General features: G+C 67.4%; 51 protein-coding genes and 3 tRNA genes (2 of these 54 only partly in view). 16 read left to right on the top strand and 38 right to left on the bottom strand.

The genetic code is table 11. The annotated features are described in order from the left end of the window. Nucleotides 1-550, top strand: partial view of an MATE family efflux transporter gene (locus NC595_RS08755; protein WP_253565978.1) — the final stretch only. It extends 797 nt beyond the left edge of the window; the window shows 550 of its 1,347 coding nt (coding positions 798-1,347); its start codon lies beyond the left edge, outside the window; its stop codon occupies nt 548-550. 6 nt (nt 551-556) lie between these two features. On the opposite strand, the gene NC595_RS08750 is transcribed toward NC595_RS08755, so the two are convergent. From NC595_RS08750 to NC595_RS08730, 5 genes are read right to left on the bottom strand one after another with little or no spacing between them, the layout of a single operon-like run. Next, the gene (locus tag NC595_RS08750) at nt 557-1,159 is read right to left on the bottom strand and encodes a response regulator transcription factor (protein ID WP_253565977.1); all 603 of its coding nucleotides are present in this window, start codon (nt 1,157-1,159) and stop codon (nt 557-559) included. Beyond that, on the bottom strand, nt 1,156-2,385 hold the full coding sequence (locus NC595_RS08745) for a sensor histidine kinase (protein WP_253565976.1): 1,230 nt from the start codon (nt 2,383-2,385) through the stop codon (nt 1,156-1,158). Before NC595_RS08745 ends, NC595_RS08750 begins: the two co-directional genes overlap by 4 nt. Further along, nucleotides 2,382-3,599, bottom strand: a complete 1,218-nt coding sequence (locus tag NC595_RS08740) for a sensor histidine kinase (RefSeq protein ID WP_253565975.1) — start codon at nt 3,597-3,599, stop codon at nt 2,382-2,384. The genes NC595_RS08745 and NC595_RS08740 overlap by 4 nt, the downstream gene beginning before the upstream one ends. 41 nt (nt 3,600-3,640) lie before the next feature. Beyond that, complete coding sequence (locus NC595_RS08735; protein ID WP_253565974.1) at nt 3,641-4,402, bottom strand: ABC transporter permease; 762 nt, start codon at nt 4,400-4,402, stop codon at nt 3,641-3,643. Further along, entirely contained in the window at nt 4,402-5,307 is a 906-nt protein-coding gene (locus tag NC595_RS08730; RefSeq protein WP_253565973.1) for an ABC transporter ATP-binding protein, read from the bottom strand. The genes NC595_RS08735 and NC595_RS08730 overlap by 1 nt, the downstream gene beginning before the upstream one ends. A gap of 295 nt (nt 5,308-5,602) precedes the next feature. Here NC595_RS08730 and NC595_RS08725 point away from each other — a divergent pair, with 295 nt between their 5' ends. After that, on the top strand, nt 5,603-7,099 hold the full coding sequence (locus NC595_RS08725; RefSeq protein WP_253565972.1) for an aminotransferase class III-fold pyridoxal phosphate-dependent enzyme: 1,497 nt from the start codon (nt 5,603-5,605) through the stop codon (nt 7,097-7,099). A 54-nt stretch (nt 7,100-7,153) separates the two neighbouring features. Here the strand turns inward: NC595_RS08725 and NC595_RS08720 are convergent, their stop codons facing one another. After that, on the bottom strand, nt 7,154-8,431 hold the full coding sequence (locus NC595_RS08720) for an MFS transporter (protein WP_253565971.1): 1,278 nt from the start codon (nt 8,429-8,431) through the stop codon (nt 7,154-7,156). A 178-nt stretch (nt 8,432-8,609) separates the two neighbouring features. On the opposite strand from NC595_RS08720, the gene NC595_RS08715 reads away from it, so the two are divergent. The 3 genes from NC595_RS08715 (at nt 8,610) to NC595_RS08705 (ending at nt 12,663) form a co-directional block, all read left to right on the top strand. Next, nucleotides 8,610-8,930 (top strand): PsiF family protein, encoded by a 321-nt coding sequence (locus NC595_RS08715; protein WP_253565970.1) that lies wholly within the window; start codon nt 8,610-8,612, stop codon nt 8,928-8,930. A 103-nt stretch (nt 8,931-9,033) separates the two neighbouring features. After that, nucleotides 9,034-9,678 carry a uracil phosphoribosyltransferase gene (upp, locus tag NC595_RS08710; RefSeq protein ID WP_253565969.1) on the top strand — a complete coding sequence of 215 codons (645 nt, stop codon included), beginning with the start codon at nt 9,034-9,036 and terminating at the stop codon, nt 9,676-9,678. Nucleotides 9,679-9,852: 174 nt separating this feature from the next. Further along, nucleotides 9,853-12,663 (top strand): lamin tail domain-containing protein, encoded by a 2,811-nt coding sequence (locus tag NC595_RS08705; RefSeq protein WP_253565968.1) that lies wholly within the window; start codon nt 9,853-9,855, stop codon nt 12,661-12,663. 94 nt (nt 12,664-12,757) lie between these two features. Here the strand turns inward: NC595_RS08705 and pip are convergent, their stop codons facing one another. From pip to NC595_RS08690, 3 genes are read right to left on the bottom strand one after another with little or no spacing between them, the layout of a single operon-like run. Beyond that, on the bottom strand, nt 12,758-13,720 hold the full coding sequence (gene pip / locus NC595_RS08700) for a prolyl aminopeptidase (RefSeq protein ID WP_253565967.1): 963 nt from the start codon (nt 13,718-13,720) through the stop codon (nt 12,758-12,760). Between the two features lie 60 nt (nt 13,721-13,780). Next, complete coding sequence (locus NC595_RS08695) at nt 13,781-13,948, bottom strand: hypothetical protein (RefSeq protein ID WP_253565966.1); 168 nt, start codon at nt 13,946-13,948, stop codon at nt 13,781-13,783. Nucleotides 13,949-13,967: 19 nt separating this feature from the next. Continuing rightward, a complete protein-coding gene (locus tag NC595_RS08690) occupies nt 13,968-15,383 on the bottom strand; it encodes an FAD-binding oxidoreductase (RefSeq protein ID WP_253565965.1) in 1,416 nt (471 codons plus the stop codon). A 122-nt stretch (nt 15,384-15,505) separates the two neighbouring features. Between NC595_RS08690 and serA the strand changes: the two genes are divergently transcribed. Both serA and NC595_RS08680 read left to right on the top strand, forming a co-directional pair. Continuing rightward, nucleotides 15,506-16,738: a phosphoglycerate dehydrogenase gene (gene serA, locus NC595_RS08685; RefSeq protein WP_253565964.1), complete on the top strand. Its 1,233-nt coding sequence runs from the start codon at nt 15,506-15,508 to the stop codon at nt 16,736-16,738. A 198-nt stretch (nt 16,739-16,936) separates the two neighbouring features. Continuing rightward, nucleotides 16,937-18,538 (top strand): methyl-accepting chemotaxis protein, encoded by a 1,602-nt coding sequence (locus NC595_RS08680; protein ID WP_253565963.1) that lies wholly within the window; start codon nt 16,937-16,939, stop codon nt 18,536-18,538. A 61-nt stretch (nt 18,539-18,599) separates the two neighbouring features. On the opposite strand, the gene NC595_RS08675 is transcribed toward NC595_RS08680, so the two are convergent. The 9 genes from NC595_RS08675 to thrS all read right to left on the bottom strand — a co-directional run bounded on the left by NC595_RS08675 (nt 18,600) and on the right by thrS (nt 26,214). Further along, nucleotides 18,600-18,676 (bottom strand) — tRNA-Pro (locus NC595_RS08675). Between the two features lie 51 nt (nt 18,677-18,727). Further along, nucleotides 18,728-19,084, bottom strand: coding sequence for a MerR family transcriptional regulator (locus NC595_RS08670; protein ID WP_017463626.1), 357 nt, complete (start codon nt 19,082-19,084; stop codon nt 18,728-18,730). Then, nucleotides 19,065-19,364, bottom strand: a complete 300-nt coding sequence (gene ihfA, locus NC595_RS08665) for an integration host factor subunit alpha (RefSeq protein WP_017463627.1) — start codon at nt 19,362-19,364, stop codon at nt 19,065-19,067. The genes NC595_RS08670 and ihfA overlap by 20 nt, the downstream gene beginning before the upstream one ends. A 1-nt stretch (nt 19,365) precedes the next feature. Beyond that, entirely contained in the window at nt 19,366-21,756 is a 2,391-nt protein-coding gene (gene pheT / locus NC595_RS08660) for a phenylalanine--tRNA ligase subunit beta (RefSeq protein WP_253565962.1), read from the bottom strand. A 21-nt stretch (nt 21,757-21,777) separates the two neighbouring features. Then, entirely contained in the window at nt 21,778-22,773 is a 996-nt protein-coding gene (gene pheS, locus NC595_RS08655; RefSeq protein ID WP_253565961.1) for a phenylalanine--tRNA ligase subunit alpha, read from the bottom strand. Between the two features lie 103 nt (nt 22,774-22,876). Continuing rightward, nucleotides 22,877-23,236, bottom strand: coding sequence for a 50S ribosomal protein L20 (rplT, locus tag NC595_RS08650; RefSeq protein ID WP_017463630.1), 360 nt, complete (start codon nt 23,234-23,236; stop codon nt 22,877-22,879). Nucleotides 23,237-23,251: 15 nt separating this feature from the next. Beyond that, nucleotides 23,252-23,449: a 50S ribosomal protein L35 gene (gene rpmI, locus NC595_RS08645; RefSeq protein ID WP_038615747.1), complete on the bottom strand. Its 198-nt coding sequence runs from the start codon at nt 23,447-23,449 to the stop codon at nt 23,252-23,254. Nucleotides 23,450-23,739: 290 nt separating this feature from the next. After that, the gene (gene infC, locus NC595_RS08640; RefSeq protein WP_343214903.1) at nt 23,740-24,267 is read right to left on the bottom strand and encodes a translation initiation factor IF-3; all 528 of its coding nucleotides are present in this window, start codon (nt 24,265-24,267) and stop codon (nt 23,740-23,742) included. Nucleotides 24,268-24,312: 45 nt separating this feature from the next. Further along, nucleotides 24,313-26,214: a threonine--tRNA ligase gene (gene thrS / locus NC595_RS08635; RefSeq protein WP_253565960.1), complete on the bottom strand. Its 1,902-nt coding sequence runs from the start codon at nt 26,212-26,214 to the stop codon at nt 24,313-24,315. A gap of 256 nt (nt 26,215-26,470) precedes the next feature. Between thrS and NC595_RS08630 the strand changes: the two genes are divergently transcribed. Continuing rightward, complete coding sequence (locus tag NC595_RS08630) at nt 26,471-27,478, top strand: NAD-dependent epimerase (RefSeq protein WP_253565959.1); 1,008 nt, start codon at nt 26,471-26,473, stop codon at nt 27,476-27,478. Between the two features lie 91 nt (nt 27,479-27,569). Here the strand turns inward: NC595_RS08630 and NC595_RS08625 are convergent, their stop codons facing one another. The 3 genes from NC595_RS08625 to uvrB form a co-directional block, all read right to left on the bottom strand. Beyond that, nucleotides 27,570-28,019 (bottom strand): CopD family protein, encoded by a 450-nt coding sequence (locus tag NC595_RS08625; RefSeq protein ID WP_253565958.1) that lies wholly within the window; start codon nt 28,017-28,019, stop codon nt 27,570-27,572. A gap of 121 nt (nt 28,020-28,140) precedes the next feature. Further along, nucleotides 28,141-28,215 (bottom strand) — tRNA-Val (locus NC595_RS08620). An 80-nt stretch (nt 28,216-28,295) separates the two neighbouring features. Beyond that, the gene (gene uvrB / locus NC595_RS08615; protein WP_253565957.1) at nt 28,296-30,326 is read right to left on the bottom strand and encodes an excinuclease ABC subunit UvrB; all 2,031 of its coding nucleotides are present in this window, start codon (nt 30,324-30,326) and stop codon (nt 28,296-28,298) included. A 156-nt stretch (nt 30,327-30,482) separates the two neighbouring features. Between uvrB and NC595_RS08610 the strand changes: the two genes are divergently transcribed. Next, nucleotides 30,483-31,055 (top strand): GspH/FimT family pseudopilin, encoded by a 573-nt coding sequence (locus tag NC595_RS08610; RefSeq protein WP_253565956.1) that lies wholly within the window; start codon nt 30,483-30,485, stop codon nt 31,053-31,055. Between the two features lie 89 nt (nt 31,056-31,144). Here the strand turns inward: NC595_RS08610 and NC595_RS20350 are convergent, their stop codons facing one another. From NC595_RS20350 to grxD, 8 genes are all read right to left on the bottom strand, one after another. Next, a complete protein-coding gene (locus NC595_RS20350) occupies nt 31,145-31,270 on the bottom strand; it encodes a hypothetical protein (protein WP_256489014.1) in 126 nt (41 codons plus the stop codon). 340 nt (nt 31,271-31,610) lie between these two features. Beyond that, nucleotides 31,611-31,687 (bottom strand) — tRNA-Asn (locus NC595_RS08605). Between the two features lie 63 nt (nt 31,688-31,750). After that, nucleotides 31,751-33,151: a nucleotide 5'-monophosphate nucleosidase PpnN gene (gene ppnN / locus NC595_RS08600; protein ID WP_253565955.1), complete on the bottom strand. Its 1,401-nt coding sequence runs from the start codon at nt 33,149-33,151 to the stop codon at nt 31,751-31,753. A gap of 149 nt (nt 33,152-33,300) precedes the next feature. After that, nucleotides 33,301-36,555 (bottom strand): TonB-dependent receptor, encoded by a 3,255-nt coding sequence (locus NC595_RS08595; RefSeq protein WP_253565954.1) that lies wholly within the window; start codon nt 36,553-36,555, stop codon nt 33,301-33,303. A gap of 255 nt (nt 36,556-36,810) precedes the next feature. Further along, complete coding sequence (gene olsF, locus NC595_RS08590) at nt 36,811-38,526, bottom strand: bifunctional ornithine lipid synthase OlsF (protein ID WP_253565953.1); 1,716 nt, start codon at nt 38,524-38,526, stop codon at nt 36,811-36,813. A 76-nt stretch (nt 38,527-38,602) separates the two neighbouring features. Then, on the bottom strand, nt 38,603-39,202 hold the full coding sequence (locus NC595_RS08585) for a YhgN family NAAT transporter (protein WP_017462657.1): 600 nt from the start codon (nt 39,200-39,202) through the stop codon (nt 38,603-38,605). A 62-nt stretch (nt 39,203-39,264) separates the two neighbouring features. Next, nucleotides 39,265-40,029 carry an SDR family NAD(P)-dependent oxidoreductase gene (locus NC595_RS08580; RefSeq protein ID WP_253565952.1) on the bottom strand — a complete coding sequence of 255 codons (765 nt, stop codon included), beginning with the start codon at nt 40,027-40,029 and terminating at the stop codon, nt 39,265-39,267. Then, nucleotides 40,029-40,352, bottom strand: coding sequence for a Grx4 family monothiol glutaredoxin (grxD, locus tag NC595_RS08575; RefSeq protein WP_253565951.1), 324 nt, complete (start codon nt 40,350-40,352; stop codon nt 40,029-40,031). The genes NC595_RS08580 and grxD overlap by 1 nt, the downstream gene beginning before the upstream one ends. Before the next feature lie 122 nt (nt 40,353-40,474). Between grxD and sodB the strand changes: the two genes are divergently transcribed. Further along, complete coding sequence (gene sodB / locus NC595_RS08570; RefSeq protein ID WP_253565950.1) at nt 40,475-41,053, top strand: superoxide dismutase [Fe]; 579 nt, start codon at nt 40,475-40,477, stop codon at nt 41,051-41,053. A gap of 84 nt (nt 41,054-41,137) precedes the next feature. Here sodB and NC595_RS08565 read toward each other — a convergent pair whose 3' ends face one another. Then, nucleotides 41,138-42,295, bottom strand: coding sequence for a 5-(carboxyamino)imidazole ribonucleotide synthase (locus tag NC595_RS08565; RefSeq protein ID WP_253565949.1), 1,158 nt, complete (start codon nt 42,293-42,295; stop codon nt 41,138-41,140). Further along, nucleotides 42,292-42,795, bottom strand: a complete 504-nt coding sequence (purE, locus tag NC595_RS08560; protein WP_063672520.1) for a 5-(carboxyamino)imidazole ribonucleotide mutase — start codon at nt 42,793-42,795, stop codon at nt 42,292-42,294. Before purE ends, NC595_RS08565 begins: the two co-directional genes overlap by 4 nt. A 60-nt stretch (nt 42,796-42,855) precedes the next feature. Here purE and NC595_RS08555 point away from each other — a divergent pair, with 60 nt between their 5' ends. From NC595_RS08555 to NC595_RS08540, 4 genes are all read left to right on the top strand, one after another. Continuing rightward, nucleotides 42,856-43,125, top strand: a complete 270-nt coding sequence (locus NC595_RS08555) for a Trm112 family protein (RefSeq protein WP_253565948.1) — start codon at nt 42,856-42,858, stop codon at nt 43,123-43,125. A gap of 114 nt (nt 43,126-43,239) precedes the next feature. Next, entirely contained in the window at nt 43,240-45,501 is a 2,262-nt protein-coding gene (locus tag NC595_RS08550; RefSeq protein ID WP_253565947.1) for a DUF1631 domain-containing protein, read from the top strand. Beyond that, nucleotides 45,498-46,355 (top strand): carboxylating nicotinate-nucleotide diphosphorylase, encoded by an 858-nt coding sequence (gene nadC / locus NC595_RS08545; protein WP_253565946.1) that lies wholly within the window; start codon nt 45,498-45,500, stop codon nt 46,353-46,355. The genes NC595_RS08550 and nadC overlap by 4 nt, the downstream gene beginning before the upstream one ends. A gap of 43 nt (nt 46,356-46,398) precedes the next feature. Then, nucleotides 46,399-46,839, top strand: a complete 441-nt coding sequence (locus tag NC595_RS08540; RefSeq protein WP_253565945.1) for a DUF3301 domain-containing protein — start codon at nt 46,399-46,401, stop codon at nt 46,837-46,839. A gap of 18 nt (nt 46,840-46,857) precedes the next feature. Here the strand turns inward: NC595_RS08540 and NC595_RS08535 are convergent, their stop codons facing one another. The 5 genes from NC595_RS08535 to petA all read right to left on the bottom strand — a co-directional run bounded on the left by NC595_RS08535 (nt 46,858) and on the right by petA (nt 50,634). Continuing rightward, nucleotides 46,858-47,307, bottom strand: a complete 450-nt coding sequence (locus NC595_RS08535; RefSeq protein WP_063672529.1) for a ClpXP protease specificity-enhancing factor — start codon at nt 47,305-47,307, stop codon at nt 46,858-46,860. Beyond that, entirely contained in the window at nt 47,307-47,930 is a 624-nt protein-coding gene (locus NC595_RS08530; protein WP_253565944.1) for a glutathione S-transferase N-terminal domain-containing protein, read from the bottom strand. The genes NC595_RS08535 and NC595_RS08530 overlap by 1 nt, the downstream gene beginning before the upstream one ends. Nucleotides 47,931-48,003: 73 nt before the next feature. Beyond that, a complete protein-coding gene (locus NC595_RS08525) occupies nt 48,004-48,735 on the bottom strand; it encodes a cytochrome c1 (RefSeq protein WP_253565943.1) in 732 nt (243 codons plus the stop codon). Further along, on the bottom strand, nt 48,728-50,029 hold the full coding sequence (locus tag NC595_RS08520; protein ID WP_253565942.1) for a cytochrome b: 1,302 nt from the start codon (nt 50,027-50,029) through the stop codon (nt 48,728-48,730). Before NC595_RS08520 ends, NC595_RS08525 begins: the two co-directional genes overlap by 8 nt. Next, nucleotides 50,029-50,634 carry a ubiquinol-cytochrome c reductase iron-sulfur subunit gene (petA, locus tag NC595_RS08515; protein ID WP_253565941.1) on the bottom strand — a complete coding sequence of 202 codons (606 nt, stop codon included), beginning with the start codon at nt 50,632-50,634 and terminating at the stop codon, nt 50,029-50,031. Before petA ends, NC595_RS08520 begins: the two co-directional genes overlap by 1 nt. A 320-nt stretch (nt 50,635-50,954) precedes the next feature. On the opposite strand from petA, the gene NC595_RS08510 reads away from it, so the two are divergent. Further along, entirely contained in the window at nt 50,955-52,139 is a 1,185-nt protein-coding gene (locus NC595_RS08510; protein ID WP_253565940.1) for a S1C family serine protease, read from the top strand. Here the strand turns inward: NC595_RS08510 and NC595_RS08505 are convergent. Beyond that, nucleotides 52,125-53,522, bottom strand: a complete 1,398-nt coding sequence (locus tag NC595_RS08505) for a lytic transglycosylase domain-containing protein (protein WP_253565939.1) — start codon at nt 53,520-53,522, stop codon at nt 52,125-52,127. The two genes, NC595_RS08510 and NC595_RS08505, sit on opposite strands and share 15 nt — an antisense overlap. Between NC595_RS08505 and miaB the strand changes: the two genes are divergently transcribed. Then, nucleotides 53,461-54,807 (top strand): tRNA (N6-isopentenyl adenosine(37)-C2)-methylthiotransferase MiaB, encoded by a 1,347-nt coding sequence (gene miaB / locus NC595_RS08500; protein WP_253565938.1) that lies wholly within the window; start codon nt 53,461-53,463, stop codon nt 54,805-54,807. The genes NC595_RS08505 and miaB overlap by 62 nt on opposite strands. Nucleotides 54,808-54,889: 82 nt before the next feature. Here the strand turns inward: miaB and NC595_RS08495 are convergent, their stop codons facing one another. Next, a protein-coding gene (locus NC595_RS08495; protein WP_253565937.1) for an ABC transporter permease crosses the window boundary here: on the bottom strand, nt 54,890-55,722 show its 3' portion. The gene runs 277 nt beyond the window's last position; the window shows 833 of its 1,110 coding nt (coding positions 278-1,110); its start codon lies beyond the right edge, outside the window; its stop codon occupies nt 54,890-54,892.

The following is a 55,722-nucleotide window of genomic DNA, read 5'->3' as shown; positions in this document are numbered from 1 at the left end:
GCGGCTGGGCGACACGGTGGTCGCCGCCAACGCGCTGCTGCTGAATGGACTGATGGTCGCCGCGTTCGCGCTGGATGGGCTGGCCAATGCGGTGGAGGCGCTGGCCGGCCATGCCGTGGGTGCGGGCGACGGCAACGCGCTGCGCCGCGCGCTGGTGGTCGCCGGCGGCTGGTCGCTGCTCGGAAGCCTGGCCTTCACCGTACTGTTCGCGTTGGGCGGGCGCGTGTTCGTCGACCTGCAGACCGACATCGCACCGGTGCGCGCGGTGGCGTACGCCTACCTGCCCTATCTCGCCGTGCTGCCGCCGGTCGGCGTGTGGAGCTACCTGTTCGACGGCCTGTTCGTGGGCGCCACCCGCGCCCGCGAGATGCGCGACACCATGCTGTTCGCCGGTGCCGCGTTCCTGGCGCTGGCGATCGCCTTGCACCCGCTGGGCAACCACGGCCTGTGGCTGGCCTTCCTCGGCTTCATGGCAGTGCGGGCCGGTGCGATGGCGTGGATCGCCCGGCGCATCGCGCGGCGTGACGGCTGGGTCGCGCAGGCCCTGTAGGAGCGGTCAGAGCCAGCCTTTCTGCCGCGCCAGACGATACGCCTCGATGCGATTGCCGACGCCGAGCTTGCCGATCGCCTCGGACAGGTAGTTGCGCACGGTGCCGTGCGACAGGTGCAACTGGGTGGCGATGTCGCTGGCACTCTGACCCTCGCCGGCCAGGCGCAGCACCTGGCGCTCGCGATCGTTCAGCGGATCGGCTTCCGACCAGGCGTCCAGCGCGAGCTGCGGATCGATTGAGCGCCCGCCGCGGTGGACCATGCGCAGCGCCTCGGCCAGGTTCTCCGCCGGGGCGTCCTTGAGCAGATAACCGGACACGCCGGCCTCCAGTGCGCGGCGCAGGAAGCCGGGGCGGGCGAAGGTGGTCACGATGATCACCTTGATCGGCAGCTCGTGGCGCTGGATGCGCTGGGCCAGCTCCAGCCCGGTCAGGCCCGGCATCTCGATGTCGGTGACCAGCACGTCCGGCTTCAGCCGCTGGAGTTCGCGCCAGGCCGCCTCGCCGTCCGGCGCGCTGCCCAGCACCTCGATATCGCTTTCCAGGTTGAGCAATGCCGACAAGGCACCGCGGACCATCGCCTGGTCCTCGGCCAGCAGCACGCGGATCATGCGGCGCTCCCGATCGGTTGCGGGCGCGCGTCACGGCCAACCGCCGCCGGCATGGGCGCAGCCACCGGCACGGCGACGGTGATCGTGGTGCCCTTGCGCGGCGGCGAATCGATGGCGAGCGTGCCGCCAAGCGCGCGCACCCGCTCGCGCATGCCACTGACGCCGTTTCCATGCGCAGCCAGACCGCCGCATCCGTTGTCGCTGATCCGCATCCTGAGTTCGCCTTGCGCGTTGGAAATGTCGATGCGCGCCTCGGTGGCGCGCGCATGCCGGTGGATGTTGGTGACAGCCTCGCGCAGCACGAGTGCCAGCGGCGCCTCGATGGCGTGTGGCAGGTCCAGCGAATCGCAGCCGTCGCAGGCGAACACGATGCCCGAGGCCTCCAGCATCAGCCGCGCCGAGAGCAGCTCGGCCGCCAGGTCGCCTCGGCGCATGCCGGTGACCGCCGCGCGCACTTCGGCCAGTGCATGCCGGGCCACCCGCTCCACCTCTTCCATTTCGCGCTGCGCCAGGCCCGGATCGCGCAGGGCCAGCTTGCGCGCCAGCTCCGACTTGAGCGCCACCAGCGACAGCGTGTGGCCGAGCAGGTCGTGCAGGTCGCGGCCGATGCGTTCACGCTCGGCCAGCGTGGCGAGCCGGCGCACTTCCTCCTGCGACAACCGCAGCTCGGCGTCGCGCCGCACGCCGCGCATGTAGATCAGGTTGCTGAAGCCGCCCAACAAGGAGGCCAACGGCACCGCCACCAGCATGCTCTCCGGCGCACCTGCCAGGACAACCGCGGCTGCTGCCGCCGCGGAGGCCGCGATCACCGTGCCGATCCACGCGCGCCAGGACGGATGCAGCGCCATGGTGACGCCGGCGGCGATCAGATAGATGACGGCGCCCTGATTGAACGGCGCCAGCGCAAGCGCGGTGAGCACCAGGCCGGCGGCATGCATGGACATCTGGCGTACCGGCCGGATGTACATGCGCACGTAACAGAGCAGGTAGGGCACCAGCGAGAGGAGGGTCGCCGCGAGCCAGTACCGGTCGAAGCCCTTGTCCATCGGAAACTTGACCAGCGCAATGATGGAGAACAGCTGCAGACCCGCCTGCCAGCGCAGGTACAGCGGCGAGCGCAGCTGGCCGAGCAGCGACTCGGGATCGGGCCGGAACAGGCGATGGAAGGCCGCGGCGAACGGCCCTTGCCGCCCGCACGATGCCGCGGAATGCACGGGCATGCTCATGCGGCACTCCTGCCCGCGGCGGGGAGCGATACGACGGCGCCCCCCCCTGCCTCGCCCTGTTCCGGCGCAACGACCGGCTCGACCGCCGGTGCCCGCACCCGGATGGTGAGATGGGTGCCGCGCCCGCGCGGCGAGTCGATCGCCAGTTGCCCGCCGAGCGAACGCACCCGCTCGCGCATGCCGCGCAGGCCGTTGCCGTCCTCGGCGATGCCGCCGCGACCGTTGTCGCAGATGTCCAGCACCACGTCGCCATGGTCGCAGCGCAGGCGGATCCGCGCCTCGCTGGCGCGGGCGTGCCGCACGATGTTGGTCGAGGCCTCGCGGATCACCAGCGCCAGGTGCCGTTCCACGTCTTCGGGCAGAGCCGCCACGCCCAGTTCGTAGTCCAGGTGCACCCGCGACGAGGCCAGCAGCAGGCGCGCCGAGGCCAGCTCCGCGGCGAGGTCGGTGGCGCGGATCCCGGTGACCGCCGCGCGCACCTCGGCCAGTGCGTGCCGGGCCACCGCCTCGGCCTCGCTCATCTCGCGCCGGGCCGCCTCGCTGTCGCGGTCGAACAGCTTGCGCGACAGCTCCAGCTTCAGCGTGATCAGCGACAGCGTGTGGCCGAGCAGGTCGTGCAGGTCGCGGCCGATGCGCTCGCGCTCGGCGTTGGCGGCGAGCCGACGCACCTCCTCGTGCGACAGTCGAAGCTCGGCGTCCTTCTCGTTGCTGGTCCGCTCGGCGTTGATGATCAGGCCGATGATGAAGGTGACGATCGGCATGGTGAATGTTGCCTGCCACGGGTAGTGCAGCAGCCACGCCTCGGCCAACAGCGCCACGTTGAGCCCGGCGAGGGTCAGCATGTAGGTGCGGAACGGCATCCGGCAGGCCCGCAGCATCACGCAGCCGAACACGAAGTAGGTCATACCGCTGGGATACCAGGGCAGCAGCACCATGCACAGCAGCAGCATCCCCGCCGCGTAGGTGCGGGAGGCCCGACGCGAGGCGATGCAGCACATGCCATACAGCGCCAGGAACACCGGGTAGGACAGCGCGGTAAGCAGGAGCCAGTGCAGGTTCCAGGCGTCGCGATCGAATACCGGCGTGATGAACAGCCAGGCCGACCAGAGCAGGTGCACCGCATCGGTCCACGGCGACTTGCCGCGGGCCACGCTGTCGGCGACCAGCGAGTCCGGTGCCGGCTTCATCCAGGCAGGCAGGTTTGCAAGGCGCATGATCGGTTCCCTGCCGGTCGGCCGCGCATGGGCGGAAGCCATCAGCCTACCCGGCGCAGGCGGCGGGCCGCCAGCACGAGGAAAGCCGCCGCGAACGCAGCCAGCGCCAGCACGTGCGGCCACAGCGCCCCCTGGCCCATGCCCACCGCCGACAGGGTGAGCTGGTTGAGGTGATAGCTCGGCCATACCGGCGCCATGGCCTGCAGCGGCCTGGGCAGCATGCTCAACGGCAGCCACAGGCCGGACAGGAAGGCCATCGGCAGGTAGACCAGGTTGAGCAGGCCGGGCGCGCCCTGCCCCTTGATCAGCGTGCCGACGAACATGCCCAGCGCGCAGAACGGCAGCACCCCGAACGCGCCGGCCAACAGCATCGCCAGCACCCGCGCCGGCGTCAGGGTGACGCCGCCGAGGGTCAGGCCGAGGATGAGCAGCAATGCCGCCACCAGCGTGGCCATCGCCATCGCCATCACCATCTTGCCGAGCAGGTAGGCACCGGGCGGCATCGGCAGCGCGCGCTTGAGGGTGAGCAGGCCGCCCTCGCGCTCGATCGCCAGCGACGCGCCGAAGCCGAACAGGCCCGGGCCGATCACGCCGAACGTGGTGTAGCTGGCCAGCAGGTAGCGCGAGGCGTCGCTGCCGGAATGATTCAGCAACACGCCGAACATCAGGTAGAACACGGTGGAGAACAGCGTCACCGGCAGGATGAAGGAAGGCGCACGCAGGTAGCGCAGGCACTCGCTGCGGATCTCCTGCAGGTAGGCACCGGCGACGCGGCGACGCGACATCGTGATCCTTGCGTCCATCAGGCGGCCTCCCGGTCCTGGCGGCTGAGTTCGACGAAGGCTTCGGCCAGGCCAGCGCGACGCACCTCCAGTTCCGACAGCGCGATATCGGCGTCGAGCAGGCGACGCAGCACCGATTCGGCGGCGGCGGTGGTGACCACCAGTCGCCCCTCCTCGCGGCCGGCGGCGGTGACGTGGGTCCAGCCCGCCACCGCGTCGGCGTCGAGGTCGCTCAGGCAGCGGATGCGGGTCAGGCCGACGCGACCGCGCAGCTCGTCCACGCTGCCTTCGGTGATCACCCGGCCCTGCCCCATCACCACCACCCGCTGGGCCAGCGCCTCGGCCTCCTCCAGGTAATGCGTGGTCAGCACCACGGCACAGCCCTCGCCGACCAGGGTACGGATCGCCGCCCACAGCTTCTGGCGGGCCTCGATGTCCATGCCCACGGTGGGCTCGTCCAGGAACAGCAGGTCCGGCCAACCGCACAGCGCCAGCGCGAACTGCACCCGGCGCTGCTGCCCGCCGGAGAGCTTGCCGTAGGGCCGGGCCAGCAGGTCCTCGACACCGGCCAGCGCGGCGCTCTCGGCCAGCGGGCGCGGCGCGGGGTAGTAGCTGGCGGTCAGCCGCAGCAGCTCGCCCACGCGCAGGGTGGCGGGCAGCGCCGCCGACTGCAGCATCACGCCGATGCGCCGGCGCGAGGCCACGTCCTGCGGGTCGCGACCGAACAACTGCGCCTGGCCGGACTGCGGCCGCACCAGGCCGAGCAACACGCTGATCGAGGTGCTCTTGCCGGCGCCGTTGGGGCCGAGCAGGGCCAGCAGCTCGCCCGGGCGCACGGCCAGATCGAGCGTGTCCAGCGCTGTCAGCGCGCCGTAACGCTGGGTGACGCCGACGAGTTCGGCGACGGGGGGCGTCGAGGGGTTCATGCAGGCCTCCTTTGGATGGCCACAAAACTAGCCATGGCAGGCACTTGCGGCCACTCGCGGACATCAGCCGACACACCTGACAGGCGTCATGCGGGGTACCGGGAAAAGACCCCTCGCGCTATGCTTGGGGGATGCCTGAAGCCCGTCAGCCCTTATGCGGCGGTGCGTCAGACGGCCCGAAGGGCCTGCGGGAAGGCGCTCCGGATGCGGTGCGGCATTCCCGCCCCACATCACGAATCCGTCGGCCTGCTTTGCGTTCGGAGCGAGGCGCCGACGGAAGTTGAGGAGGAGCGTTATGCACGTCATTGAACAGCTGCGCGAACTGCGCGAATTCGGCGGCAAGCCGCGGACCACCGGCCTGGACGACGCCAGCATCGAGCGCATGGCTGCGCTGGATCCGATGCTGGGACAGGCGGTGACCGAGGCGGTGGCGCGCCATCGCGAGCTGCGCGCGGACCTGGCCGACTTCCTGAAGCTCGACGAGGCCGAGCAGCTGGCCCGCGCGCAGGCCGGCTACGTCAACTTCTATCCGGACGACGCGATCAACCCGTACCTGCCGGCCGCCGCGCGCGGTCCGTGGGTAGTCACGCTGAAGGGCGCGGTGGTCCACGACAACGGCGGCTACGGCATGCTCGGCTTCGGCCACAACGACCCGGTCGTGCTGGAGGCGATGAGCCGTCCGCAGGTGATGGCCAACGTGATGACCCCGAGCGTGGCGCAGCTGCGCATGAACGAGGCGCTGCGCCGCGAGATCGGTCACCGCCGTGGCGGCTTCCCGTTCGCCCGCTTCCTGTGCCTGAACTCCGGCTCCGAGGCGGTCGGCCTGGCCTGTCGCATCGCCGACGTCAACGCCAAGACGATGACCGACGCGGGCGGACGCCACGAAGGCCGCACGATCAAGCGACTGGCTGTGAAGGGCGCCTTCCACGGCCGCACCGACAAGCCGGCGCTGTACTCGGACTCCTCGCGCAAGACCTACAGCCAGTACCTGGCCAGCTACCGCCACGAAGAGAGCCTGATCACCGTCGCGCCGTATGACGTCGAGCAGCTCAAGGCCGCCTTCGCCGACGCCGACAAGCACGGCTGGTTCATCGAGGCGATGTTCCTGGAGCCGGTGATGGGCGAAGGCGACCCGGGCCGCGCGGTGACGCCGGAGTTCTACGCCGCCGCGCGCGAGCTGACCAAGGCGCACGGCACGCTGCTGCTGGTGGATTCGATCCAGGCCGGCCTGCGTGCGCACGGCGTGCTGTCGATCGTCGACTACCCCGGCTTCGAGAAGCTCGAGGCGCCGGACATGGAGACCTATTCCAAGGCGCTCAACGCCGGCCAGTACCCGATGTCGGTGCTGGTGGTGAACGAGCGTACGGCCGGCATGTACCGCAAGGGCATCTACGGCAACACCATGACCGCCAACCCGCGCGCGCTCGACGTGGCCTGCGCCACGCTGGGCCAGCTCAGCGATGCGGTGCGCGAGAACATCCGCGCGCGCGGCCAGGAGTTCGTCGCCAAGCTCAATGCGCTGAAGGACGAGCTCGGCGGCCTGATCACCAAGGTGCAGGGCACCGGCTTGCTGTTCTCCTGCGAGCTGGCCCCGCAGTTCAAGTGTTACGGCGACAACTCCACCGAGGAGTACATGCGCGAGCACGGCATCGGCGTGATCCACGGCGGCGCCAACTCGCTGCGCTTCACGCCGCACTTCAACTGCACCAGCGCCGAGGTGGATCTGGTGATTGCGCACGTGAAGCACGCGTTGCTGCACGGTCCCAAGCGCGCACAGGCCGAGGCGGCGTAACGCCCCTGCCGTGCCGTCGCGACGAAGGGCGCGCCCGGCCGGGCGCGCCCTTTTTCATGCCGGCCGCGCGCCCGCCTTCACCGGCGCAGTCTCTGGCACCTGCACGATCGCCAGCAGCCCCAGCAGCGCCGCGCCGGCCATGTACCAGGCCGGCGCCAGCGGGTTGCCGGTGACCCGGATCAGCCAGGCCAGCATGAACTGGGTGGCGCCGCCGAACACCGAGATCGCCAGCGCGTACATCAGCGCGAAGCCGCCGGAGCGGATCCGCGCCGGCAGCGACTCGGTGACCGACACCAGCATGGTGCCCGTACACAGCGTCGAGGCCACCGTGAGGATGCCGGTGACCGCATAGAGCACGGCACCGCCCGGCGCATGCTGCAGCCACCAGAACGCCGGCAGGATGGTGACCAGCAACACGATCCAGGGCACCAGCATCACCGGCTTGCGGCCGAAGCGGTCGGACAGCCAGCCGCTGAGTGGGTCGCAGCACAGGCCGCACAGGCCGACCATCGCCGTGGCGCCCAGCGCGATGCGCTCGGGCAGGCCCAGCGTGGCGCTGGCGTAGGTAGTCATGTACTCCAGCACATAGTTGGCGGTGGTCGCCGCCGCCAGCATCGCCAGACCCGGCAGCGCCAGCCGCAGCCGATGGCCGCCGCTGTCGTCCCCGGCCGCCGGCTGCAGCTGCGGCACGTGGGTTTCGGCCAGCGTGCGCCGCATCGCCAGCGCGAACGGCACGATCACCGCGCCCAGCCCCAGCGCCACACGCCAGCCCCAGGCGTCGAGCTGGGCCGGCGTGAGCAGGTGCGCCAGCGCCATGCCCACCAGCCCGGCCACCAGCACAGCGAAATCCGCGCTCATCGCCTGCATCGCGATGTACAGCCCGCGCCGGTGCAGTGGCGCCGCCTCCATCAGGAACGCGGTGCTGGGTCCCACCTCGCCGCCCAGCGCGAAGCCCTGCAGCAGCCGCAGCAGCACCACCAGCACCGGCGCCGCCACACCGATGGACGCGTACGGGGGCACCAGCGGCAGCCCGATCACCGCCACGCCAATCAGCACGAACGACAGCAGCATCGCCGGCTTGCGGCCGCGCCGGTCGCCCATCCGCCCGATCACCCAGGCACCGAGCGGCCGGGTCAGGAACCCGGCGCCGAAGGTGGCCAGCGAGGCCAGCAGGCTGACCGCCGGCTCGTCGGAGGGGAAGAAGCTCCGGCCGATCTGCACCGCGAAGAACGCGTAGGTGACGAAGTCGTAGAACTCGATCGCGTTGCCTGCCGCCACGGCGGCGATCTGCCGCGCCGGCAGCCCGGCCGGCGCCGTTGCTGGTCCGCTCATGCCCCCCCCCGGCGGCCGCGCCGCTTCCCCGCGACCAGCATGGGCGAGCCTTCCGCCACTGGCAAATCCTTGTCGCCAAGGGTCTCTCCTGCCGCATGAAATTGCGGTAGCGCCCACCCTGCCCGCGGCGCGAGACTGCGCTGCCGGCAGATGCCGGTCACATCGGGAGGATCGCACCATGGGCAAGCCGTTCCGTATCCTGTTCGCCGCCGCACTCGCCGTCGCCGGCGCCCTCGTCCTGTCCACGCCGGTGGTCGCGGCCGCCAAGCCGATGACCACGCAGCAACAGCGCATGGCCGACTGCAACAAGCAGGCTGCCGGCAAGAAGGGCGATGAGCGCAAGGCCTTCATGAAGTCTTGCCTGAAGGGGGGAGCCGCTGCTGCACCGGGCAAGATGACCCAGCAGGAAAAGATGAAGAAGTGCAACGCCGACGCCAAAGCCAAGTCGCTCAAGGGCGACGCCCGCAAGAGCTTCATGAGCACTTGCCTGAAGGGCTGAGGCCATCCGCGCAGGCCGGTGCGGGTGCACGCGCCGGCCTGCGTCGATAAGCTTGGGCGCTGCCCGCGACGTCCCGCGTCGCCCCACTGCCAGGCCCGCCCGCATGCCCGTCGTCGAAGTCCGCCACCCGCTCATCCAGCACAAGCTCGGCCTGATGCGCCGCGCCGGCATCAGCACCAAGGAGTTCCGCGAGCTGGCTTCGGAAGTGGCCGCCCTGCTGACCTACGAGGCGACCAAGGACCTGGAGACGGTCGAGTGGGCGATCGACGGCTGGGCCGGTCCGCTCACGGTGCAGCAGATCAAGGGCAAGAAGATCACCATCGTGCCGATCCTGCGCGCCGGACTGGGGATGCTGCCCGGCGTGCTGGACCTGATTCCGGCCGCCAAGGTCAGCGTGGTCGGCCTGCAGCGCGACGAGGAAACCCTCAAGCCGGTCACCTATTACGAGAAACTCACCGGCCGCATGGACGAGCGCATCGCGCTGATCGTCGACCCGATGCTGGCGACCGCCGGCACCCTGCTGGCCACCGTGGACATGCTCAAGGCTGCCGGCTGCAAGCGCATCAAGGGGCTGTTCCTGGTCGCCGCGCCGGAAGGCCTCGCGCGCATGGAAGCCGCCCATCCCGACGTCGAGATCTACACCGCGGCCATCGACCAGCGGCTCAACGAGCACGGCTACATCCTGCCCGGGCTGGGCGACGCCGGCGACAAGATCTTCGGCACCAAGCAGTTGCCCGACGGGGACTGAACCGACAACCCCTTTCCTCTGGCGCCGACTCGGCGCAAAGTGTTGCGATGTCGACGGGCGTCGGCATCGCCGTACGCGACGTTCCGGGGGGAGCTTTCGCGAAACTGTCGCAAAAACTTGCTAGCGTCCGGCGCGCAACGGATCCAGAAGGATCCCGCCAGAGGGGACTACAACATGCAGGGAATGAACGTGCGGCGCGCCATGATGGCGGCGCTGACCGGATTGGCGTTGTCGTTTTCGGCCTACGCCAGCGATCTGGAAATCAACCAGTTCCGCGTCCGCGGACCCGCCGGCGGCAACGACGAATTCGTCGAGCTGATCAACGCCGGCGCCACCGCCATCGACGTGTCGGGCTACAAGCTCAACGCCTCCAATGCCAGCGGCACGGTCGGCACGCGGCTGACCTTGCCGGCCGGCACCCGCATCGCACCGGGTTGCCATCTGCTGCTGACCAATGCGGCCAGCGGCGGCTACTCCGGCAGCGTGGCCGGTGACCTGACCTACAACACCGGCGTCACCGACACCGGTGGCCTGGCCATCCTCGATGCCGCCGGCACCGTGATCGACCAGGTCGGCCTGAGCAGCGGCTCGGCCTACCAGGCCGGCACGCCGCTGGCCTCGCTGGGCTCGAGCAACTCGGACACCTCCTACATCCGCACCACCAACGCCGCCGGCCTGCCGAACAACAGCGGCGACAACAGCGCCGACTTCGTCACGCTGAGCCCGAGCGCGCCGCACAACAGCGCCAGCCCGTGCGTGGCGATGGGCGCCAGCGTGTCGATCGCCGACGCCAGCGCCACCGTGACCGGCGCCAGCGACGTGCCCATGCCGTTCACCGTGACACTGTCCGAACCGGCCCCGGCCGGCAGCGGCGTCACAGTGCACGTCGCCACCGCCGACGACACCGCCTCGGCCGGCGCGGGCGACTACGACGCGCTCGATACCGACGTCACCGTCGCGCCGGGCCAGAGTTCGGCCAGCTTCGACGTCACCGTGCACGGCAGCAGTGTCGGCAAGGCCGACCGCGCGTTCACCGTCAACCTCAGCCACCCGAGCGGCGGCTACACACTGGCCCGTGCCAGCGCGGTCGGCGCGATCCTCTACGACATCCCGCTCACCGTGGAGCTATACGAGATCCAGGGCCGCGAGCAGACCTCCCCGCTGCTCGGCAAGCGCGTGATCACCCACGACAACGTGGTCACCGCGGTCGGCCCGGCCGGCTTCACCATGCAGACGCCGGACGCCCGCGCCGATGCCGATCCGCTGACCTCCAACGGCCTGTACGTGTTCACCGGCAGCGCGCCGACCGTGGCGGTCGGCGACGTGGTCGACGTGAACGGCCGGATCGACGACTACTACCATCTCACCGAGCTGAAGAGCCCGGAGATCAGCGTGGTCTCGCACGGCGCGAAGCTGCCGAAGGCGGTCGAGTTCGACGCGGACACGCCGTCGATGGACCCCGACCATCTGTCCTGCGGCGCGACCAATTTCCAGTGCTTCATCAGCATGCGCGTACGAGTGCGCCACGGCATGATCAACACCGGCAACAAGCGCTTCAGCGGCGAGCCGTATGCGGAGGTGAGCATCACCGCCAGCGGCCGGCGTTCGCTGCGTGAACCGGGCGTGGTGTACGGCGTGCCGGTGCCGGCGGGCGTGGACCTGCCGAACTGGGACGGCAACCCGGAAGTGTTCAAGATGAACACCGCCGACTTCGGCGCAGTACCCATGAACACCCCGTTCAACGCCGGCTCCACCTTCGAGGCCACCGGCGTCATCTCCTATGACTTCGGCGCCTACACGCTGATCCCGACCACGTTCCGCCTGACCCGCGCCGCCGAGCTGCCGCGCCCGGTGGACAAGGCGCCGCCGGTCGCCCTGCGCATCGGCGCGCTCAACACCGAGCGCTTCTGCGACTCGACCTTCGACACGACCTACACCTGCAGCGGCGGCAGCTCCGAGCCGACCGAGGCCGAGGTGCAGCTGAAGATCGAGCGGCTGTCGGCCTATATCGGCGGCGTGCTGCGCCTGCCGGACGTGCTGTCGGTGGAGGAGGTGAAGAACCTGCCGCTGCTGCAGCGCCTGGCCAAGCAGCTCGGTGACGACTACGGCGCCAGCTACGACGCCTACCTGATGGAAGGCCACGACCCCAGCGGCATCGATGTCGGCTTCCTGGTCCGCACCGACCGCGTGAAGGTGCTCTCGGTACGCCAGCTGGCCGCCGACGAGACCTGGGACGACAACGGCAGCACGGCGTACATCCACGACCACCCGCCGCTGCTGCTGACCGCCCAGGCCGGCCTGATGCGCTTCCAGGTGATCTCGGTGCACACCAAGGCGCGGCAGAAGGTCGATGGCAGCGGCAGCGCCACCGATCGCGACCGCGAAAAGCGCTTCGAGCAGGCCAAATCGATCGCCACCCAGGTGCAGTTGCTGCAGCAGGCCTCGCCGCTGACCCCGCTGATGGTGGTGGGCGACTTCAACAGCTACCAGTTCAGCGACGGCTTCGTCGACATGGTCGGGCTGATCTCCGGCCGCTACCAGGACAACCAGAACCTGCTGAAGCTGGGCGGGCCGAACATCGTGCATCCGGCGCTTTGGAACGCGGTGGAGTCGGTGCCCAGCAACGACCGCTACTCGTTCCAGTTCACGCAGAACTTCGGCGAGATCCAGGGCTACACCAAGGCCGGCTCGGGCAACTCCGGCCGCTCGGTGCCGACCTTCCAGGTGCTGGACCACGCGCTGCTGAACCTGCCGGCCCGCTGGCGCTTCATGCGCATGCAATATGGCCGCGCCGACCTCGATGCACCGGTGCAGACCGCGGATGACGCGGCCAGCGCCGGCGGTATCGACAAGGCGATCGGGGTCTCCGACCACGACGGTTTCGTAGTCGAGCTGCTCGACCCGTCGCTGGTGTTCGGCCACGGCCACGACCGCCACGACGATCACGGCAAGGCTCACGGGGACCGCGGACACCACGTCCACTGACCCGGCCGCGCCTCGACGCAAAAAAGCCACGCCCGGCAACGGGCGTGGCCTTTTCCTTGCCTGCGACGACCGCGAACGGCATCAGCCTGTTGGGTTACCCCTGGGCGGCGAAGCGGTCGGTGGCTTCCACCAGCTCGTGCAGGATGCCCGGTTCGAACGCCGAGTGGCCGGCGTCCTGCACGACGCGCAGGTCCGCCTCCGGCCAGGCGCGATGCAGATCCCACGCGCTGCGCAGCGGACAGACCACGTCGTAGCGGCCCTGCACGATCACCGCGGGGATCTTCCGGATGCGCTCGACATGACGCAGCAGCTGGTCGTCATGTTCGAAGAAACCGCCGTTGACGAAGTAGTGGCACTCGATGCGGGCGAAGGCCAGCGCGAATTCGTCCTCGCCACTGGCGTCGATGTGTCCCTGATCCTGCCAAAGGAAACTGGTCGCTCCTTCCCACACCGACCAGGCGCGCGCCGCGGCGATCCGCGCAGCCACGTCGGGACCGGTGAGGCGGCGATGATAGGCACTCATCAGGTCGCCGCGCTCGGCCTCCGGGATCGCCGACAGGTAGGTCTCCCAGGCATCCGGATACAGCGCGTCGGCGCCCTTCTGGTAGAACCACTCCAGCTCCCAGCGCCGCAGCATGAAGATGCCGCGCAGCACCAGTTCGCTGACCCGGTCCGGATGCGATTCGGCGTAGGCCAGCGCCAGCGTCGAGCCCCACGAGCCGCCGAACACCTGCCAGCGGTCGATGCCCAGCTTTTCGCGCAGCCGCTCGATATCGGCGACCAGGTGCCAGGTGGTGTTGTCGGTCAGCTCGGCGTGCGGGGTGGAACGGCCGCAGCCGCGCTGGTCGAACAGCACGATGCGGTAGCGCGCCGGATCGAAGAAGCGCCGGCATTTCGGATTCACGCCGCCGCCGGGGCCGCCATGCAGGAACACCACCGGTTTGCCGTTCGGATTGCCGCTCTGCTCGTAGTACAGCGTGTGCAGGTCCGATACCTTGAGGAAGCCGCTGTCGAACGGCTCGATCTCGGGATACAGCGAACGACGCTCCTGCGACATGCGGTGCTCTCCTTCCGGCGGATGGGGGCCGATTAGGCTAGCACGCAGCCGCCGTCGGGCTCACCGCGGCACACGCAGCGCCGAATCCCGGAGCGCCTCCTCGTGGAGCACTTCGTCCGTCTCGGCCAGGTTTTCCGCCTCCAGTACCTGGGTGCCGGGCAACGGATGGATGCTGCCGTGCGGCGGATGTGCGCCTTCGGTCGATTCGGTGCCGGTCGGTGTCTTCACGCGTCGCCTCCTTGGCGCATCAGGAATTGTTCCGGCTTTCGACCGGTTCCGGCGCGAACAGCTTGCCGGGATTGAGGATGCCCTGCGGGTCGAACGCCTGGCGCACGCCGCGCATCAGCGCGATCTCGACCGCGCTGCGGGTGCTCTGCAGATACGGGCGCTTGACCAGGCCGATGCCGTGCTCGGCCGAGATGCTGCCGCCGAACTGCTGCAGTGTGGCGGCCAGCTGCTTGGTGACCTGCTCGCACTGGGCGATGAAGGCCGCGTCATCCAGGTCGTCCGGCTTGAGCACGTTGATGTGCAGGTTGCCGTCGCCGATGTGGCCGAACCAGACCACCTCGAACTGCGGGTACTCGCGGCCGAGCAGGTCCTGCATCGCCTGCAGGAAGGCCGGCACCGCGCTGATCCGCACCGACACGTCGTTCTTGTACGGCTTGCGCGGCGCCACGCTCTCGGTGATGCCCTCGCGCAGCCGCCACAGCGCGGCGGCCTGGGCCTCGCTCTGGGCGATCACCCCGTCGAGGATCCAACCCTGTTCCACGCCGGCCTCGAAGGCGGCCAGCGCGGCCTCCTGCGCGCGCTCGTCGGCGGCATCGAACTCGGTCACCACGTAGTAAGGATAGTCGCTCTCCAGCGCGCGCTGGGCACCGTGCGCCAGCACGTGGCGCAGCGCCACGTCGGTGAAGAACTCGAACGCCTGCAGCGACAGTCGCGACTGGAACAGCGCGAACACCCGCATCAACGCATCCATGTCCGGCAGCGCCAGCAGCATCACCTGCGAGGGCGGCGGCGGACTGGTGAGCCTGACCGTGGCCTCGACCACGATGCCCAGCGTGCCCTCCGAGGCGATCATCAGCTGGCGCAGGTCGTAGCCGCTGGAGTTCTTGATCAGGCCGCGGTTGAGCTCGAGCCGCTCGCCGGCGGCGGTGACCACGGTGAGTCCAGCGATCCACTCGCGGGTGTTGCCGTAGCGGATCACCCGGATACCACCGGCATTGGTGGCGATGTTGCCGCCGATGGTGCACGAGCCACGCGCGGCGAAGTCCACCGGATAGACCAGGTCGTGCGCCTTCGCCGCCTCCTGCACCGCCTGCAGCGGCATGCCGGCCTGCACGGTGAGCATGCGGTCGACCGGGTCGAAGGCCAGCACGCGGTTCATCCGCTCCAGGCTCAGCACCAGCTCGCCGTTCGCCGCCACCGCGCCGCCGGACAGCCCGGTGCGCCCGCCGGAGGGCACCACGGCCACGCCGTGCCCGCTGGCCCAGCGCATCACGCCCTGCACTTCCTCCACGCTCGCCGGCAAGGCGATGGCCAGTGGCGCCGGCGTCCAGCGACGGGTCCAGTCGCGGCCGTAGTGCTCCAGGTCCGCCGCGTCGGTAAGCAGGCGCAGGCCCGGCAGGCGGGTGGCAAGGTCGGCGAGTCGGGCATCGGTCATGGAGTCGTCCTGGCGCAGGCGGCTAGGGTGACATCGGGCCGCGGGCCGGTCCAGTGGTGCGGTGCCGCATTCCGTCCACGGCTCTGGCATAGTGGTGACTTTCCCGCCTGTCCGGACCCGGCATGAAGACCTCGTTCCCGAAGCAAGACATCAAGGTGCTGCTGCTCGAAGGCGTCAGCCAGAACGCCGTGGAAACCTTTCGCCAGGCCGGCTACACGCAGATCGAGTACCACCAGAAATCGCTGCCGGAGGCCGAGCTGAAGGCCCGCGTGGCCGAGGCGCACATCGTCGGCATCCGCTCGCGCAGCCATCTCACCGCCGAGGTGCTGGCCGAGGCCAAGCGGCTGATCGCGATCGGCTGCTTCTGCATCGGCACCAACCAGGTCGACCTGCAGACCGCCAAGACGCTGGGCGTGCCGGTGTTCAACGCGCCCTATTCCAACACCCGCAGCGTGGCCGAACTGGTGCTGGCCGAGGCGATCATGCTGCTGCGTGGCATCCCGCAGAAGAACGCCCTGTGCCACCGCGGCGGCTGGACCAAGTCGGCGCTGGGCAGCTACGAGGCGCGCGGCAAGACGCTGGGGGTGATCGGCTACGGCCACATCGGCACCCAGGTCGGCGTGCTGGCCGAATCGCTGGGCATGCAGGTGATCTTCCACGACATCGAATCGAAGCTGTCGCTCGGCAACGCCCGCGCCGCGGCCAGCCTGGACGACCTGCTCGAGCGCTCCGACGTGGTCACCCTGCACGTGCCGGAAACCCCGGCCACGCAAAACATGTTCGGCGCCACGCAGATCGCGAAGATGCGCAAGGGCGCGCTGCTGATCAACGCCTCGCGCGGCACCGTGGTCGACATCGATGCGCTGGCCGAGGCGCTGCGTACCGAGCACCTGGCCGGCGCGGCGATCGACGTGTTCCCGGTCGAGCCGAAGGGCAACGACGATCCGTTCGTCTCGCCGCTGGTCGGCATGGACAACGTGATCCTCACCCCGCACATCGGCGGCTCCACGCTGGAGGCGCAGGACAACATCGGCATCGAGGTGGCGGCCAAGCTGGTGCGCTACAGCGACAACGGCTCGACCCTGTCGGCGGTGAACTTCCCCGAGGTCTCGCTGCCCGAGCACCCGAAGAGCCGCCGCCTGCTGCACATCCACCGCAACGTGCCCGGCGTGCTCTCGCGCATCAACGAGCTGTTTTCGGCCGGCAACATCAACATCGACGCGCAGTTCCTGCAGACCGACCCGGACGTCGGCTACGTGGTGATCGACGTCTCGGCGGACGAGGCCCAGGCCAGCGCGCTCAAGGACCAGTTGGCCGCGATCCAGGGCACCTTGCGCACGCGGGTCCTCTACTGACACCGGTTGCCGGATGCCGCTCCGCGAGGCACGGCATCCGGCACCATCCATCGGCGTATGGTGCGGCCACGGTCACTGGCCGGAAGCGCCGGAAACCGGGATGTGGCTCACACAGGCACGTCGTTCCTGGCTCCGGGATTCAAGCCCGGGGCGACGCATGCCGATAGGCCGTCTCCCCCGCTTTCCTGCGATCTCCCCATGCGTTTCCGCTTTCGCGACCTCCGTATCGCCGTACGACTGAGCCTGCTTGGCCTGATCATGCTGATCGCCACCGCCCTGGTCGGCATCGGTGGCTGGCGTGGCCTGGTCCGGACCCACACCCTGCAGCAGGACTCCGCCAGGACCGCCGCGGCCTTCGCCGCTGCGGTCGATACGGCCCGTGTGGCCCAGGTGGATTTCAAGAAGCAGGTGCAGAACTGGAAGGACACGCTGCTGCGCGGCAACGATCCGGCCGCTTTCACCAAGTACCACGGCGAGTTCACCGCCCAAAGCGACCGCGTGGACGCCGATCTGGCATCGCTGAAGAAACGGATGGCCGCGCTCGACCTGGACACCCGGGGCGTCGATGCCGCCCTGGCCACACACGGCGAGCTGCAGAAGCGCTACGAGGATGCCTTGCAGCATTACGACGACCGCAAGCCGGAAAGCGTGCATGTGGTCGATGGCCTGGTCAAAGGCATGGACCGACCGCCCACCGATGCGATCGACGCGCTGGTCAACGGCATGAAGACCGCAGCTACGGCGGCGAGCCGCCGCATTGACGCCCAGAGCGAGGACGCCTATCGCAGCGCCGCCCGGCTGCTGGCCATGGTCGTGCTTTGCGCGCTGGTCGCCTGTGCCGTGCTGATCTGGCTGCTGGCGTACAGCATCACCGCGCCGATCGGGCGTGCCGTGAAGCTGGCCGAGGCGGTCGCCGAAGGCGACTTGAGCATGCAGATCGAAGCGACCACCCGCGACGAGACCGGCCAGCTGCTGGCGGCACTGGATCGCATGGTCGAGCAGCTGTCGGGCGTCGTGGGCACGATCCGCAAGGGCTCGAACGAAATCTCCGCATCGACCCGGCAGATTGCCAGTGGCAACCAGGATCTCTCTGCGCGCACCAGCGAGCAGGCCGCCGCACTGGAAGAGACCACCGCGTCGATGCAGGAATTTACCGGCAGCGTGAATGCGAATGCGCTGCGGGCCCGGGAGGCGAGCCAGATCGCGGCTTCCGCCTCGGACATCGCGCGCCAGAGCGGCATGGCAATGACCGAGGCGGTCGACGCCATGGCCCGCGTGCAGGGCGTGGCCGACAGGATCGCCGAGATCACCGCAACGATGACCCGCATCGCCAGCCAGACCCACATCCTGGCCCTAAATGCCTCCGTCGAGGCCGCCCGCGCCGGCGAGGCGGGCAAGGGCTTCAGCGTGGTCGCGTCCGAAGTACAGGCGCTGGCCCGCAGTTCGCGCTCGGCATCCGACGAGATCAAGGCCCTGATCGAGGAGTCGGTGGACATCATCGGCGGGGGCAGCCGGATGATCGGGCAGGCCGAGTCGATGGTAGGCCGGCTGCTGGACAGCGTCGGGCAGGTGGTCGATACGGTCGGCGCGATCGCCTCGCAGAGCCAGGAGCAGGCGGCAGGCATCCAGCAGGTCAACCGCGCGATCAGCCAGATGGACGAGGTCACCCAGAGCAACGCAGCCCTGGTCGAAGAGGCCGCCGCCGCCGCGGATGCGGTCCAGCAGCGTGCCCGCTCGCTGGTCGACAGCGTGGCGTTCTTCAGGGTCCAGGACCATGGCGGACTGGCAAAGGCCGCCTGAGGGTCGATCCACGGAAACGGAAACGGCGCCCGAGGGGCGCCGTCTTCATGAAGCGGTTGATTGGTCGGGGCGGCCGGATTCGAACCGACGACCCTCTGCCCCCCAGGCAGATGCGCTACCAGGCTGCGCTACGCCCCGACGATCAAACAAGTCGGCAAGTCTAGCAGCTTGCCGGCAACTCCCGGAAGCCTAGCGGCGCAGCAGGCCGAGAATCTCCTCCAGCTCCATGCGCACCTGGCGCACGATCTGGTGGGACATGCTGGCCTCCATCCGCGCCTGCGGACCTTCCAGACGAGCGCGCGCACCGGTAATGGTGAAGCCCTCGTCGTAAAGCAGGGAGCGGATCTGGCGGATCATCAGCACGTCGTGGCGCTGGTAGTAGCGGCGGTTGCCCCGGCGCTTGACCGGATTGAGGGCAGGAAACTCCTGCTCCCAGTAGCGCAGGACGTGCGGCTTCACCCCGCACAGGTCGCTGACCTCACCGATGGTGAAATAGCGCTTGGCCGGGATGGCTGGAAGCTCGGTGTTATTCCCTTGGTCCAGCATAGCCCTCGACCCGCACCTTGAGTTTCTGACCCGGACGGAACGTCACGACCCGGCGGGCGGAGATCGGAATCTCTTCGCCCGTCTTCGGGTTGCGTCCCGGACGCTGGTTCTTCATGCGCAGGTCGAAGTTGCCGAAACCGGACAGCTTGACCTGCTCCCCCTTTTCCAACGCTTCGCGGACCACCTCGAAGTAGGCGTCCACGAACTCCTTCGCCTCACGCTTGTTGAGGCCCACCTCGAGGAACAGGCGCTCGGCCATTTCCGCCTTGGTCAGCGCCATTTCAACCCCGCAACCTTGCCTTGCATGACTTCTCCAACGCAGAGACCGCATCACGTACGCAGCGGTCCGCGTCGTCGTCGGTAAGCGTGCGTGAAGCGTCCTGCAAAATCAAGCCCATAGCGAGACTCTTTCGGCCGGCTTCGACCCCCTTGCCGCTGTACCGGTCGAACAGCCGGACCTCCCGCAGCAGCCCGCCGAGGGTGGCACGGACCACCTGCTCGATCTGTGACCAGGCGACCGCTTCGGGCAGATCCAGGGCGATATCCCGACGCACCGCCGGGAAGCGCGCCACCGCCGAGGCATGCGGCAAGCGACGGGCCAGCAGCGGCTCCAGTGCCAGCTCCAGGACATGCACGTCGGGGCCCAGGTCCAGCGCCCTGGCCAGCTGCGGATGCAGGGCGCCGAGGTAACCGACCGTCGCGCCGTCGCGGGCGACCCGCGCACCCCGCCCCGGATGCAGCCAGCCGGGCAGGCCGTCCGCGTGAATGCTCCAGCGCTGTGTCTCGCCGCCCCAGGCAACCAGGGCATCCAGCTCGCCCTTCAAGTCGAAGAAATCGAACGGGCGGCCCGGCTCGCCCCACTGCTCGGCGCGCGCGCTGCCACAGGCGGCGATCCCCAGGCTCGGCGTCTCCACCGGCGGATCGCCGGCGGCGAACACGCGGGCCAGCTCGAACAGGCGCACGCGATCCTGCTGACGGGCACGGTTGTGCCGCAGGGCCTCGATCAGCCCCGGCAGCAGCGAGGGCCGCATCACCGCCAGGTCCGCGGAGAGCGGATTGGCCAGCGGCACCAGATCGCGGTCGAAGCCCCAGCGGGCCAGCAGCTCGGCCGGCACGAACGACAGGTTCACCGCCTCGAAGTAGCCGCGGGCGGCCAACTGCTCGCGCACGGCCAGCTCACCGAGGCGTGCCTCGGGCTCGGCCACCAGTGCCAGGGCACCAGCCGGCGTGGCGGTAGGAATATGTTCGTAACCGAAGATGCGCGCGACCTCCTCGATCAGGTCCTCCTCGCGCTCGATGTCGAAGCGGCGGCTGGGTGCGGTGACCTGCCAGCCCTCCGCCAGGGACTCGACCCGCATGCCCAGCGCCGTGAAGATGCGCGTAACCTCGGTGTCGGCCACCGTCAGGCCGAGCACGCGCTGCAGCCGGGCACGCCGCAACACGATCGGCTGCGGCTCGGGCAAATGCCCGGGCAGGGTCACGTCGAGCAGGGGACCGGCCACGCCGCCGGCCACCTCGAGGATCAGCCGGGTGGCGTACTCGATCGCGATGGGCGGCAGGCTGGGGTCGACGCCGCGCTCGAAGCGGTGCCCGGCGTCGGTGTGCATGCCGAGCCGCCGGCTGCGGCCGATGATCGCCGACGGGATCCAGTGTGCGGCCTCGAGGAACACGTTGCGGGTGACGTCGGTGACGCGCGTATCCGCGCCGCCCATGATGCCGCCCAGCGCCACGGCCCGCGCGCCATTGCCGGCCTGGCTGTCTGCGACGACGAGGAAATCGGCATCGAGCTCCACGCTGCGGCCGTCGAGCAGCTTCAGCGATTCGCCCGCGCGTGCCGGACGCACGACGACCCCGCCCTCCAGCTTGTCCTTGTCGAAGGCATGCATCGGCTGGCCAAGTTCCAGCATCACGTATTGCGTGACATCGACCAGGAAGCTGATCGGACGCAGCCCGCTGCGACGCAGGCGCTCGGCCATCCACACAGGGGTCGCCACACGGGCGTCGACGCCTTCGATCACGCGGCCAGCGAAACGCGGCACGCGCGGGCCGGCCGCAAGGGCGACGTCCATCGTGGTGGCACTGCCGGCGGGAACGGCCGCGGCATCAAGCGCGCGCACCTCGCCGCCCAGCGCAGCGGCAACATCGAACGCGATGCCACGCACGCTGAAGCAGTCGGCGCGATTCGGCGTGAGCTTGATCTCGATGCTGGCATCCGGCAGGCCGAGATAGTCCGCCAGCGGCGTTCCCACCGGCGCATCGGCCGGCAGCTCGAGCAGGCCTGATGCATCCGCATCGATGCCCAGTTCCCTGGCCGAGCACAGCATGCCGGACGACTCGACGCCACGCAGCCGGGCCGCCTTGATGGCGATACCACCAGGCAGCGTGGCGCCCACGGTGGCCAGCGGCGCCACCAGGCCTGTGCGTGCATTCGGCGCGCCGCAAACGATCTGCACGAGGCCCTTGCCGGTGTCGACCTCGCACACCTGCAGGCGGTCCGCCTCGGGATGCTTCTGCGCGCTGACAATGCGCGCCACGATCACGCCATCGAGCGAGTCGCCCAGCGCTGTGACCTCTTCGACCTCCAGGCCGATCGCGGTCAGCGTGGCGGACAGTTCGTCGCGCGAGGCCTTGGTCGGCACATGGTGGCGCAGCCAGTTCTCGGAGAATTTCATGCGTATCGGTTCCTGCCGCGTTTAGGCGAACTGCTTGAGGAAGCGCAGGTCGTTCTCGAAGAACGCGCGCAGGTCGGAGACGCCGTAGCGCAGCATCGCGAAGCGTTCCACGCCCAAGCCGAAGGCGAAGCCGGTGTAGCGCTCCGGATCAATGCCGCAGTTCTTCAGCACGTTCGGATGCACCATGCCGCAGCCCAGTACCTCCAGCCAGCGACTCTGGCCGTCCTCGGTCTCCCAGCGGATGTCCACCTCGGCCGAGGGCTCGGTGAAGGGGAAGTAGCTGGGGCGGAAGCGCATCTCGAAGTCGCGCTCGAAGAACGCGCGAACGAACTCGGCCAGCGTGCCCTTGAGGTCGGCGAAGCTGGAGGTCTCGTCGACCAGCAGGCCCTCGATCTGGTGGAACATCGGCGAGTGGGTCTGGTCCGAATCGCTGCGGTAGACCTTGCCCGGCGCGATGATGCGAATCGGCGGCTGCCGCCCCTGCATCGAACGCACCTGCACCGGCGAGGTGTGCGTGCGCAGCAGGCGTCCGTCGCCGAAGTAGAAGGTGTCGTGCATGGCGCGCGCCGGGTGGTGCGGCGGGAAGTTCAGCGCCTCGAAGTTGTGCCAGTCATCCTCGATCTCCGGGCCATCGGCGCGCTGGTAACCGAGCCGCGCGAAGATCGATGCGATGCGCTCGAGCGCGCGGGTGATCGGATGGATGCCGCCGCGCTCGCCATCGCGCCCTGGCAGGCTAATGTCGATGGTTTCGGAGGCGAGGCGGCGATCCAGCTCGGCCTGCTCCAGCGTCGCCTTGCGCGCAGCCAGCGCGTCGGCAAGCTGCTCCTTGACGCGGTTGACCTCGGCACCGCGCGCCTTGCGCTCGTCCGGGGCCAGCGCACCGAGCGACTTCAGCGCGGCGGTGACGATGCCGCTCTTGCCGAGCAGGCCGACGCGCAGGGCGTCGAGCGCGTCGAGCGAGGCAGAGCCTTCGATATCGGCCAGCGCCTGCGCGGCGCGGCGGTCCAGATCGTCCATCAATGCGATTCCGGTGAGTGCCCCAAACGAAAACGGGGAGGAGGCGTTGGCCTCCTCCCCGCTTGCTTTACATCATATCGCCGGCGCGCGAGCGCCTCGACGATCAAGCGGCCAGACTGGCCTTCGCCTTCTCTGCGATCGCACCAAACGCCTTGATGTCGTGCACGGCGATGTCAGCCAGCACCTTGCGGTCGACCGTGATGCCGGCCTTGGCCAGGCCATTGATCAGGCGGCTGTAGGACAGGCCGAACTGACGCGCAGCGGCGTTGATACGCACGATCCACAGTGCGCGGAACTGACGCTTACGCTGCTTGCGGCCGATGTAGGCGTACTGACCAGCCTTGATGACGGCCTGGTTGGCAACGCGGAAGACCTTGCGGCGGGCGTTGTAATAGCCCTTGGCGCGGCCGATGATTTTCTTGTGACGACGACGGGCGGTGACGCCACGCTTTACACGAGCCATGGTAGGTCTCCTGCCTTAGAGGTACGGCAACATGCGAGCCACACCCTTGGTGTCGCACGCCTTGACGTGGTTGGTGGCACGGAGACCGCGCTTACGCTTGGTCGACTTCTTGGTCAGGATGTGCGACTTGAACGCGTGGCCTGCCTTGAATTTGCCGGATGCGGTCTTGCGAAAACGCTTCGCCGCCGCCCGGTTGGTCTTGATCTTGGGCATGGGAATGCTCCATGAGTGGGTCTCGCGACCCGGTTTCTGACTGATTCGGCGGCGCCCTTGCGGACACGCTTTCCGTCCTGCCGACATCGGTTCACGACCCGTCCATGTGGGTCGAACCGGCGATTATACGGGTCCCGAGTGGGGTTTGCCATAGGCGCGGCTGCCGCGCCTCACGCATCGCCTGGACATATCCCCGGCCGGCCTCGTGGGCGGGTTGCAGGCACGAAAACGGCCGGGGCAAGCCCGGCCGTTCTGACGGCGTCGCGGCGCGCGGCGACCGCGGCCGACGCTTACTGCTTCTTCTTCGGTCCGATCATCATGACCATCTGCCGGCCTTCCAAACGCGGGAAGGACTCGACCTGGCCATTCTCGCCGACGTCTTCCTGGATCTTCTTGGCCAGGTTCTGGCCCAGGTCCTGGTGCGACATCTCGCGGCCGCGGAAGCGGATGGTGACCTTGACCTTGTCACCCTCTTCGAGGAAGCGAAGCATGTTGCGCAGCTTGATCTGGTAGTCGCCCACGTCGGTGACCGGGCGGAACTTCACTTCCTTGATCTCGACCTGCTTCTGCTTCTTCTTGGCGGCCGAAGCCTTCTTCTGGGCTTCAAACTTGAACTTGCCGTAATCCATGATGCGGCAGACCGGTGGGTCGCCGTTGGGCTGGATCTCGACCAGGTCGAGGCCGAATTCCTCGGCAGCACGCAGCGCCTCGTCACGCGTGAGGATGCCCATCTGCTCGGAATCCGGACCGATGACGCGAACCCGCGGGACGCGGATTTCAAGGTTGCGGCGGTTGCCCTTAGTGTCGGTGGTAGCGATACCACTATCCTCCAGAAGAAGTGTCAGTGGACCGGAACGAGCGCCTCAGCGCCCGATCTCGGCCTGCAAGTGTTCGACGAAGGCGGCCAGCGGCATGCTGCCCAGATCCTCGCCCGAACGGGTACGCACAGAAACGGCGCCGGCCTCCTTTTCGCGATCACCCACGACAAGCAAGTACGGCACCTTCTGCAAGGTGTGTTCGCGGATTTTATAGCCGACCTTTTCGTTGCGCAAATCGGCCTCGACCCGGAAACCTTTGTCGACAAGGGCTTGCGTCACCTCGCGGACGTAATCAGCCTGGGCGTCGGTGATCGAGAACACCGCCGCCTGCACCGGCGCCAGCCAGGCCGGCAGCAGCCCGGCGTGATGCTCGATCAGGATGCCGATGAAGCGCTCCATCGAGCCGACGATGGCCCGGTGCAGCATTACCGGATGCTGGCGCTGGCTGTGCTCGTCGACGTACTCGGCACCGAGCCGCTCCGGCATCATGAAGTCCACCTGCATGGTGCCGACCTGCCAGGCACGGCCGATCGAATCCTTCATGTGGTACTCGATCTTCGGGCCGTAGAAGGCGCCCTCACCCGGCAGCTCCTCCCACTGCACGCCGGCCGCCGACAGCGCAGCACGCAGCGCGGCCTCGGCGCGATCCCACACCTCGTCGGTGCCGATGCGCTTGTCCGGACGCAGCGCGATTTTCAGCGCGATGTCCTGGAAACCGAAGTCCCCGTAGACCTGCATCGCCTGCTGGTGGAACGCGGTCACTTCCGACTCGATCTGCTCGGCCGTGCAGAAGATGTGGCCGTCGTCCTGGGTGAACGCGCGTACGCGCATAATCCCGTGCAGCGCACCGGAGGGCTCATTGCGATGGCAGCCGCCGAACTCGCCGTAGCGGATCGGCAGCTCGCGGTAGCTGTGCAGCGTGGTGTTGAAGATCTGCACGTGGCCCGGGCAGTTCATCGGCTTCAGCGCGTAGGTGTGCTTCTCCGACTCGGTGAAGAACATGTTCTCGGCGTAGTTGTCCCAGTGGCCTGACTTCTTCCACAGCGACACGTCGAGCACCTGCGGGCAACGCACCTCCTGGTAGCCGCTCTTGCGGTAGACGCCACGCATGTACTGCTCCACCTGCTGCCAGATCGCCCAGCCCTTGGGGTGCCAGAACACCATGCCCGGGCCTTCTTCCTGCTGGTGGAACAGGTCCAGCGCCTTGCCGATCTTGCGATGGTCGCGCTTCTCGGCCTCCTCCAGCTGGTGCAGGTAGGCCTTCAGGTCCTTGTCGTTGAGCCAGGCGGTGCCGTAGATGCGGCTGAGCATCGCGTTGTTGGAATCGCCGCGCCAATAGGCGCCGGCCACTTTCATCAGCTTGAACGCGCGCAGCTTGCCGGTGTTGGGCACGTGCGGCCCGCGGCACAGGTCGGTGAACTCGCCCTGCGAGTACAGCGACAGCTCCTCGTTGGAGGGGATCGACTCGATGATCTGCGCCTTGTACTCCTCGCCCAGGCCGCGGAAGAACGCAATCGCCTCGTCGCGCGACTTCACGCTGCGGGTCACCGCCAGCTGCTCGTCGACGATCTTGTGCATCTCCGCCTCGATCTTCGGCAGGTCCTCCGGCGTGAAGGGCCGCTCGTAGGCGAAGTCGTAGTAGAAGCCGTTCTCGATCACCGGGCCGATCGTCACCTGCGCCCCGGGGAACAGGCGCTGCACGGCCTGGCCCATCAGGTGCGCGGTGGAGTGGCGCAGGATCTCCAGCGCCTCCGGGCTCTTGTCGGTGACGATCTGCAGGCTGGCGTCACGGTCGATGAGGTGGCTGGCGTCGACCAGCTTGTCGTCCACCTTGCCGGCCAGGGTGGCCTTGGCCAGGCCGGCGCCGATGGAGGCGGCCACGTCCTGCACGGTGACGGGATGCTCGAACGGCCGCTTGCTGCCGTCGGGAAGGGTGATCTCGATCATGGGAGGTTCTCGCAGAGAACAGAAAAGGGCACGCAGCCCTTTTCGTAGAAGACTTGAGGTGCGCGGAAGGTCAGCGTTGGGAGCTCGTAGTGGACATGTCGCACGCTCGACCGGCGCTTGGCGCGGGCCACCTTGGTCTCTGGAAGATGGATAACGGGGCGCTAGTCTAACCCGGAAACGAACCGGCATCGCCACCGCAAGGGGAATGCAGCACGCAGCGGTACAATGTGGAGGTCACGAACGGGAATCCTGCGGCATGCGCATCCTTGTCACCGGCACGGCCGGCTTCGTCGGCGCCGCCCTGGCGCAGCGCCTGCTCGCCCGCGGCGACGAGGTCTGGGGGCTGGACAACCACAACGACTATTACGACCCGGCACTGAAGGAAGCCCGGCTGGCGCAGTTCGCGCAGCACCCGGGCTACACCCATCAGCGCGCCGACCTGGCCGACGCCGGCGCCGTCAACGAGGCTTTTGCCCACTTCCGCCCCGAACGCGTGGTCAACCTCGCCGCCCAGGCCGGCGTGCGCTACTCGCTGCAGAACCCGCAGGCGTACATCCAGAGCAACCTGGTCGGCTTCGGCCACATCCTTGAAGCCTGCCGGCATGGCGGCGTGCAGCACCTGGTGTACGCCTCGTCCAGCTCGGTCTATGGCGCCAACCGCAAGCTGCCGTTCGCGGTGGAGGACGCCGTCGACCACCCGGTGAGCCTGTACGCAGCGACCAAGAAGGCCAACGAGCTGATGGCGCATACCTACAGCCATCTCTACGGCCTGCCGACCACCGGCCTGCGCTTCTTCACCGTCTATGGGCCCTGGGGCCGGCCGGACATGTCGCCGATGCTGTTCGCCGACCGAATCAGCCGCGGCGAGCCGATCGACGTGTTCAATTTCGGCAATCACAGCCGCGATTTCACCTACATCGACGACATTGTCGAGGGCGTGATCCGCAGCCTCGACCATCCGGCGCAGCCGGATCCGTCCTACGACCCGATGCAGCCTAACCCGGGCATCTCCGCCGCGCCCTACCGCGTCTACAACATCGGCAACGACCAGCCGGTCCAGCTGCTGCGCTTCATCGAGCTGATGGAGCAGGCGCTGGGCCGCACGGTGGAGAAGCGCCTGCTGCCGATGCAGCCGGGCGACGTGCCCGACACCTGGGCAGATGTTTCCGCGCTGCGTCGTGATGTCGGCTATGCGCCCAGTACTTCCATCGAAGATGGCGTGGCCAGGTTCGTCGCGTGGTACCGCGAATATTCCGCCCACTGACCGCCGGTAGGAGCGCACCCTGTGCGCGAATGCTTCTGACCGGCGAACCGGCAAGGGCATTCGCGCACAGGGTGCGCCCCTACAGAGTCGCTTAGAACGGCTTGGCCAGCACCAGGTAGATCACCGCCAGCAGCAGCAGCACCGGCGGCTCGTTGAACCAGCGCAGCGCCCGCGACGACGGCAGCGGGCCGCCCTTCTCGCTGCGCTTGAGCAACCGGCCCGCCCAGATGAAGTAGGCCAGCAGCACGGCCACCAGGGTCAGCTTGGCGTCGATCCAGTGCATGCCCGCCACGACATTCGGCAACTGCCGCGGAAACACCCGCCAGCCCTGCCAGAGCGCGAGGCCGAACACGAAGGCGATGCCGAACATGTTGTGGCCGAACTTGTACAGCCGCCGCCCCATCAGGTGCAGCCGAGCCCGCACCGCCGCATCGTCCCCCGCCTCCGCCACGTTCACCAGGATCCGCGGCAGGTAGAACACCGTCGCCATCCAGGCGATCACGAACAGCAGGTGCAGGGACTTGATCCACAGGTAGGTCATCGCATCGGCTCCGGGACACGTCGGCAACGGGCAAACAAAAACGGCGCCGTCCTCGCGGGCGGCGCCGTCTTGCTGGTTCTTGCTGCAACCGCCCCGGCAGGAACCGGAACCGTCGGCATCTTGGTGGGCGGTACAAGGATCGAACTTGTGACCCCTACCATGTCAAGGTAGTGCTCTACCGCTGAGCTAACCGCCCAAGAGCCGCGAAGTATAGCCAAAGGCCAGAAACCGGCGCAACAGGGCCGCGCCCAACCACTGGCGAACCGGCCGACCCTCCTAGCGCAGCGCCTGCTCCCGCAGCTTGCCGATCTGGTCGCGGATCCGCGCCGCCTCCTCGAACTCGAGGTTCTGGGCGTGCTTGTACATCTGCCCTTCCAGCCGCTTGATCGCCGCCGACAGCTGCTGCGGGCTGAGCGATTCGTAGCCGGCCGCCGGCTCGGCCACCGCCTTGTCGCGGTCGCGCCCGGCACCTCGCTTGCCGCGCCCGCGCCCTGGCGCCTCGCTGCGGGCGCCCTCCATGATGTCGGCGATGCGCCTGACCACGGTCTGCGGGGTGATGCCGTTGGCCGCGTTCCAGGCGATCTGCTTCTCGCGGCGCCGCGCGGTCTCATCCATCGCCGCCTGCATCGAGCGGGTGACCTCGTCGGCGTAGAGGATCGCGCGCCCGCGCACGTTACGCGCCGCGCGGCCAATGGTCTGGATCAGCGAACCGGTGGAGCGCAGAAAGCCCTCCTTGTCCGCGTCCAGCACCGCGACCAGCGAGACTTCGGGCATGTCCAGGCCCTCGCGCAGCAGGTTGATGCCCACCAGCACGTCGAACTCGCCCAGCCGCAGGTCGCGGATGATCTCGCTGCGTTCCACCGTCTCGATGTCCGAGTGCAGATAGCGCACCTTGATGTCGTGCTCGGCGAGGTATTCGGTGAGGTTCTCGGCCATGCGCTTGGTCAGCGTGGTGACCAGGGTGCGGTCGCCCAGCGCGATCTGCTTGCGCACCTCGCCGAGCAAATCGTCGACCTGGGTGCGCACCGGCCGCACCTCCACTTCCGGATCGACCAGCCCGGTCGGGCGGACCACCAGCTCGACCACCGCGTCGCCGGACTTCTGCAGCTCGTAGTCGCGCGGCGTCGCCGACACGTAGATCGCCCGCGGCACGCGCTGCTCCCACTCCTCGAAGCGCAGCGGACGGTTGTCCATCGCCGACGGCAAGCGGAAGCCGAACTCCACCAGGGTTTCCTTGCGCGAGCGGTCGCCCTTGTACATCGCGCCGAGCTGGGGAACGGTGACGTGCGACTCGTCGACCACCAGCAGGCCATCCGGCGGCAGGTAGTCGAACAGGGTCGGCGGCGGCTCGCCGGGCAGCCGGCGGGTCAGGTGGCGCGAATAGTTCTCGATGCCCTGGCAATAGCCGACCTCGGCCATCATCTCGATGTCGAAGCGGGTGCGCTGGTCCAGCCGCTGCGCCTCGAGCAGCTTGTTGGCGGCGTAGAGCTGATCCAGCCGCTCCTTCAGCTCCACCTTGATCGTCTCGATCGCGTTGAGCACGCTCTCGCGGGTCGAGGCGTAATGGGTCCGCGGGTAGACCGTGTAGCGAGGAACCTTGCGCAGCACCTCGCCGGTCAGTGGGTCGAACAGCGCCAGGCTCTCCACCTCGCCGTCGAACAGTTCGATGCGCAGCGCCTCGGTCTCCGACTCGGCCGGGAACACGTCGATGATCTCGCCGCGCACGCGGTAGGTGCCGCGGCGCAGCTCCATCTCGTTGCGGCTGTACTGCAGCTCGGTGAGCTGGCGGATCAGCTGGCGTTGTTCGATGCGTTCGCCCTTGGCGAGAATCAGCCGCAGGGAGAGGTAATCCTCCGGGTTGCCCAGGCCGTAGATCGCCGACACCGTCGCCACGATGATCGAATCGCGCCGCGACAGCAGTGCCTTGGTCGCCGCCAGCCGCATCTGCTCGATGTGCTCATTGATCGAGGCGTCCTTCTCGATGAAGGTGTCCGAGGCCACCACGTAGGCCTCGGGCTGGTAGTAGTCGTAGTAGCTGACGAAGTACTCCACCGCGTTGTGCGGGAAGAACTCCTTGAACTCGCCGTACAACTGCGCCGCCAGCGTCTTGTTCGGCGCCATCACGATGGTCGGCCGCTGCACCCGCTGGATCACGTTGGCGATGGTGTAGGTCTTGCCCGACCCGGTCACGCCCAGCAGGGTCTGCGCCGCCAGGCCAGCTTCAAAGCCCTCGCTCAGGCGCTCGATCGCCTGCGGCTGATCGCCCGAGGGCTGATAGGGGGAAACGAGCTCGAATCGTTCGGTCATGATCTGACAGTATGCGGGCGGCGACGCGCATTTTAAATCGCCCCTGCTGACAGCCTGCGTCAGCAGTCACCCACGGAACCGCCATGGACGCGACGGCATGCGCAGTGCCATGCGTTGCCTACCCTCTGTCAGGTCACCCGCCCGATGGAGCCCGCCATGGACCGGCAGCCCACGCATGCAGGACACCTTCGCCGTGCACCAGCGTCGCAGGGCTGGACCCTGATCGAACAACTGATGGTCCTGGCCATCGCCGCCGTGTTGGTCACCATCGCCCTACCCTCGATGGGCAACGTGCTGGCCAGGAGCCGCCTGCAGAGCGCGCAGATGGACCTCATGGCCGGATTGCAGCACGCCCGCTATATCGCCGTCTCCCGGGGCCTGCCGGCGGTCTTCTGCCCGAGCGACGACGGCTCGGATTGCGTACGCACCTCCCGCTGGGAGGGCGGCTGGCTGATCGGAATGGACCGAAACGGCGACAACCACCCGGATCAGTCAGCGATCGTCACGGGGCCCCACGCGCCGGCCGGCATGCACGTGAGGAGCAGCGTCGGGCGATACCGGGTGCGCTTCCACCCGGACGGAAGCGCCGCGGGCACGAACCTGACCATCACCCTGTGCTTGCCGGGACGTGATGCGAAAGCCTTGAACGTGGTGGTTTCCAACGCGGGGCGGGTTCGCGGTGAAAGGGCATCCGAAGCCCAGACCATGGCGTGCATCGGCCGTACGTGAAGGCACTCGACCCGCTCGGGTTCAGGCCAGGTCGCTGCAACCGATGACTGAAGGCTGCGGCCATCCCGGGCCGCAGCTGCCCGGACGACTCAGGCCTTGACGTTGAGCAACCGGCCGACCGCCTGGCCGGAGAGATTGACGGATGCCTGCGGGGCCGATGTCGTGGCGGCTGCGGCAGCGCCGCCATCATCCTGATCGCCATCGTGATCGGCCATGCCCGCCGCTTCAGCGGACTCCGGCCGGCTTGCGGCAGGGGCCGGGAAATTCGAGCCAACGGATGAAACGTTCATGCAAAACCTCCAATTGCCTGGGAGCGGAGCGAGAAGGCTCCATGACCGGCGTCGGCCACCTCAAGCGCAACTTGAGCATCACCACGACATTTCGCAAATTGCTGTGAAATCAGCCGTGTAAGAGCATGAACTTGCGCCACCCCGGGTAAGCCTCTCCTCCTTCCTCTCGTCGGGCGCATCCCACACCGCATGAAGCCGCATAGGTGGCCGATCGCCAGCGGCCCCAAAAAAAAAGGCCTTGCATCGCTGCAAGGCCTTTCAAATCTGGCGCCCGAAGTTGGACTCGAACCAACGACCCCCTGATTAACAGTCAAGTGCTCTAACCAGCTGAGCTATTCGGGCGTGAGCTCGATAGTTTGTCGAGGTACGGGGACACTGTCAAGAGATCGCGGCACCGCTCGAACGTCAGGCCGATCGCACCCGATAGCATGGCTCGTAGGCGGTGCCACCGGGCAGTTTCATGCGGTGCTGGGACACGAAGGCCCGCAGCAGTTGGTCGAGCGAGCGCATGATGTCCGGTTCGCCATCGATGTCGAACGGACCGTGCTGTTCGATCGCGCGCACGCCCTCCTCCTTCACGTTGCCGGCGACGATGCCCGAGAAGGCCCGACGAAGGTCTGCCGCCAACTCGTGCCGCGGACGGTCGCGATGGATCGCCAGCGAACGCATCGCATCGTGCGTGGGGCGGAACGGCACCTGGAACGCAAACGGGACATGCAGTGCCCAGTTGAAGAAGAACGCGTCCTTGTTGTCCAGACGGTAATTGCGCACCTTGTCGACGCCCTTGACCATCGCCCGCGCCACGGCGGCCGGGTCGTCGACCACGATCTGGTAGTGCTGGGCCACCTCTTCGCCGAGAGTCAGGCGCAGGAACCGGTCGATCTGCTCGAAGTAGGCGGCGGACTTGTGCGGGCCGGTGAAGATCAGCGGGAACGGTACGCCGGCATTTTCCGGATGCAGCAGGATGCCCAGCAGATAGAGGATCTCCTCCGCCGTGCCGACGCCGCCCGGGAACACGATGATGCCGTGACCGGTGCGGACGAACGCTTCCAGGCGCTTCTCGATGTCCGGCATGATCACCAGCTGGTTGACGATCGGGTTCGGCGACTCGGCCGCGATGATGCCCGGCTCGGTGATGCCGATGTAGCGGTTGTTGCGCCGACGCTGCTTGGCGTGGGCGATGGTGGCGCCCTTCATCGGCCCCTTCATCGCGCCCGGACCACAGCCGGTGCAGATGTCCATGCCGCGCAGGCCGAGCTGGTAGCCCACCTGCTTGGTGTATTCGTACTCGTCGCGCGAGATCGAATGACCGCCCCAGCAGACCACCAGGTTCGGGTCGATCTGCGGCTTGAGCGTGCGCGCGTTGCGCAGGATCTCGAACACCGCATGCGTGATGCCGACGGTATCGTCCAGGTCGAAACCGCCCTGCTCGAGCTGGGTCGACACGTAGACGATGTCGCGCACCACCGCCACCAGCAGTTCGTTGATGCCGCGGATGATCTGCCCATCGACGAAGGCCTGGGCCGGTGCGTGGGTAAGCTCGATCTTGATGCCGCGATCCTGCTGCAGCACCTGGATATCGAACTCGGGGTAAAGCTCGAACATCGAGCGGGGATCGTCGCTCATGCTGCCGGAGGTCAGCACGGCCAGTGCGCAGCGTCGCAGCAGCGCGTGCATGCCCGAGCCACTGGCATCGCGCAGGCGGGCAACCTCGTTGCGGGAAAGGATGTCCAGCCCACCGGCGGGCGAGATGCGCGCGCTGACGGTGGCGGGCCGGCCGGCGGTGCCGGCGTGAATATCGTTCATCCGGAAAATCTCCTGCCGCTGACGGTTCCGCTGCCTCATGCAGCACCGTGGCGGACCGCCAAGCATCCCGCGGGCACATGACCTGGTCAAGGCAATAAAAAACCGGCGCCCTTGCGGGCGCCGGTCCCTGGAACAAACCCTGAAGCCGGTTAGAACGTGTACTTCAGCGTCAGCATCGCCGACCAGCGCGACACCACGCGGGTCGGGTTGGAGCCGCCGTCGTAGACGCTCCGCTGCTGCGGCTGGTAGTTGCCGTTCTTGTCGGTCGGCAGGTAGTAGACGTACTGGCCCTGGGCATTCACGCCGTCGTAGCCGGCCAGCGTGCGGGTGAAGTACTGGATGGTCTGGGTCTGACCCCAATTCTTGTCCAGCATGTTCAGGAAGTTGTACACGTCCAGACGGACGATGCCCTTGTTGCCCTTGAACAGGCCCGGGATCTCCTGCTGGAAGCTCATGTCGAGCTCATTCACCCACGGCAGGCGCGCACCGTTGCGGGCGGCGATCTGACCGCGATGCTTGCTCAGGTACTTGTCGTGGCTGATGTAGTCCTGGAACTGCTGGATCAGCTCGGGGCTGGCGTTGCCGTAGCTCACCCGCGGATCGTTGAGGGTCGGGATGTAGGCCGGATCCTCGTAGGCGATGCCATCACCGTTCACGTCACCGGAGAAGATCCAGCTGTACGGCAGGCCGGAGTGACCGTTGTAGAACGCCGAGACGCTGGTCTTGTAGTCGCCGAAGAACGCGTGCTGCCAGGTGAGCGAGGCCTTGAGCGCCTTCGGGATGTCGCGGTCGGCCGTACCGGCCACCACTTCGTTGGCGTTGGTACGCACCACGTACTTGTAGCCCGACGACGCCTGCGAGCTGTTGCCCGGGTTCACTTCGGTGGCATGGCTGAGCGTGAAGCTGACGTTGCCGAACCAGCTCTCGGAGAACGGCTTGGACAGCGCCAGGGTCAGACTGTCCGACTTGCCCTTGTGGGTATTGGTCAGCAGGGTCGAGTACTTGTCGAAAGCGTAGTTGCGATAGAAGTTCGCATCCTTGCTCGAGGTCTCGCCCGGGGTCTTCCAGTACTGCAGGCGGCCGTCCGGCAGCAGGATCGGATTGCCGTTGGCGTCGGACGTCGGCGCACCGATGTTGAGTGCCTGGTAGAGGATGCCGTCACGCGTCTGGATGTGCTGCAGCTCGACCGAGCCGATCAGCCCCCACCACGGCAGTTCGCTGTCCAGCGCCAGGGTGGTCTTCCATACGGTCGGGAGCTTGAAGTTCGGATCGATGGTGTCGACCACGCCACTGACGCTGCCGTTGCCCGCAGGACGGTTCTGGTTGTGCGCGTCCGGGCTGAACGGGGTCGCCGTCGGGTCGAACGACGAGTAGCTCGCCACCGTCAGGCCGTTGTTCTGGTACGGGTTGGTCATCCACACCGTCGGCGGGAAGGTCTGGAACAGACCGAAGCCGCCGCGCAGCTGCAGCATGCGCGCGGTGTCGAAGTTGTAGTTGAACGAGAAGCGCGGCTCGACCACGCGGTTCTTCGAACCCAGCGTGGAGTTGTTCGGATAGCCGAACGCCTGCTCGAACGCGGCGTTGTACAGCGGCGGGTGGTCGGAGTGCGGGATGTCGATGCGCACGCCGTAGGTCACCGACAGGTTGTTGTTGACCTGCCAGGTGTCCTGCAGGAACGGGCTGTACTGGCTGTACACCCACTTCGCCGCCACGTCGCCAAGCGTGTAGCCAGCGGCCGGCTGGTACAGGAAGTACGAGTCGTAGGCCGCGTTCTGGAAGTTGTCCAGGCCATAGAACGTGTAGGAGCCGAACTCGGTACGGCCGAACAGGTTGTAGATGTCGTTGCGCTGGTAGTCGATACCACCCTTGAGGGTGTGGTCGCCCAGGTAGTAGGTACCGGCCAGGAACAGCGACCACTTCTTGGTCTGGATCGCGTTGTAGTGGCTGTACTGGTCCTCGCCGAGATAGACCGACGGACCCTTGCCGGTGTCGCTGAGATAGACCTGCACCTGCGGCTGGTCGGCGAAGCCGGCGCGGTTCTGGGTGAACTTCTGGTAGCTGATCTTCGCTTCGGTGGAGAAGTTGTCGGACCAGTCGTCGAACAGCTGCAGCGCGGTGTTCTCGGTCAGGCTGTTCTTGGTGTACCAGTAGCTGCTCAGACCGATCTGGTTGGAGCTGTTGCCCTGGATGATCGGCTGGCTTTCCTTGGTGCGCTGGTAGGTCAGGCTGGCACGGTGGTTGTCCGTGATGTTCCAGTCGATCTTGGCCAGGTAGCGCTTGTCATTGAGCTCGGAGCCGCCGGAGCCGAAGGAACCCGGGTTCAGACCCAGCGCCTTGGCGGTGTCGATCACCTTCTGCAGATCCCCCGGGGAGATCTTGTTCGAGGTCGATGCACCGCTACCCAGCGAGGAATCCAGGCCATTGGCCGAGTCGGCGCCGATGCCTGTGGTCTTTTCCTGCTCGGCCGACACGAAGAAGAACAGCTTGTCCTTGATGATCGGGCCGCCGACGGTGAAGCCGCCGGTCCAGTCGCGCTTGTAGCCCGTGTAGCCGTAGCCGGGGTCGGACGAACCCAGCCAGCCGGCGTTGCCGACCATGCTGCTGGCGTTGCGGTAGGCGTAGTACACCGAACCGTGGAACTGGTTGGTGCCCGACTTGGTTACCGCGTTGATGTCGGCGCCCACGGCATCCGAGGCGACATCGAAGTTGGCGGTGGAGATGTTGTACTCGGCGATGGTGTCGACCGAGATCGGCGAGCCCTGGTACGGCAGGCCGTTGGCGTTCAGGCCGAACGGGTCGCCCTGGGAGATGCCGTCCACGCTGATGTTGTTGTAGCGGTTCGGCAGGCCGGCCATCGAAATCGAACCGTCGCCCTGGTCGGTGACGTTGATGCGCGGATCGAGGCGCGCAATGTCGTCGATCGAACGGTTGCCCTGCGGCGTGGTGTCGAGCTGGCGCTGCGACACGTTGGTCGACAGGCCCTTGTTGTCGGGCGAGAAGGTCTGGGCCAGTGCCGAGGCCGACACCGTCACCGCACCGAGATCCTTCGCCTGCGAGGCACCGGCGATCTGCAGGTTGATCGCGGAAGCCTGGCCGAGCTGCAGGTAGACGTTGTCCTGCTGGGCGCTGGCCATACCCTGCTTGCTGGCGGTGATGTCGAACGGGCCACCCACACGCAGGCCCTGCGCGGCGTAGCGACCGTCGGCATCGGTGGTGACCACCTTGGTGGTGCCCGAAGGCTCGTGCACGATCTGCACGGTCGCGCCGGCGACCGGCTGCCCATTGGCATCGACCACGCGACCGGACACGGCGGCAGAGGTCACGTTCTGCGCGAATGCCGGCGCAGAGACCAGCAGGCTGGCGATCGCCAGCGGCAGAAGCTTGGTGCGGATTCGATTGTTCATTACGGTATCGACCCTTCAGTTCGCAACGGAAATCGTCAGTGAAAGCAAGAACGTACGAGCGCCCGGCCAAGGCCAGGCTTCCAGACGGACGTGTTTTCCCCGGTTTTTTTGACGCTTGTTATTCAGTTCGGCTTGCGGCGGCGCCGTGACAAACGCCAACTGATTGTTAAACCGATTTTAACGACAGTGTATGACAGATTTGTAACGGTTTCACTTCGTACGGACAACACGCCGCGCCGCCGGGGGCGGGGCGACTCAGCGCCGTCCCAGATAACGGGCGCGTTTGGCCGGCTTGAGGTTCGCCAGATCGAGCATGACCAACCCGTCGACACAGCCGGAAAAGCCCGGATCCTCGCCGAAATCCAGGAACTGGACGCCCCGCGGCTCGACCAGGTCCACGTACTGTCGATAGAGCACAGGCAGACTGACGCCTAGCGCATCCAGGTGATGCTTGAGCTTGCCCAGCCCCTCGGCCGGTTCCAGCCCCGCCAGTGCCTCGCGCACCATGCTCACCACATCGGGAGAGACCACGAACGGCTGCCGCGCCGCCGCCAGTCCCGGCTGACCGAAGTAGTGCTGATGGGCCGCCGCGATCCACTCGCGCGCCTCACGCGGCAGGTTCACCGACATGCTGACCGGACCGAACAGATAGCGCAGCTCACGATGACGTTGCAGATACAGGCCGATGCCCTGCCATAGCTGATCGAGCGCGCGCGACTTCCAGTACGCCGGCGCAATGAAGCTGCGGCCGAGCTCCAGACCCTGCGCCAGTCGCGATTCCAGCGCCGGCGAGTAATTGAACAGGCTGGAGGTGTAGAGCGCCGCCATGCCGCGCTCGGCAATGATTCGCCCGCCGTGCCCGAAGCGATACGAGCCGACGATGCGCAACGCCTTGGGGTCCCACAGCACCAGGTGCTCGTAATACGCGTCGTAGGCGTCGAGGTCGCGGCGGGCGCCGGTTCCCTCGCCCACCTTGCGGAAGGTCAGCTCGCGCAGGCGACCAATCTCGCGCAACACCGCACTGTCGGGTGAGCCCTGCAGCAGCAGCACCTGCTTGCCATCGGCGAGATCCGCCAGCTTTTCCGCTTCGGCCGCCAGTCCGGCCACCACGCGCTCGGTCGGCTCCGGGTGGGCCAGCGGCGCCTGGCCGCCGAAGATCAGGCCGCGGTGGCGGCCGACCCGGTAGACATGGCGACGCATGAGCTTGGCCGCCTGCGCCGGATCGCCCCCGCTGCGCTGCTCCAGCTCCTCGGCGCCCACCAGCGCACCCACGCTGAAACCGATGCGCTGCTGCCGCGCCGGGGTCACCGCCTCGCGCGGCAGCATGGCGGTGGACAGAGGTTTGGCGAACATGGAGACGCCGTAGAACATCGCCGAATTGCGCGCGGCGACATGGATGGGCAGCACCGGCGCCTTGCTGCGCAGGGCCAGGCGCGCAAAGCCATCGGACCACGCACCATCGCGCAAACCACCGGGCCCCAGTCGCGACACCTCGCCGGCCGGAAACACGATCAGCGCCTCGCCGTTGTCCAGTGCGCGATAGATGTTGCGCATCTTCGATGCGGCGCCCTTGCCGAACACGTCCACCGGCAGCAGCAGCGGACGCAGCGGCTCGACCAGCGCCAGCCAGTCGTTGCCGAGAATGCGGACATCCGGCCGCACCGATCCGACCAGATGCAGCAGCGCCAGCGCATCGACCATGCCCAGCGGATGGTTGGCCACCACCAGCACCGGCCCATCAACCGGAATGTTTTCCCGCTCACGGGGATTGATGCGGTAGCTGGCGCCCAGCGTATCGAGCGTGCGGTCGACGAAATCGAGGCCGCGGACATCGCCTACCGCCTTCAGGACGCGATTGAACCCCGCCTCGTCGGCGAGCCGCCCGAGCATGCCGGCGACCGGACGGCGGATACGTGGGTGCTGGGCGAGCCACGGCAGGCGCTCGACGAGGCTTTTATCGATGCTGAGCATGACCGTCTCCCTGGAGTGCCTGCATGCTGGCGCTCAATTATGACAGCCGCTCTACGACCCGACCGACGGCCGTATTTCAAACAGTCAGGTGCAGGTAAGCCGCCACGCCGCCCAGGAACATCTGCACCGACAGGGCGATCAGCAGCATGCCCATCACGCGCTCCAGCGCGGTCAGCACGCTCTCGCCCAGCCATCGGAACAGGTAGGTGGAGCTGAGCAGGATCGCCGAGGTCGCAAGCCAGGCCAACACCAGTGCCGTCGCCCAGTCGGCAGTGCGGCCCGGCTGGGTGTTGGTCAGGAGCAGCAGCGCAGCCATCGCCGATGGCCCGGCCACGCCAGGGATCGCCATCGGCACGATGAACGGCTCGGCCTGACCCGGCTTGCCGAAGATGCCGCCGCCATCGGCCGGCGGGAATACCATCCGGATGCCGATCAGGAACAGCACGATGCCGCCGGCGATGCTGATCGACTCCTGCCGAAGCTGCAGCGCCTTCAATATCAGCTGACCGCCGACCAGGAAGCCCAGCAGCACACCCAGCGCGATCAGCAGCTCGCGCACCATCACGATCCGCCGACGACGCGGCGGCACGTCCTTGAGCAGGCTGAGGAAGAACGGGATGTTGCCCAGCGGATCCATGATCAGGAACAGCAGGATTCCCGCCGACAACGTGGTCATCTGCGTTTCCATCGAATCAACCTCGGTCACACGTGGTGCCCGGCGCGTCGGCCGGACATGAATCAATGCCTGCGAAGATCGAGCACTGCACCGCGTGCGGCACCGCCACCGGGGCCGAGCAGATGGACGATGGCCGCCGCGGTGGCTTCCGGCGGCGGCTGCTTCAGCGTGTCCTCGCCGAAATACGCCTCGCGGCGCAGCGCCGTGCGCATCGGTGCCGGCAGTATCGCCTGCACCCGGAAGCCACCCTTGTCGTGCTCCTCGTGGAGAATCGCTGCCATGCGCTCCAGCGCCGCCTTGGAAGCACCGTAGGCGCCCCAGTGGGCGCGCGACAGCAGGTCCGGATCGTCCAGCACGAACACCACCGCGCTGTCATCCGCGCGCTTGAGCAGCGGCAGGCAGGCCTGGGTGATCGCGAACGGCGCCGACACGTTGACGTGCATCGCGCGCAGGAAGTGATCGGGCTTGTGCATCGCCAGCGGCGTCAACCCGGTGAAGCTGACCGCGGCGTGCACGATGCCGTCGAGTCGCCCCAGGTCGCGCTCGACCGCATCGGCGAGCGCTTCGTAGTCGACCGGGGTCGCGACCTCCAGATCGACCGGATGAATCACCGGCTCCGGCAGCCCGGTCCGCACCATTTCGTCATAGAGCTGTTCGAGTTGGCGCTTGCGACGGCCGGCGAGGATCACCGTGGCTCCCGCGCGCGCAGCAGCCTTGGCGACCGCGGAGCCGAGGCCGCCATAGGCTCCGGTCACCAGCACGACCCTCTCGGCGAGCAACCCTGCCGGCGCTTCGTCGGCCGGAAGGCGGACCAGCGGCAAGGCCATCAGTGCACGACCCCTGCCACGTCCTGGGCCATGCGCTCGAGCTCGCCGGCCACGTGCAGATCCTCGATGATGTCGCAGCCACCGATCAGCTCGCCCTGGATGTAAAGCTGCGGAAAAGTCGGCCAGTTGGCGTAATGCGGCAGCGCGGCACGCACCTCGGGGTCGGCCAGCACGTTGACCGCGTGGAACGCAGCTCCGGCGCCCTGCAACGCCTGCACGGCACGACTGGAGAATCCACACATGGGGAACTGCGGCGTGCCCTTCATGAAGAGCACCATGGGGTGCTCGGCGAGCACCGCCTTGATTCGTTCGTTAACGTCCATAGCTCTGGATTTCATCACTACAATGCAGGCAAGCCGCTAGTGTATCAGCCGCTTCCCCGGCCACGCTCGGGGGCGGCCACTCCCTTTTCCCCTTTTCCAGCCAACGTCAAGGAGCCATCGCCATGGCGATCGAACTACCCGCCCTGCCCTATGAAAAGAACGCCCTCGAGCCGCACATCTCGGCCGAGACGCTGGAGTACCACTACGGCAAGCACCACCAGGCCTACGTCACCAACCTCAACAACCTGATCAAAGGCACCGAGTTCGAAGGTGCGGCGCTCGAGGACATCGTGAGGAAGTCCTCCGGCGGCACCTTCAACAACGCCGCCCAGGTCTGGAACCACACCTTCTACTGGAACTCGATGAAGCCCAACGGCGGCGGCGAGCCGACCGGCAAGCTGGCCGACGCCATCACCAAGGCGTTCGGCTCGTTCGAGAAGTTCAAGGAGGAGTTCTCCAAGTCGGCCGCCGGCAACTTCGGCTCGGGCTGGACCTGGCTGGTGCAGCGCCCGGACGGCTCGCTCGGCATCGTCAACACCTCCAACGCCGCCACGCCGATCACCGGCAGCGACAAGCCGCTGTTCACCATGGACGTATGGGAGCACGCCTACTACGTCGACTACCGCAACGCCCGCCCGAAGTACATCGAGGCGTTCTGGAACCTGGTGAACTGGGACTTCGCGGCCAAGAACTTGGCCTGACTTCCGACTTCCGGACAGCCATGAAAAAAACGGAGCCGTCACCGGTTCCGTTTTTTTGTGCCCGGTATGCGCCCGGTCGTCGACTCAGCCGCCGCAGGCTTCGCGCACGCCCGCCACGGCCGGCTCCCAGCCGATCGCGCGGGCCAACGCCTCGGCGCGATCAAGCAAGGTCCGGGCATCCGGTGCACATAGCGTGGCATGCCCCACCTTGCGCCCCGGGCGTGCCTGCTTGCCGTAGTCGTGCCAATGGCCGTCCACGGTGCACAGCACCGGCGCCTGATCCGGCAGCGCGCCGATCCAGTTGAACATCAGCGACGCGCCACGGGCGCCAGTGTCGCCCAGCGGCAATCCGAGCACGGCCCGCACATGGTTCTCGAACTGGCTGGCGTGCGCTCCCTCGATCGTCCAATGCCCCGAGTTGTGCACCCTTGGCGCCATCTCGTTGCCCAGCAGCTCACCGTCCTTCACGAACAACTCCAGCGCGAACACTCCGACGTAGTCCAACCGCTCGGCCAGCTTCCGGGCCAGCGCGGTGGCGCGCGGCTGCAGCGCCTCGATGTCCGGCGCCGGCGCCAGGCTGAGGCTGAGCACACCATCGGTATGCCAGTTGCGGGTCAGCGGCCAGGTGCGGAATTCGCCGTCGCGACCACGCACGGCAATCACCGACAACTCGCGCTCGAATGGGACGAAGGCCTCGAGAATCAGGCCATGAATTGCCGCCTGGGCGCCAAGCGCCTCCCAGGCCGCATCGGCGTCGGCGCCCGAGCGCAGGCGGAATTGGCCCTTGCCGTCGTAGCCCAGACGCCGGGTCTTGAGAATCGCCGGAGCGCCGGTGACGGCGAGCGCGCGGCCCAGGTCTTCGCGGGTATCCACGGCGACGAACTCAGGCGTGGCCAGACCGCACTCGCGAAAAAGGGTCTTCTCGGTCAGCCGGTCCTGCGCCACCGCCAACGCCCCCGGATTGGGGTAGACCGCCACCCGCCCGGCGAGCCACTCGGCGGTACTCGCCGGCACGTTCTCGAAGTCGAAGGTGACCGCGTCGACGCCGTTGGCGAACTCCGCCAGCGCCTCGTGATCGGACCAGTTAGCCACGATCAGCGGCGCCACCTGGCCGGCGCAGGCTTCGGCGGAGGTATCGACCACCAGCGTCTTGATGCCCAGCGGAGCCGCGGCGAGCGTAAGCATCCGCGCCAACTGCCCCCCCCCGAGGATGCCGAGCACCGGCTGCCGACGATCGCTCATGCGCGCGGATCCGGGTGGTTCAGCACCTGACGGGTCTGGTTGTCGCGGAACGCCTCGAGCGCCCGGGCCAGCTCGGGATCATGGAGCGCCAGCACGGCCGCCGCCAGCAGCGCGGCATTCACCGCACCGGCCCGGCCAATCGCCAGGGTCCCGACCGGGATACCCGCCGGCATCTGCGCGATCGACAGCAGGGAGTCCATCCCGTTGAGCGCCTTCGACTGCACCGGCACGCCGAACACCGGCAACCGGGTCTTTGCCGCAAGCATGCCCGGCAGGTGGGCGGCGCCGCCGGCACCGGCAATGATCACCTGGATCCCGCGTCCCACCGCCTCATCGGCATAACGGAACAGCAGATCCGGGGTGCGGTGGGCAGAGACCACCTGGACCTCGTGGGGCACGCCCAACTGGGTCAGGTAGTCGGCGGCGTGCTGCATGGTTTCCCAGTCGGACCGGGATCCCATGACCACGCCCACCCGCGGCGGCACGGCGGTAATCGTCATGGCTGGGCCATCCAAAAACCGCTATTGTAAAAGCTTTCCCGCTGCCCTACATCCCGCCCCATGGACAAGCGCCTGCTCGACATCCTGTGCTGCCCGGTCAGCAAGACTCCCATCCGACCGGCCACCCGGAGCGAGCTGGACAGCATCAATCGGACGGTCGCCGCCGGGCAACTGGTGACGGTCGCGGGGGCGCCGGTCACGGCAAGGGTCGCCGAGGCTCTGATCACCGTCGACCGCAAGGTGGTGTATCGGGTCGAGGACGGGATTCCGGTGATGCTGCCCGAGGAGGGCATCGGTACCCTGCAGATCGCCGATTTCCCGCACGAGTAATCGGAAAACTGCGGGCTGACACATGGTTTGTGGTTGCTTTTGGGCTTATCGTGAAACGGCTTGCGCCCACGGCGGGCGCGACTGTCCAGGCGGCCAACGCCCCAGGGGGCGGCGATGAAAGACGCGATCGAACCGAGCAGGATCGTCAACCTGAACCAGCATCCCAACGCGCCGGAGCGCGGTGGTGATCTGTTGCATGCGGTACGGGACGCTTCCAGTCGCCGGCTGCAGCAGCTTCTCGGCAACATGTTCGAGCACGTCGATGATGCGCTGTTCGACCTGGCCGAGAAGGCGGAAAACAACGCCGCCCAGATGCACTATTTCGACGGCATGCGGGAAGTGCGCAAGCGTCGGCCAGCGGTGGAGCGCAGCTATCTCGCCCAATTCAGCCGGGAGCTGACCGACTTTGCCGCGCAACGCCGCAAGCCCCCGGTCGAGGCCGAGACGATCGGCGCGGTGGAGCTCACCCTGGTGGCCGACAACGAGCTGGAGGAATCGCTCGCCATCACCAGCATGATCAGCAAGAACGAGTCCCGCCTGGCGCGCGACCTGTTTGCAGTGAACCAGCGGCTGGCCGTGATCTGCGGCGGCATCCAGGTCTCCGAGGTCACCAGCCCGGTGGGACCGGCCGTGCTGACCCAGGCATTCCGCCAGGCGATGCGCGAGTTGCAGGCGGACATGCGCGTCAAGCTGATCATCTACAAGCTGTTCGACCGTTACGTCCTCTCCGGCATGGAGGAGCTCTACGGCGAACTGAACGATCTCCTGGCCAAGGCTGGGGTGCTCCCCAACCTCAGGCACGAGCACGCACGCGGTGCCGTCGCCCGCACGGCCAGTGCACCTCGCGCGCAGGCGGTCGGTGAAGACCACCCCGCGGCGGCGAGCTCGGTCACCGACGAGGCCGGCAACATCCTGACCACCCTACAGGCCCTGTTTACGGCGCGTCGCGGTCACGGCGTCGGCTCGTCGTCCGTCACACTGGGCCCGCAGTCGATTCCCACGGCCAACGAACTGCTCGGCGCACTGAGCGTGCTGCAGGGCCAGATCGTCAGCCACGGCCTGCCCGCCGTCGGAGAGAGTGGTGCCGGGGACATTTCCGCCGAAGTCGCCCACCTGAAGGACCATCTGCTCAACCAGATCGGGGCCCTGCGAGGCGAACGACCCAGTCACGTGTCCTCCATTGATGAGGACACCATCGACCTGGTGGGCATGCTGTTCGAGTTCATCCTCGAAGACCGGAATCTGCCTCCGCAGATGCAGGTGCTGCTTGCGCGTCTGCAGATCCCTTACCTCAAGGCCGCGATCCTCGACCGCAAGCTGTTCGCGCATCGCCAGCATCCCGCGCGCCGTCTGCTCGACAGCCTCGCCGATGCCGCCAAGGGCTGGTCGGAGGAGTCCGACAAGGACCGCCGCCTTTACGACAAGATCAAGTCCGTCGTCGAGCAACTGCTGAATGAGTTCGACGACGACATGGGTATCTTCGACCGGCTGCTCGGCGAGCTGCAGGAGTTCCAGGATCTCGCGCGCAAGCGTGCCGAGCTGGCAGAACAGCGGGTGGCTGAATCGACCCGCGGTCGCGAGAAGCTGGAACAGGCACGCCGGCGTGCGGCCCGGGAAATCCTCGACCGCATCGACGGCAAGCCATTGCCGCCGCTCATGCACGGCGTGCTCGCACGCGCCTGGGCAAACTACCTGGTGCTGATCCTGCTGCGGCAGGGCGGCGACTCGCCCGAGTTCGCCGAGGCGCTGCGCTTCGTCAACGAACTGGTGGCGAGCACCCGGTTGCCAAAGGATGCCGGCGGACGCGAGACGCTGCGGCAGATGCTGCCCAACATCGAGCGGGCGCTGCGCAAGGGACTGGCCAACGTTGCCTTCCAGGAACACGACGTCGAGCGCCTGCTCGATCAGTTGCGCTCCCATTACGCCGGGCAGCTGGGCGAAGCCCCCGCCACAGCCCCCCGGGAGGTCGTGGCGCCGGCGATACCGGAGAGCATCCAGTCGCTGGTAGAGAACGTTCCGGATACGGCGCCGCTGGCACCGGAAGATGCCGCCGAGCAGCTGGAGATCCTGCCCCCCGAAGTGCGCGCGCAGCTCGAACAGGTGCAGGCGATGCGGCCCGGGACCTGGCTGGAGTTCAAGCCTGCGGAAGGGGCTCCGGAGCGTGCCAAACTTTCGTGGATCAGCCCGATGAGTGGTCGCTATCTGTTCGTGAACCGCCGCGGACTGAAGGTTGGCGACTATTCCCCACAGGAGCTCGCCGCAACCCTGGCCGAGGGCCGGGCCAGTGTCCTGGCGTCCAACGCCCTGTTCGACCGGGCGATGGATGCCATCGTAGGCAAGCTCAGCCAGCCAGCCCCGACGACGGAGCAGGAATGACCCAGGCGGGACGCTTCTCCCCTCCCTCACGGGAGCAGATCCTTTGCGATATCGAGCGGGCATTTACCGAGGACGTCGGCGACGGAGACGCCACCGCAGAACTGCTCCCGGCAGAGTCCACGGCCCGCGCCACGCTGACCTGCCGCGAGTCGGCCGTACTTGCCGGGAGGCCCTGGTTCGACGCCTGCTTCCAGGCGCGCGACCCCGGCGTCTCGATCGAGTGGTTCTTCGACGACGGTGACGCCGTGCCCGCCGGCGCCAAGCTCTGCGCGCTCTCCGGCCGCGCGAGGGCACTGGTGACGGCGGAGCGCTCCGCCCTCAATTTCCTGCAGTTGCTCTCTGGCACCGCGACGACGACGGCCGCCTATGCGGCCGCGCTGGCCGGCACCGGCACCCGGCTGCTCGATACGCGCAAGACCGTGCCGGGCCTGCGGCTTGCGCAGAAATACGCCGTGCGCTGCGGGGGTGGCGTCAACCACCGCATCGGCCTCTACGACGGCGTGTTGATCAAGGAAAACCACATCATCGCCGCGGGCGGCATCGCTGCCGCTGTCGCCGCAGCGCGCCGGCTGCATCCCGGGCTTCCGCTGGAGGTCGAGGCGGAGAGCCTCGAGGAACTCAACCAGGCCCTGTCCGCCGGCGTCGACCGCGTGATGCTGGACAACTTCGACCTGGCCGCCATGCGGCAAGCCGTCAGCGTCGCTGGCGGCCGGGTTCCACTGGAAGTTTCCGGCAACGTGGAGCTCGCCACGATTCGCGAGATAGCCACCACCGGGGTGGACTTCGTTTCGGTCGGCGCCCTGACCAAGCACGTGCGCGCCATCGACCTGTCGCTGCGATTGCACCTGGACTGAACACCACCTTGCGAACCGGGTGGCGCGCACACACACTTCGGCCATGGGGAATTTGCACGATCTCGCGCTGCTGCTGATCCTCGGTGCCGTGGTGGCCGCCTGGATGGAGCTTGCGCGCGCCCGCGAATTGGCCGTGGCGGCGGCGCGACGGCATTGCGAGCTGCAGGGCCTGCAGCTCCTGGACGAGACGGTCGGCCTGCGTTCGCTTCGACTGCGTACGGTCAACGGAAGCCGTGGGATTGAACACGGTTATGCGTTCGAAGTCAGCATCGACGGCGACGACCGCGAGCCGGGCCGGATCTGGATGCAGGGCCGCCGTGTCACCGGACTGAGCCTGCCGACCGTCCACTGGCTGGCTGGAGTCCCGGCCAATGACAATGTGCATCCGGACACAACCCCTCCGGTGCCGCGACAGAGCCCCGCAGGGCAACCCCGCGCGAACAATGTCGTCCCGCTCCGGCGGCGCATGCCGCCCGGCGAGTGAGTCGCCGAGGCTGGCGAGCTATTTCACGATACGCAGGTGACCGCCACGCCGTGGCTTGTCGTCGTCCGGCGCGGGCTCGGGTGCGCCTGCCGGCTCCCCGCCATCCGGCGGAGAGGGCGGTGGCTCGGCATCCGAGTCCTCGGCGGGAAACATCATCCCCTGACCGTTTTCCTGTGCGTAGAGCGCGAGCACGGCAGATACGGGGACGAGAATGGAATGACTCACCCCGGAGAAGCGCGCCTGAAAGCTGATCCACTCGTTGCCAAGGTCGAGATTGGCCACCGCGCGCATTGCGAGGTTGAGCACGACCTGGCCGTTCTTGATCACGTGCGGCGGAACGCGAACGCCCTCCCGGGCCGCATCGACCAGCACGTAGGGCGTGAGATTGTTGTCGGTGATCCAGTCGTAGATCGCCCGCAGCAGATAGGGGCGATTCGAGCTCATCGCAGGTGTGTCGGACTGTCCCATCAGGGTCGCATCGCCTTTTCTTCCGCGGTGAGGCTTCGGGTATAGCCCTGGCTGTTGAACAGACGCTCGCCATAATCGACGATCGGGCGCCCCTCCTTGCCAAGCTCCACGCCGAGCCAGGGCAAACGCCAGACTACCGGTGCGACCAGGCAGTCGGCCAGGCTCATTTCCGGATTGAGGAAGAACCGGGCCGCCTTGAACAGCGGCAGCGAAGCCAGCAGCTGCTCTCGTAGACGCTTCCGGGCGGCATCGGCGGGACGGCCCCCGGCACGAATCGTGTCGACCTCCGGCAGCCAGTCGCGCTCGATCCGCACCGCGGCAAGGCGCAGGCGCGCACGCGAAAGCGGATCGATCGGCATCAGTGGAGGATGCGGATAACGCTCGTCGAGGTATTCGCAGATCACCGAGGTGTCGTAGAGAACGAGGTCACGGTCGACCAAGGTCGGCGTGCTGGCATAGGGGTTCAGGTCGACCAGATCCTCGGGCGGCTGGCCGGGTTCGACCATCACCCGCTCGTAGCTGACGCCCTTCGCAGCGAGCAGCAGGCGGACACGATGACACTGGATGTCATCCGCCGTGGTGTAAAGAGTGAGCACCGTACGCGAGCGGGCGCTTTGAACCATGCGCGATCTCCCCTGCTGACAACGGAATGCGGCGGCCCGGAGGCCGCCGCATGCGTGCCCTCCAACCTTGCGGTCAGTGGACGTCCTTCCAGTATTCCTTCTTGAGCATGTAGGCCAGGAGAGTGAAACCCGCCAGGAACAACAGCACCCAGATGCCGTAGTGCTTGCGCTGCAGCGCCGCCGGCTCGGATACGTACTCGAGGAAGTTGGTCAGGTCGCGGGTTGCCTGCTGGTACTGCTCCGGGGTCATTTTGCCGGGCTTGGACAACTCCAGCTTCTCGATCTCCTCACTGCCGTCCTTCCGCACGGCGGTCTGGATGCCCTGCAGCTCCCAGAGCGGGTTCGGCATCGAAGCGTTGGGGAACACGGTGTTGTTCCAGCCGACCGGCCGGCTCGGATCGAGGTAGAACGAATTGAGGTAGGCGTTGACCCAGTCGGCGGTCTTGGCCCGCACCTCGAGCGAGAGGTCCGGCGGCGCCTTGCCGAACCACTTCGCCGCATCTTCCGCCGGCATGTGCGACTCGATCGTCTCGCCGTAGTTGACCCCGGTGAAGTTGAGGTTCTGCATGACCTCCTGCTCGGTCAGGCCCAGGTCCTCGCCGATCCGCGAGTAACGCATGAACTTGATCGAGTGGCAGCCCACGCAATAGTTGAAGAACAGCTTGGCGCCACGCTGCAGCGACGCCTGGTCGCTGATGTTGTTGCCGGCCTTGGGCAGCTCGGGACCTTCGGCGGCCAGCGCCGAGGTGCAGCCGACGAGCAGGCCGAAGGCCAGCGCGATGGAGGAGAAATAGCGCTTAGTCATGCATCGTCACCCGTTCCGGAACCGGCTTGGTCTTCTCCCAGCCCAGGCGCGTGTAGAACCCGAGGAAGACGAAGAAACCGAAATACAACAAGGTCATCGCGCGCCCGAACAGGTTTTCCCAGAACGTCACGTCGACGTTGCCGAACCATGCGGGAATCACCTCGGCCGTCACACCGGCGCCCACGGCGCCGAGCATGATGAAGGACAGTACGAACAGGCCGAGCGCCACCTTGAAACCGGTACCACGGTAGCGGATCGACTTGACTTGGCCGACGTCGATCCACGGCAGCGCGAACAGCAGCGCGATCGCACCGAACATCGCCAGCACACCCCAGAACGCCTGGCCCAGGAACGACGGAATCATTCGCAGGATCGCGTAGAACGGAGTGAAGTACCACACCGGCTTGATGTGCGACGGCGTCACCAGGTTGTTGGCCGGGATGAAGTTGTCGTGTTCGAGGAACCAGCCGCCGAAGGTCGGCGCGAAGAAGATGATGAAGGCGGCGATCATCAGGAAGAATCCCACGCCGAACAGGTCCTTCACCGTGTAGTAAGGATGGAAGGGAATGCCGTCGGCCGGCTTCAGCGCATCCCAGCGGTTGCCCTTCGGCCCCTTCTTGATCTCCACGCCATCCGGGTTGTTCGACCCCACCTCGTGCAGTGCGGCGATATGCAGCACCACCAGCAGCAGCAGCACCAGCGGCAGCGCGATCACGTGCAGCGCGAAGAAGCGGTTGAGCGTCGCATCGGCCGGGATGTAGTCGCCCATGATCCACTGCACCAGCGAGTTGCCGATGTAGGGGATGGTGCCGAACAGCGAGATGATCACCTTGGCGCCCCAGAACGACATGTTGCCCCACGGCAGCACGTAGCCCATGAAGGCCTCGGCCATCAGTGCCAGGAAGATCAGCATGCCGAGGATCCACACCAGCTCGCGCGGCTTCTTGAACGAGCCGTACATCAGGCCGCGGAACATGTGCAGGAACACCACCACGAAGAACAGCGAGGCACCGGTGGAGTGCATGTAGCGGATCAGCCAGCCCCACTCCACGTCGCGCATGATGTACTCGACCGAGGCGAAGGCTTCCGCCGCGCTGGTCTTGTAGTTCATGGTGAGGAAGATGCCGGTGACGATCTGGTTGACCAGCACCAGGATCGCCAGCGAGCCGAAGTAGTACCAGAGATTGAAGTTCTTCGGCGCGTAGTACTCGGTCATGTGCTTGCGGTAGGCAGGCATCATGTTCGGCGCGCGCTCGTTGACCCAGTCGCCGATGCGGGTGAAGACGTTAGCCATCAGCCGGCCTCCTTCGGATCCACGCCAATCTGGATGGTGGTGTCGTTCACGAAGTGATACGGCGGCACCTGCAGGTTCTTCGGCGCGGGCACGCCGGCGAACACGCGACCGGCCATGTCATAGCGCGACTTGTGGCAGGGGCAGTAGAAGCCGCCCTCCCAGTTCGGGTCGAACGGCTCCGGCTTGATCTCCGGGAAGAAGTCCGGCACGCAACCCAGGTGGGTGCAGATGCCGATCACCACCAGCCACTCCGGCTTGATCGAGCGCGTCTCGTTCTGTGCGTACTTGGGCTGCTGCGCGGCCGAAGTGCCGTCCGACTTGGGATCGACCAGACGGGAGTCCACCTTCGGCAGCGCCGCCAGCTGGGCGGGCGTGCGGTTGACCACGAACACCGGCAAGCTGCGCCAGGGGTAGGTCACCTTCTGGCCGAGCTCGACCTTGCTGATGTCCACGGTCACCGGGGCACCGGCGGCCTTGGCGCGTGCGCTGGGCTCCCAGGTCTTGATGAAAGGCACGGCTGCTACCACGACTCCCGCACCACCAACCACCGCAGTGGTTGCGGTGAGGAAGCGGCGGCGACCATGGTCGACGACTTCGTTCGCCATCAGGCTCTCCGGAACTTGCATTGCCATTGAGACACGAGCGAAGGGCTTCGGCAGGCGCGTGCGAAACGATCCGCCGGGGTCCGGACGGAGTGGGCCGACCACTTTAAGAAGCGATCATCCTCCCCCGAGAACCGCCGTCGGACCGACCGGGAGCTCCAGTCGGGCCGCTTCGCCAGCACCGGTCAAAATCCGGCACCCGCAAAAATCGCGTTAGTGTAGCGTCAGCCCCCCGCCCGTACAATCGAACTGCCGGCTTTGTGCAAGCAGCCGGGCCGCCCTTGACCTCGCACCCCACGCACCATTTTACGAAAGCCGACCCCATGAAACACGCCGCCGGCCTGCTCGCCTTTGTCGCCCGATTCGTGGTTCTGGGGCTGGCGCTGGCTTTCGTGGTGGGCCTGTTGTGGCCGGGCACCGGTGAGCGGCTTCGCCAACGTTTCGGGCTGGATGCCGGCCCGGCTGCCCGGGTGGCGGCACCCGCGCCCCGCGCAGCAGCCGCACCGACCCTGTCCTATGCCGACGCCGTGGCGCGCGCAGCCCCGTCGGTGGTGAACATCTACGCGAACAAGACGGTGACCGAGCAGGCGCTGCGGATGTACACCGACCCGTGGATGCAGCAGGTGTTCGGCGGCGTCCCGGTAGGCTCGGTCAAGCGCAAGGAGCAGAGCTTGGGCTCGGGCGTGATCGTCAGCGCCGACGGCTACGTGCTGACCAACAACCACGTGATCGCCAACGCGGACGACATCCAGGTGCTGCTCTACGACGGCCGCGTGGCCAAGGCGACGCTGGTCGGTGCCGATCCGGAAACCGACCTGGCGGTGCTCAAGATCGACGCCGGCAACCTCCCGGTTGCGCATATCCTGCCGCACACCACCCTGCGCCCCGGAGATGTGGTGCTGGCGATCGGCAATCCATTCGGACTCAACCAGACGGTAACCATGGGTATCGTCAGCGCGATCGGACGCCAGCTCAGCAGCTCCAGCCCCGAGGACTTCATTCAGACCGACGCCGCGATCAACCTGGGCAACTCCGGCGGGGCACTGATCGACGCGCACGGCAACCTGGTGGGCATCAATACCCTGCTGATCGGCAAGGCGGCCAATGCCGAAGGCATCGGCTTCGCGATTCCGGTGGACAGCGCCAAGAAGGTGCTGGACCAGATCATCGACACCGGTCACGTCGTGCGCGGCTGGCTCGGAGCGGATTACACCTTCGTCCCCGTGGCCGCCAACGGCGGGCTGCCGGCCGCGGCCCGCGGCGTGATGGTGGCCGATGTCTATCCGGGCGGCCCGGCGGCCCTGGCCGGCGTCCAGCCACGCGACATCCTGCTGGAGATCGGTGGCCAGGACATCACCGACCCCTCCAATCTGCGCAAGCGCGAAGCTGCACTGAAGCCGGGCAGCAAGGTCGAAGTTTCCGGCCTGCGCAACGGCGTACCGTTCCATGTCGAACTGACCATCGCGCAGCGCCCGGCACAACTGGACGACGGCTCACTGGACGGCTGAGCCGCCGGTGGCACCGCTGGAAGCCAGCGGACGATGCAACGCCTTGCCGTAGCGCTGCCGCAGCTCCTCGACGCGTGCCACATAGACCCGCGTCTCGGCGTACGGCGGAACCCCTCTGTAGCGCTCCACGGCGCCAGGGCCGGCATTGTAGGCCGCTGCCGCGAGGCGCTCGTCGCCCTTGAACGTCTGCAGCAGCTGGCCCAGGTAACGCGCGCCGCCGCGGATGTTCTGCTCAGCATTGAACGCATCCAGCACGCCCATGTCGTTGGCTGTCGCCGGCATCAGCTGCATCAGGCCCTGGGCCCCCTTGATCGACAGTGCATGCGGATTGAACGCGCTTTCGGCATGGATGATCGCCCGCAGGAACGCCTCGTCCACGCCGAAGTCGACGCTGGCCCGGCGGGTCACGCTGGCGTAGTCCTCGAGGTTGAGCCGCACCGAATTCCAGTGGATCGGCGAATGCAGGTCGCAGGCCATGCAGGTGGCGATGTAGGTGAACAGCATCGTCACCGCCCGGCCCTTGCCGCCGACCGGCGGAATGTTGGTGTACTCCACGCTGCCGTCGGCACGCTTCACGCGATAGACCGCGCCGCGCAAGACGCGATCGCCCGCCCCCCCCGACGCAACAATCGTGGCGGCCGAACGGGATTCGCTATAGGCCCAGCCCCCCGGCTTGCCGCCCGGGGCCACCGGCTGCGGCGCATCGGCAAGCGCCCGACCGGTGGTGTGCACCGAGGTTTGCACGTCGGCAAAGGCTCCACGCATCGGCAGTCGCCCGGAGAGCACGCGCGCCGAGGTGTCGACCGAAGCAGCGACACCCTCGAACGATGCGCGAACCGACGGCGGTGCCCTGCGCGGAGTCCGACGTGAAGGCGCAGCGTAGGACCCGATCCGGTGACAGCCCCGGTACCCCGCCGGCTTGCTGGTGAACACGGCTTCGCCACTGGCCCCGGTGCAGCGATACATCGACTCGGCATGTGCGCGCAGCGGCACCAGCGCTCCCAGCAACAGGATGCAGAGCAATCCGACCCGGCGAGGGATCGGCGAATGCGGGAAGCAGCGGCGGGTCCGACCGGCGCTTCCCCACTGGCGCAAGGCGGCAATCATGGCCGGCAGTGTGCAGCGATCGCCCGACAGCGCCAAGTCCGCGACGCCGCTGGCGTGCGGTGCTTCGCATCCGGCCCGGCCGGGCGAGCGCACGGGCTCGGCCAACCCGGGCGCAAGTGCTTGATCCGGCAGTGGCCCCCGTGCGGTGGCGCGGGTAAACTGCGCGGTCCAGCGGACGCCCGCCGCCCCACTTCGAACCACGGTACCTCGCCCCATGAGCGGCAAGCTTTTCATCAAGACCCACGGCTGCCAGATGAACGAGTACGACTCGGCCAAGATGGCCGACGTGCTGAAGGCGTCGCACGGCCTGGAGCTGACCGACAACGAGGCCGAGGCCGACGTCATCCTGGTCAACACCTGCTCGATCCGCGAGAAGGCGCAGGAAAAGGTGTTCAGCCAGCTCGGCCGCTGGAAGGAGCACAAGGCGGGGGACAAACCGGTACTGATCGGTGTCGCCGGCTGCGTGGCCAGCCAGGAGGGCGAGGCCATCGTCAAGCGCGCGCCGTACGTCGACCTGGTGTTCGGTCCGCAGACCCTGCACCGCCTGCCCGAGCTGATCGAGTCGCGCCGCGCCACCGGCAAGCCGCAGGTGGACATCTCCTTCCCGGAGATCGAGAAGTTCGACCACCTGCCCGAGCCGCGCGCCGAAGGCCCGACCGCCTTCGTCTCGATCATGGAAGGCTGCTCGAAGTACTGCAGCTATTGCGTGGTGCCCTACACCCGCGGCGAGGAGATCAGCCGCCCGTTCGACGACGTGCTGGTCGAGGTGGCCCAGCTCGCCGAACAGGGCGTGCGCGAGGTGAACCTGCTGGGCCAGAACGTCAACGCCTACCGCGGCGCCACCCACGACGGCGGCACCGCGGATCTGGCCGTGCTGATCCATGCCATCGCGCAGATCGAGGGCATCGGCCGCATCCGCTTCACCACCTCGCATCCGCTGGAGTTCTCCGACTCGCTGATCGAGGCCTACGCCAGCGTGCCGAAGCTGGCCAACTTCCTGCACCTGCCGGTGCAGGCCGGCTCCGACCGCATCCTCAGCGCGATGAAGCGCGGCTACACCGCGCTGGAGTTCAAGCAGAAGATCCGCAAGCTGCGCGCGGTGCGGCCGGACATCTGCATCAGCTCGGACTTCATCGTCGGCTTCCCCGGCGAGACCGACGAGGATTTCGCCAAGACCATGAAGCTGATCGACGACGTCGGCTTCGACCAGAGCTTCAGCTTCATCTTCTCCTCGCGGCCCGGCACCCCGGCAGCGAACCTGCCCGACCCGACCCCGGCCGAGGTCAAGCACGAACGACTGACCCGGCTGCAGGCGGCGATCAACGCCAACGCCAGGGCGATCAATGAGGCGATGGTCGGCACCGTGCAGCGCGTGCTGGTGGAAAAGCCTAGCCGCAAGAACGCCAGCGAACTCAGCGGCCGCACCGAGAACATGCGCTACGTGAACTTCCCCGGCCCGGCGCGGCTGATCGGGCAGTTCGTCGACGTGCTGATCACCGAGGCGATGAGCAACTCGCTGCGCGGCCGCCTGCACAGCCACGAAACCGCCGCCGCGGTGTAGGAGCGCACCCTGTTCGCGATGGCTTTTCGCGGTGAGATCGGACCCGAAGCGGTCGCGCACAGGGTGCGCTCCTACGGGTCGGTCAATCCAGCCGCTTGCGGAAGCGCAGGATGGCGCCGGCCATCATCACCGCGGTGAATACCACCAGCGCCAGCGCATCGCCCCACAAATCCAGCAGACCGGCATTACGAAGCATGATGCCGCGGATCAGCCGCAGGAAATGGGTCAACGGCAGCAGCTCGGCGATCCACTGCGCCAGTCGCGGCATGCCGGAGAACGGAAACATGAAGCCCGACAGCAGGATCGACGGCAGGAAGATGAAAAACGTCATCTGCATCGCCTGGAACTGCGACTGCGCCCGCGAGGAGATCAGCAGCCCCAGCGTGAGGTTGCTGGCGATCAGCAGCAGCGCGGCGAAATAGACGTCCAGCAGGCTGCCGCGGATCGGCACGTCGAACAGCCAGCGCCCCAGCGCCAAGATCACCGTGGTCTGCACCAGGCCGATCAGCACGTACGGCACCACCTTGCCCAGCATCAGCTCGGTGCTGGTGAGCGGCGTGGCGATCAGCAGCTCCATGTTGCCGCGCTCGCGCTCGCGCACGATGGCGATGGCGGTGAACAGCACCATCGTCATGGTCAGGATTACCCCGATCAGTCCAGGCACGATGTTGATCGCCGAGCGTCGCTCCGGGTTGTAGAACGAGGTGACCACGATGCGCGGCACCGACGGCGTGCTGACGTAGGGCGCATGTGCATCGGGCAGACGACTGTCCACCGGCGTCTGCGCCAGTTGCGCGGCGGCGCCGGCCACGGTGGCATCACTGCCGTCGACCAGCACCTGCGCGACCGGGCGGCCGTCCAGCTTGCGCGCCTCGAAGTCGGGCGGGATCACCACGCCGACGTTGATGCGGCCGC

Source organism: Dyella lutea, from assembly GCF_024158035.1.
Taxonomy (GTDB): Bacteria; Pseudomonadota; Gammaproteobacteria; order Xanthomonadales; family Rhodanobacteraceae; genus Dyella_A; species Dyella_A lutea.
Note: the sequence above shows the minus strand (reverse complement) of the source record. Positions and strands in the feature narration are given on the sequence as shown.

What these genes read in the sequence shown, in the direction of transcription:
- NC595_RS08735 (WP_253565974.1), bottom strand. Translation starts at nt 4,402, where the DNA reads ATGGACGCAAGGATCACGATGTCGCGTCGCCGCGTCGCCGGTGCCTAC.
- NC595_RS08625 (WP_253565958.1), bottom strand. Translation starts at nt 28,019, where the DNA reads ATGACCTACCTGTGGATCAAGTCCCTGCACCTGCTGTTCGTGATCGCC.
- NC595_RS08750 (WP_253565977.1), bottom strand. Translation starts at nt 1,159, where the DNA reads ATGATCCGCGTGCTGCTGGCCGAGGACCAGGCGATGGTCCGCGGTGCC.
- sodB (WP_253565950.1), top strand. Translation starts at nt 40,475, where the DNA reads ATGGCGATCGAACTACCCGCCCTGCCCTATGAAAAGAACGCCCTCGAG.
- NC595_RS08720 (WP_253565971.1), bottom strand. Translation starts at nt 8,431, where the DNA reads ATGAGCGGACCAGCAACGGCGCCGGCCGGGCTGCCGGCGCGGCAGATC.
- purE (WP_063672520.1), bottom strand. Translation starts at nt 42,795, where the DNA reads ATGACGATTACCGCCGTGCCGCCGCGGGTGGGCGTGGTCATGGGATCC.
- ihfA (WP_017463627.1), bottom strand. Translation starts at nt 19,364, where the DNA reads ATGGCGCTGACCAAGGCGGAAATGGCCGAGCGCCTGTTCCTCGAGGTG.
- uvrB (WP_253565957.1), bottom strand. Translation starts at nt 30,326, where the DNA reads ATGACCGAACGATTCGAGCTCGTTTCCCCCTATCAGCCCTCGGGCGAT.
- NC595_RS08730 (WP_253565973.1), bottom strand. Translation starts at nt 5,307, where the DNA reads ATGAACCCCTCGACGCCCCCCGTCGCCGAACTCGTCGGCGTCACCCAG.
- pip (WP_253565967.1), bottom strand. Translation starts at nt 13,720, where the DNA reads ATGTCGCAGGAGCGTCGTTCGCTGTATCCCGAGATCGAGCCGTTCGAC.
- pheS (WP_253565961.1), bottom strand. Translation starts at nt 22,773, where the DNA reads ATGGACGATCTGGACCGCCGCGCCGCGCAGGCGCTGGCCGATATCGAA.
- NC595_RS08740 (WP_253565975.1), bottom strand. Translation starts at nt 3,599, where the DNA reads ATGCGCCTTGCAAACCTGCCTGCCTGGATGAAGCCGGCACCGGACTCG.
- thrS (WP_253565960.1), bottom strand. Translation starts at nt 26,214, where the DNA reads ATGATCGAGATCACCCTTCCCGACGGCAGCAAGCGGCCGTTCGAGCAT.
- NC595_RS08530 (WP_253565944.1), bottom strand. Translation starts at nt 47,930, where the DNA reads ATGGTTCAAAGCGCCCGCTCGCGTACGGTGCTCACTCTTTACACCACG.
- rpmI (WP_038615747.1), bottom strand. Translation starts at nt 23,449, where the DNA reads ATGCCCAAGATCAAGACCAACCGGGCGGCGGCGAAGCGTTTTCGCAAG.
- NC595_RS08745 (WP_253565976.1), bottom strand. Translation starts at nt 2,385, where the DNA reads ATGAGCATGCCCGTGCATTCCGCGGCATCGTGCGGGCGGCAAGGGCCG.
- rplT (WP_017463630.1), bottom strand. Translation starts at nt 23,236, where the DNA reads ATGGCTCGTGTAAAGCGTGGCGTCACCGCCCGTCGTCGTCACAAGAAA.
- serA (WP_253565964.1), top strand. Translation starts at nt 15,506, where the DNA reads ATGAAGACCTCGTTCCCGAAGCAAGACATCAAGGTGCTGCTGCTCGAA.
- NC595_RS08630 (WP_253565959.1), top strand. Translation starts at nt 26,471, where the DNA reads ATGCGCATCCTTGTCACCGGCACGGCCGGCTTCGTCGGCGCCGCCCTG.
- NC595_RS08555 (WP_253565948.1), top strand. Translation starts at nt 42,856, where the DNA reads ATGGACAAGCGCCTGCTCGACATCCTGTGCTGCCCGGTCAGCAAGACT.
- NC595_RS08565 (WP_253565949.1), bottom strand. Translation starts at nt 42,295, where the DNA reads ATGAGCGATCGTCGGCAGCCGGTGCTCGGCATCCTCGGGGGGGGGCAG.
- NC595_RS08680 (WP_253565963.1), top strand. Translation starts at nt 16,937, where the DNA reads ATGCGTTTCCGCTTTCGCGACCTCCGTATCGCCGTACGACTGAGCCTG.
- NC595_RS08670 (WP_017463626.1), bottom strand. Translation starts at nt 19,084, where the DNA reads ATGCTGGACCAAGGGAATAACACCGAGCTTCCAGCCATCCCGGCCAAG.
- grxD (WP_253565951.1), bottom strand. Translation starts at nt 40,352, where the DNA reads ATGGACGTTAACGAACGAATCAAGGCGGTGCTCGCCGAGCACCCCATG.
- NC595_RS08580 (WP_253565952.1), bottom strand. Translation starts at nt 40,029, where the DNA reads ATGGCCTTGCCGCTGGTCCGCCTTCCGGCCGACGAAGCGCCGGCAGGG.
- NC595_RS08595 (WP_253565954.1), bottom strand. Translation starts at nt 36,555, where the DNA reads ATGAACAATCGAATCCGCACCAAGCTTCTGCCGCTGGCGATCGCCAGC.
- NC595_RS08540 (WP_253565945.1), top strand. Translation starts at nt 46,399, where the DNA reads ATGGGGAATTTGCACGATCTCGCGCTGCTGCTGATCCTCGGTGCCGTG.
- miaB (WP_253565938.1), top strand. Translation starts at nt 53,461, where the DNA reads ATGAGCGGCAAGCTTTTCATCAAGACCCACGGCTGCCAGATGAACGAG.
- NC595_RS08525 (WP_253565943.1), bottom strand. Translation starts at nt 48,735, where the DNA reads ATGACTAAGCGCTATTTCTCCTCCATCGCGCTGGCCTTCGGCCTGCTC.
- petA (WP_253565941.1), bottom strand. Translation starts at nt 50,634, where the DNA reads ATGGCGAACGAAGTCGTCGACCATGGTCGCCGCCGCTTCCTCACCGCA.
- NC595_RS08705 (WP_253565968.1), top strand. Translation starts at nt 9,853, where the DNA reads ATGCAGGGAATGAACGTGCGGCGCGCCATGATGGCGGCGCTGACCGGA.
- NC595_RS08690 (WP_253565965.1), bottom strand. Translation starts at nt 15,383, where the DNA reads ATGACCGATGCCCGACTCGCCGACCTTGCCACCCGCCTGCCGGGCCTG.
- ppnN (WP_253565955.1), bottom strand. Translation starts at nt 33,151, where the DNA reads ATGAACGATATTCACGCCGGCACCGCCGGCCGGCCCGCCACCGTCAGC.
- NC595_RS08520 (WP_253565942.1), bottom strand. Translation starts at nt 50,029, where the DNA reads ATGGCTAACGTCTTCACCCGCATCGGCGACTGGGTCAACGAGCGCGCG.
- NC595_RS08535 (WP_063672529.1), bottom strand. Translation starts at nt 47,307, where the DNA reads ATGGGACAGTCCGACACACCTGCGATGAGCTCGAATCGCCCCTATCTG.
- upp (WP_253565969.1), top strand. Translation starts at nt 9,034, where the DNA reads ATGCCCGTCGTCGAAGTCCGCCACCCGCTCATCCAGCACAAGCTCGGC.
- NC595_RS20350 (WP_256489014.1), bottom strand. Translation starts at nt 31,270, where the DNA reads ATGGCCGATCACGATGGCGATCAGGATGATGGCGGCGCTGCCGCAGCC.
- NC595_RS08715 (WP_253565970.1), top strand. Translation starts at nt 8,610, where the DNA reads ATGGGCAAGCCGTTCCGTATCCTGTTCGCCGCCGCACTCGCCGTCGCC.
- NC595_RS08585 (WP_017462657.1), bottom strand. Translation starts at nt 39,202, where the DNA reads ATGACCACGTTGTCGGCGGGAATCCTGCTGTTCCTGATCATGGATCCG.
- pheT (WP_253565962.1), bottom strand. Translation starts at nt 21,756, where the DNA reads ATGAAATTCTCCGAGAACTGGCTGCGCCACCATGTGCCGACCAAGGCC.
- NC595_RS08550 (WP_253565947.1), top strand. Translation starts at nt 43,240, where the DNA reads ATGAAAGACGCGATCGAACCGAGCAGGATCGTCAACCTGAACCAGCAT.
- olsF (WP_253565953.1), bottom strand. Translation starts at nt 38,526, where the DNA reads ATGCTCAGCATCGATAAAAGCCTCGTCGAGCGCCTGCCGTGGCTCGCC.
- nadC (WP_253565946.1), top strand. Translation starts at nt 45,498, where the DNA reads ATGACCCAGGCGGGACGCTTCTCCCCTCCCTCACGGGAGCAGATCCTT.
- NC595_RS08725 (WP_253565972.1), top strand. Translation starts at nt 5,603, where the DNA reads ATGCACGTCATTGAACAGCTGCGCGAACTGCGCGAATTCGGCGGCAAG.
- NC595_RS08610 (WP_253565956.1), top strand. Translation starts at nt 30,483, where the DNA reads ATGGACCGGCAGCCCACGCATGCAGGACACCTTCGCCGTGCACCAGCG.
- NC595_RS08510 (WP_253565940.1), top strand. Translation starts at nt 50,955, where the DNA reads ATGAAACACGCCGCCGGCCTGCTCGCCTTTGTCGCCCGATTCGTGGTT.